General features: G+C 68.1%; 51 protein-coding genes and 5 pseudogenes (1 of these 56 running past the window's edge). 29 read left to right on the forward strand and 27 right to left on the reverse strand.

Going from position 1 to position 57671, the window contains the following annotated elements; translation table 11 throughout:
- A partial coding sequence (locus AC5L35_RS33680) for a cytochrome c oxidase subunit I (RefSeq protein WP_495063796.1) occupies window positions 1–824 on the reverse strand: 824 nt, incomplete at its 3' end.
- A gap of 379 nt (window positions 825–1203) precedes the next feature.
- On the opposite strand from AC5L35_RS33680, the gene AC5L35_RS33685 reads away from it, so the two are divergent.
- Both AC5L35_RS33685 and AC5L35_RS33690 read left to right on the forward strand, forming a co-directional pair.
- Window positions 1204–1686 carry a tyrosine-type recombinase/integrase gene (locus AC5L35_RS33685; protein ID WP_495063872.1) on the forward strand — a complete coding sequence of 161 codons (483 nt, stop codon included), beginning with the start codon at window positions 1204–1206 and terminating at the stop codon, window positions 1684–1686.
- A 94-nt stretch (window positions 1687–1780) separates the two neighbouring features.
- Window positions 1781–1906 (forward strand): annotated as a pseudogene (locus AC5L35_RS33690) (transposase); the annotation flags it as partial.
- A 264-nt stretch (window positions 1907–2170) separates the two neighbouring features.
- Here the strand turns inward: AC5L35_RS33690 and AC5L35_RS33695 are convergent.
- From AC5L35_RS33695 to AC5L35_RS33740, 10 genes are all read right to left on the reverse strand, one after another.
- Complete coding sequence (locus AC5L35_RS33695) at window positions 2171–3082, reverse strand: JmjC domain-containing protein (protein ID WP_495063797.1); 912 nt, start codon at window positions 3080–3082, stop codon at window positions 2171–2173.
- A 71-nt stretch (window positions 3083–3153) separates the two neighbouring features.
- Window positions 3154–3882 (reverse strand): hypothetical protein, encoded by a 729-nt coding sequence (locus AC5L35_RS33700; protein ID WP_433559284.1) that lies wholly within the window; start codon window positions 3880–3882, stop codon window positions 3154–3156.
- A complete protein-coding gene (locus AC5L35_RS33705) occupies window positions 3879–4757 on the reverse strand; it encodes an ABC transporter ATP-binding protein (RefSeq protein WP_495063798.1) in 879 nt (292 codons plus the stop codon). The genes AC5L35_RS33700 and AC5L35_RS33705 overlap by 4 nt, the downstream gene beginning before the upstream one ends.
- On the reverse strand, window positions 4754–5590 hold the full coding sequence (locus tag AC5L35_RS33710; RefSeq protein WP_433559282.1) for a SagB/ThcOx family dehydrogenase: 837 nt from the start codon (window positions 5588–5590) through the stop codon (window positions 4754–4756). The genes AC5L35_RS33705 and AC5L35_RS33710 overlap by 4 nt, the downstream gene beginning before the upstream one ends.
- Before the next feature lie 14 nt (window positions 5591–5604).
- Window positions 5605–6939 carry a YcaO-like family protein gene (locus AC5L35_RS33715; protein WP_495063799.1) on the reverse strand — a complete coding sequence of 445 codons (1335 nt, stop codon included), beginning with the start codon at window positions 6937–6939 and terminating at the stop codon, window positions 5605–5607.
- A 14-nt stretch (window positions 6940–6953) separates the two neighbouring features.
- A complete protein-coding gene (locus tag AC5L35_RS33720) occupies window positions 6954–8285 on the reverse strand; it encodes a YcaO-like family protein (RefSeq protein WP_495063800.1) in 1332 nt (443 codons plus the stop codon).
- Entirely contained in the window at window positions 8282–9268 is a 987-nt protein-coding gene (locus tag AC5L35_RS33725) for a TOMM precursor leader peptide-binding protein (RefSeq protein WP_495063801.1), read from the reverse strand. Before AC5L35_RS33725 ends, AC5L35_RS33720 begins: the two co-directional genes overlap by 4 nt.
- Window positions 9269–9292: 24 nt before the next feature.
- Window positions 9293–10237, reverse strand: coding sequence for a JmjC domain-containing protein (locus tag AC5L35_RS33730; RefSeq protein WP_495063802.1), 945 nt, complete (start codon window positions 10235–10237; stop codon window positions 9293–9295).
- A 164-nt stretch (window positions 10238–10401) separates the two neighbouring features.
- A complete protein-coding gene (locus tag AC5L35_RS33735) occupies window positions 10402–10548 on the reverse strand; it encodes a hypothetical protein (protein ID WP_495063803.1) in 147 nt (48 codons plus the stop codon).
- A 315-nt stretch (window positions 10549–10863) separates the two neighbouring features.
- Window positions 10864–11205 (reverse strand): hypothetical protein, encoded by a 342-nt coding sequence (locus AC5L35_RS33740; RefSeq protein ID WP_495063804.1) that lies wholly within the window; start codon window positions 11203–11205, stop codon window positions 10864–10866.
- Between the two features lie 301 nt (window positions 11206–11506).
- Here AC5L35_RS33740 and AC5L35_RS33745 point away from each other — a divergent pair, with 301 nt between their 5' ends.
- Window positions 11507–14728, forward strand: coding sequence for an AfsR/SARP family transcriptional regulator (locus AC5L35_RS33745; protein WP_495063805.1), 3222 nt, complete (start codon window positions 11507–11509; stop codon window positions 14726–14728).
- A 459-nt stretch (window positions 14729–15187) separates the two neighbouring features.
- On the opposite strand, the gene AC5L35_RS33750 is transcribed toward AC5L35_RS33745, so the two are convergent.
- Window positions 15188–15841, reverse strand: a complete 654-nt coding sequence (locus tag AC5L35_RS33750; RefSeq protein ID WP_495063806.1) for a TetR/AcrR family transcriptional regulator — start codon at window positions 15839–15841, stop codon at window positions 15188–15190.
- 68 nt (window positions 15842–15909) lie between these two features.
- Here AC5L35_RS33750 and AC5L35_RS33755 point away from each other — a divergent pair, with 68 nt between their 5' ends.
- The 4 genes and pseudogenes from AC5L35_RS33755 (at window position 15910) to AC5L35_RS33770 (ending at window position 19086) form a co-directional block, all read left to right on the forward strand.
- Window positions 15910–16833, forward strand: a complete 924-nt coding sequence (locus AC5L35_RS33755) for an alpha/beta fold hydrolase (RefSeq protein ID WP_495063807.1) — start codon at window positions 15910–15912, stop codon at window positions 16831–16833.
- On the forward strand, window positions 16826–17455 hold the full coding sequence (locus AC5L35_RS33760; RefSeq protein WP_495063808.1) for a maleylpyruvate isomerase family mycothiol-dependent enzyme: 630 nt from the start codon (window positions 16826–16828) through the stop codon (window positions 17453–17455). The genes AC5L35_RS33755 and AC5L35_RS33760 overlap by 8 nt, the downstream gene beginning before the upstream one ends.
- Before the next feature lie 652 nt (window positions 17456–18107).
- Window positions 18108–18608, forward strand: a pseudogene (locus AC5L35_RS33765) (helix-turn-helix domain-containing protein); the annotation flags it as partial.
- Window positions 18609–18768: 160 nt separating this feature from the next.
- Entirely contained in the window at window positions 18769–19086 is a 318-nt protein-coding gene (locus AC5L35_RS33770) for a MarR family winged helix-turn-helix transcriptional regulator (protein ID WP_495063809.1), read from the forward strand.
- Between the two features lie 215 nt (window positions 19087–19301).
- On the opposite strand, the gene AC5L35_RS33775 is transcribed toward AC5L35_RS33770, so the two are convergent.
- Complete coding sequence (locus tag AC5L35_RS33775; protein ID WP_495063810.1) at window positions 19302–20546, reverse strand: NAD(P)/FAD-dependent oxidoreductase; 1245 nt, start codon at window positions 20544–20546, stop codon at window positions 19302–19304.
- A 1324-nt stretch (window positions 20547–21870) separates the two neighbouring features.
- On the opposite strand from AC5L35_RS33775, the gene AC5L35_RS33780 reads away from it, so the two are divergent.
- The 4 genes from AC5L35_RS33780 (at window position 21871) to AC5L35_RS33795 (ending at window position 26603) form a co-directional block, all read left to right on the forward strand.
- Window positions 21871–23670: an ABC transporter ATP-binding protein gene (locus AC5L35_RS33780; RefSeq protein WP_495063873.1), complete on the forward strand. Its 1800-nt coding sequence runs from the start codon at window positions 21871–21873 to the stop codon at window positions 23668–23670.
- Window positions 23671–23794: 124 nt separating this feature from the next.
- On the forward strand, window positions 23795–23944 hold the full coding sequence (locus AC5L35_RS33785) for a hypothetical protein (protein WP_495063811.1): 150 nt from the start codon (window positions 23795–23797) through the stop codon (window positions 23942–23944).
- 141 nt (window positions 23945–24085) lie between these two features.
- Entirely contained in the window at window positions 24086–24556 is a 471-nt protein-coding gene (locus AC5L35_RS33790) for an IS110 family transposase (RefSeq protein WP_495063812.1), read from the forward strand.
- 583 nt (window positions 24557–25139) lie between these two features.
- On the forward strand, window positions 25140–26603 hold the full coding sequence (locus AC5L35_RS33795) for a GMC family oxidoreductase (RefSeq protein ID WP_495063813.1): 1464 nt from the start codon (window positions 25140–25142) through the stop codon (window positions 26601–26603).
- A gap of 242 nt (window positions 26604–26845) precedes the next feature.
- Here AC5L35_RS33795 and AC5L35_RS33800 read toward each other — a convergent pair whose 3' ends face one another.
- The gene (locus tag AC5L35_RS33800) at window positions 26846–27070 is read right to left on the reverse strand and encodes a DDE-type integrase/transposase/recombinase (RefSeq protein WP_495063814.1); all 225 of its coding nucleotides are present in this window, start codon (window positions 27068–27070) and stop codon (window positions 26846–26848) included.
- A 76-nt stretch (window positions 27071–27146) separates the two neighbouring features.
- On the opposite strand from AC5L35_RS33800, the gene AC5L35_RS33805 reads away from it, so the two are divergent.
- From AC5L35_RS33805 to AC5L35_RS33815, 3 genes and pseudogenes are all read left to right on the forward strand, one after another.
- Complete coding sequence (locus AC5L35_RS33805) at window positions 27147–27632, forward strand: hypothetical protein (protein ID WP_495063815.1); 486 nt, start codon at window positions 27147–27149, stop codon at window positions 27630–27632.
- A 528-nt stretch (window positions 27633–28160) separates the two neighbouring features.
- Window positions 28161–28523, forward strand: a pseudogene (locus AC5L35_RS33810) (AraC-like ligand-binding domain-containing protein); the annotation flags it as partial.
- 772 nt (window positions 28524–29295) lie between these two features.
- On the forward strand, window positions 29296–29556 hold the full coding sequence (locus AC5L35_RS33815; protein WP_495063816.1) for an AMP-binding enzyme: 261 nt from the start codon (window positions 29296–29298) through the stop codon (window positions 29554–29556).
- Here AC5L35_RS33815 and AC5L35_RS33820 read toward each other — a convergent pair.
- Window positions 29553–30401: a helix-turn-helix transcriptional regulator gene (locus AC5L35_RS33820; protein ID WP_495063817.1), complete on the reverse strand. Its 849-nt coding sequence runs from the start codon at window positions 30399–30401 to the stop codon at window positions 29553–29555. The two genes, AC5L35_RS33815 and AC5L35_RS33820, sit on opposite strands and share 4 nt — an antisense overlap.
- Window positions 30398–30733 (reverse strand): hypothetical protein, encoded by a 336-nt coding sequence (locus tag AC5L35_RS33825; protein WP_495063818.1) that lies wholly within the window; start codon window positions 30731–30733, stop codon window positions 30398–30400. The genes AC5L35_RS33820 and AC5L35_RS33825 overlap by 4 nt, the downstream gene beginning before the upstream one ends.
- 1233 nt (window positions 30734–31966) lie before the next feature.
- Here AC5L35_RS33825 and AC5L35_RS33830 point away from each other — a divergent pair.
- Both AC5L35_RS33830 and AC5L35_RS33835 read left to right on the forward strand, forming a co-directional pair.
- On the forward strand, window positions 31967–32323 hold the full coding sequence (locus AC5L35_RS33830) for a transposase (RefSeq protein WP_495063819.1): 357 nt from the start codon (window positions 31967–31969) through the stop codon (window positions 32321–32323).
- A gap of 389 nt (window positions 32324–32712) precedes the next feature.
- Window positions 32713–32979, forward strand: a pseudogene (locus AC5L35_RS33835) (MmyB family transcriptional regulator); the annotation flags it as partial.
- A gap of 229 nt (window positions 32980–33208) precedes the next feature.
- Here the strand turns inward: AC5L35_RS33835 and AC5L35_RS33840 are convergent.
- Window positions 33209–33886 (reverse strand): TetR/AcrR family transcriptional regulator, encoded by a 678-nt coding sequence (locus AC5L35_RS33840; RefSeq protein ID WP_495063820.1) that lies wholly within the window; start codon window positions 33884–33886, stop codon window positions 33209–33211.
- A 59-nt stretch (window positions 33887–33945) separates the two neighbouring features.
- Between AC5L35_RS33840 and AC5L35_RS33845 the strand changes: the two genes are divergently transcribed.
- The 4 genes and pseudogenes from AC5L35_RS33845 to AC5L35_RS33860 all read left to right on the forward strand — a co-directional run bounded on the left by AC5L35_RS33845 (window position 33946) and on the right by AC5L35_RS33860 (window position 36815).
- On the forward strand, window positions 33946–34806 hold the full coding sequence (locus tag AC5L35_RS33845; RefSeq protein ID WP_495063821.1) for an SDR family NAD(P)-dependent oxidoreductase: 861 nt from the start codon (window positions 33946–33948) through the stop codon (window positions 34804–34806).
- Window positions 34807–34855: 49 nt separating this feature from the next.
- Window positions 34856–35512, forward strand: a pseudogene (locus tag AC5L35_RS33850) (SDR family NAD(P)-dependent oxidoreductase); the annotation flags it as partial.
- A 569-nt stretch (window positions 35513–36081) separates the two neighbouring features.
- Window positions 36082–36246 carry a hypothetical protein gene (locus AC5L35_RS33855; protein ID WP_495063822.1) on the forward strand — a complete coding sequence of 55 codons (165 nt, stop codon included), beginning with the start codon at window positions 36082–36084 and terminating at the stop codon, window positions 36244–36246.
- Between the two features lie 227 nt (window positions 36247–36473).
- Window positions 36474–36815 carry a hypothetical protein gene (locus tag AC5L35_RS33860; RefSeq protein ID WP_495063823.1) on the forward strand — a complete coding sequence of 114 codons (342 nt, stop codon included), beginning with the start codon at window positions 36474–36476 and terminating at the stop codon, window positions 36813–36815.
- 185 nt (window positions 36816–37000) lie between these two features.
- Here the strand turns inward: AC5L35_RS33860 and AC5L35_RS33865 are convergent, their stop codons facing one another.
- Window positions 37001–37918: a helix-turn-helix domain-containing protein gene (locus AC5L35_RS33865; protein ID WP_495063824.1), complete on the reverse strand. Its 918-nt coding sequence runs from the start codon at window positions 37916–37918 to the stop codon at window positions 37001–37003.
- Window positions 37919–38109: 191 nt separating this feature from the next.
- Here AC5L35_RS33865 and AC5L35_RS33870 point away from each other — a divergent pair, with 191 nt between their 5' ends.
- Entirely contained in the window at window positions 38110–38703 is a 594-nt protein-coding gene (locus AC5L35_RS33870; RefSeq protein ID WP_495063825.1) for a plasmid pRiA4b ORF-3 family protein, read from the forward strand.
- A 28-nt stretch (window positions 38704–38731) separates the two neighbouring features.
- On the opposite strand, the gene AC5L35_RS33875 is transcribed toward AC5L35_RS33870, so the two are convergent.
- From AC5L35_RS33875 to AC5L35_RS33910, 8 genes are all read right to left on the reverse strand, one after another.
- Window positions 38732–39577, reverse strand: coding sequence for an IS5 family transposase (locus AC5L35_RS33875; RefSeq protein WP_495063826.1), 846 nt, complete (start codon window positions 39575–39577; stop codon window positions 38732–38734).
- Between the two features lie 68 nt (window positions 39578–39645).
- On the reverse strand, window positions 39646–40470 hold the full coding sequence (locus AC5L35_RS33880) for an LLM class F420-dependent oxidoreductase (protein WP_495063827.1): 825 nt from the start codon (window positions 40468–40470) through the stop codon (window positions 39646–39648).
- Between the two features lie 111 nt (window positions 40471–40581).
- Window positions 40582–42120, reverse strand: coding sequence for a GMC family oxidoreductase (locus tag AC5L35_RS33885; RefSeq protein WP_495063828.1), 1539 nt, complete (start codon window positions 42118–42120; stop codon window positions 40582–40584).
- A gap of 480 nt (window positions 42121–42600) precedes the next feature.
- Complete coding sequence (locus AC5L35_RS33890; RefSeq protein ID WP_495063829.1) at window positions 42601–42765, reverse strand: hypothetical protein; 165 nt, start codon at window positions 42763–42765, stop codon at window positions 42601–42603.
- Between the two features lie 901 nt (window positions 42766–43666).
- On the reverse strand, window positions 43667–44347 hold the full coding sequence (locus AC5L35_RS33895; protein ID WP_495063830.1) for a UbiX family flavin prenyltransferase: 681 nt from the start codon (window positions 44345–44347) through the stop codon (window positions 43667–43669).
- Entirely contained in the window at window positions 44344–45705 is a 1362-nt protein-coding gene (locus AC5L35_RS33900) for a UbiD family decarboxylase (protein WP_495063831.1), read from the reverse strand. Before AC5L35_RS33900 ends, AC5L35_RS33895 begins: the two co-directional genes overlap by 4 nt.
- A gap of 70 nt (window positions 45706–45775) precedes the next feature.
- Window positions 45776–47149: an MFS transporter gene (locus tag AC5L35_RS33905; RefSeq protein ID WP_495063832.1), complete on the reverse strand. Its 1374-nt coding sequence runs from the start codon at window positions 47147–47149 to the stop codon at window positions 45776–45778.
- A 2-nt stretch (window positions 47150–47151) separates the two neighbouring features.
- The gene (locus AC5L35_RS33910) at window positions 47152–47565 is read right to left on the reverse strand and encodes a hypothetical protein (protein WP_495063833.1); all 414 of its coding nucleotides are present in this window, start codon (window positions 47563–47565) and stop codon (window positions 47152–47154) included.
- A 697-nt stretch (window positions 47566–48262) separates the two neighbouring features.
- Here AC5L35_RS33910 and AC5L35_RS33915 point away from each other — a divergent pair.
- Window positions 48263–49672 (forward strand): FAD-dependent oxidoreductase, encoded by a 1410-nt coding sequence (locus AC5L35_RS33915; RefSeq protein ID WP_495063834.1) that lies wholly within the window; start codon window positions 48263–48265, stop codon window positions 49670–49672.
- A gap of 12 nt (window positions 49673–49684) precedes the next feature.
- Entirely contained in the window at window positions 49685–50059 is a 375-nt protein-coding gene (locus AC5L35_RS33920; RefSeq protein WP_495063835.1) for a nuclear transport factor 2 family protein, read from the forward strand.
- A 364-nt stretch (window positions 50060–50423) separates the two neighbouring features.
- Here AC5L35_RS33920 and AC5L35_RS33925 read toward each other — a convergent pair whose 3' ends face one another.
- Entirely contained in the window at window positions 50424–51371 is a 948-nt protein-coding gene (locus AC5L35_RS33925; RefSeq protein ID WP_495063836.1) for a LysR family transcriptional regulator, read from the reverse strand.
- A 595-nt stretch (window positions 51372–51966) separates the two neighbouring features.
- Here AC5L35_RS33925 and AC5L35_RS33930 point away from each other — a divergent pair.
- The 6 genes from AC5L35_RS33930 to AC5L35_RS33955 form a co-directional block, all read left to right on the forward strand.
- Window positions 51967–53190, forward strand: a complete 1224-nt coding sequence (locus tag AC5L35_RS33930; protein ID WP_495063837.1) for a YbfB/YjiJ family MFS transporter — start codon at window positions 51967–51969, stop codon at window positions 53188–53190.
- Window positions 53191–53279: 89 nt separating this feature from the next.
- On the forward strand, window positions 53280–53660 hold the full coding sequence (locus AC5L35_RS33935; RefSeq protein ID WP_495063838.1) for an SDR family NAD(P)-dependent oxidoreductase: 381 nt from the start codon (window positions 53280–53282) through the stop codon (window positions 53658–53660).
- Window positions 53657–54004: an SDR family oxidoreductase gene (locus AC5L35_RS33940; protein ID WP_495063839.1), complete on the forward strand. Its 348-nt coding sequence runs from the start codon at window positions 53657–53659 to the stop codon at window positions 54002–54004. Before AC5L35_RS33935 ends, AC5L35_RS33940 begins: the two co-directional genes overlap by 4 nt.
- A 1324-nt stretch (window positions 54005–55328) precedes the next feature.
- The gene (locus AC5L35_RS33945; protein ID WP_495063840.1) at window positions 55329–55922 is read left to right on the forward strand and encodes a Rieske 2Fe-2S domain-containing protein; all 594 of its coding nucleotides are present in this window, start codon (window positions 55329–55331) and stop codon (window positions 55920–55922) included.
- On the forward strand, window positions 55919–56101 hold the full coding sequence (locus AC5L35_RS33950) for a hypothetical protein (protein ID WP_495063841.1): 183 nt from the start codon (window positions 55919–55921) through the stop codon (window positions 56099–56101). Before AC5L35_RS33945 ends, AC5L35_RS33950 begins: the two co-directional genes overlap by 4 nt.
- 445 nt (window positions 56102–56546) lie before the next feature.
- Window positions 56547–57671, forward strand: the 5' end (the start) of a protein-coding gene (locus tag AC5L35_RS33955) for a helix-turn-helix transcriptional regulator (protein WP_495063874.1). It continues 1581 nt past the right edge of the window; only the first 1125 of its 2706 coding nucleotides appear in the window; the start codon lies at window positions 56547–56549; the stop codon falls past the right edge of the window.

Genomic DNA, 57671 nt, shown 5'->3' on the forward strand with positions numbered 1-57671 from the left:
ACGATGCCGAAGAACGGCAACGCGACGATGTAGACCTCCGGGTGCCCGAAGAACCAGAACAGGTGCTGCCACAGGATGACCCCACCATTGGCCGGGTCGAACACCTGGCCGCCGAACTGCCGGTCCACCAGTAGCGCGAACAGGGCCACCGTAAGGACCGGGAACGCGATCAAGATAAGGATCGACGTGACGAAGATGTTCCACGTGAAGATCGGCATTCGGAACATGATCATTCCGGGAGCTCGCATGCACACGACCGTCGTGATCATGTTCACCGCCCCCAGGATCGTGCCGAGGCCCGACACGATCAAGCCAACGATCCACAGATCAGCACCTGCCCCCGGGGAACGGATCGCGTCGGAGAGCGGGGTGTAGGCGAACCAGCCGAAATCGGCCGCCCCACCCGGGGTCAGGAAACCCGAGACCACGGTCAACCCGCCGAACAGGAACAGCCAGTACGAGAACGCGTTGAGCCGCGGGAACGCGACGTCAGGAGCCCCGATCTGCAGCGGCAGAATGTAGTTCGCGAAGCCGAACAACACCGGTGTCGCGTACAGCAGCAACATGATCGTGCCGTGCATCGTGAACAGCTGGTTGTACTGCTCGTTGGACAGGAACTGCTGGCCAGGCACCGCCAGCTCACCGCGGATCAGTAGAGCCATGGCTCCGCCCACCAGGAAGAACCCGAACGACGTCACCAGGTACAGGATCGCGATGTCCTTGGGATCAGTGGTTCTCAACATCTTGAGCAGCGTGGATCCCTTGACCGACCGACGCGGCGGGTAGGGGTGCGTCGCGACCGGGACGGGTGCAACCGCGGTCACTGCGCTGCCACCCCGGTCAGCGCCGATCCCTGCACCGTCGCCGTCTCCCGTCCGGATCTTGCCAACGAACCACCGAAACCGACACTCAGGTCATACGCCACATAAGGGATGATAGCTCTACGCCGGGTAGAACCAGAGCTGGGGCATCTACCGCGGTGGATGTCGGCAGGACTGACGGACAGCAGCTCGTCGACAGGCCTCGACACCCAGCCGGGCGAACCTGCAGACCGCGAGTCCCTCCGCTACACGAGAAGCAGTACGTGCCGTCGGCTCGGCGCCCGCGTCTCCGCACCGCCCGTTCCGCCTTCGCCGCGGCGCCGCCGCGTGTCCCTCGCGACAGCCCACTCACCCGAGCACCGACGTACCACGACGAACCCGAATCACAACCGCCGTACGTCGCGACGCCACCCACTGGGACGAGGTCGTCGGCGAGTTCGGCCTCGAACACCTGCGACGGCACGCCCTGCGCCACACCGGCCTGACGTCGAAGGCCGACGCCGGCGTCCCGGTCCACGTGCTACGCACCATCGCTGGGCACGGATCGCTCACAACCACGCAGCGATACCTACACCCGGACCGCCACACGATCACGGCGGCAGGCGACGCCTTGAGTGCCTACCTCAGAGCCCCGCGGCCCCCAGTTGGTCCCCGGAGCCGCGCGCTCCAGATCATTCGGAGTCCGAGTCGCAGCTCCCCCGGCATCACATCCCCGCAGGTAGAAATGCTGATGGGCGGCTCCCCCGACGAAACGGAACCGCCCATCATGCCGTCGGGACGACAGGATTTGAACCTGCGACCCCTTGACCCCCAGTACAGTCACGCCAACACGCTGACCTGCAGAAACCGAGAATCCCCTGCATAATCCGGTGTAGCTCAGCGCGGTTCAGGTACCTCCAGCGCAGCCTGGCTCGATGGTGTGCTCCAGGATTGCTCCACCCGTAACGGTCAATGCCGAGGGGATTATCTACCGGTATCGGACCGGGATTCCTGGCGCGATCTGCCGCGCGAGCAGTTCGGGTCATGGAAGACGGTGTGGAAGCGGCACCGCCGTAACGCCGGTGACGGCACCTGGGACGCGGGTGGTGGCGGCGCTGCTGGCCGAAGCCGACGCACGCCTCAAGATCGAGATCATGACCGAAGACCGTCTGGCAATCCACGCTCCCAGTACTGGCCCAACTCGAAGAGGTCACCATCTCCTGGCGCGGCGGGTACGGCTACGTCAGCGCCTACCTCTCCGAAGACGACGCATCCCGGTCTGCCGGCTGCGCTACCTCGGTTCCGACACCGAGTGGGTGTAGTGCCCTCGGCCAGCCCCCACCTCGGCGTCCGAGGCGGAGCCTCTCTGGCTAGGCGACTCCCAGGATCCCGGCGAGCCGGTCCTGGGTCGCGAGGGACTCCATAGGGGGAGTGCGCCACTCCTGGGGCGACTCCTTCATCGCGCGCGCCGCCGTGTCCGCCGCGTGCTCCAGGGCGGACCGGTCGGAGAATGCGCCGTCCCACGTCGTATAGAGGTCGACCTTGGGCAGGTCGGAGAGGATGCGGCCCAGGTTGCGGGCGAGCACCTCCATGGGCTTGACGGGCCAGGCGGTGATGGAGATGTGCAGGGACCAGTCGTCGGCGCTCAGGGCTTGGTGGGGTCGCCCGGCCGGCATGTAGCAGGCGTCCCCCGGGGTGAGTGTGAGGCGGTGCTCCGGCTGGACGCCATCCGGCACGGTCACCACGCCCGGTTCGTCCTGCCCGTCGAAGTGGTCGAAGATCCGCCAGCGCTTGCACCCCGACGTCTGGAGGACAATGACGTCCACGTCGTCCTGGTGGAGCGACAGGGCGCCACGGTCGGGAGGGCTGAGGAAGGCGACGGCCTCGGCCAGGCGCCCGGTCCGACTCTGCAGCAGGCGGCAGATCCTTCTGATCTCCGGGTGGAACTCGTGTACCCGGTACAGGACCAGGCTGGCGCCGTCCGCGAGGAACCCCTCGACCCGGTCGAGGTCGAGTCGACCGATGACGCGCCCGGACACGCGCTCCACCACGGACTCGTCGCGCGCCGTGTACTCGACGGCGTCGACCTTCCGGTGGTTCGTCGTGGAGAGGGCGACGTACTCGGACGTCGTCCGGCTGTCGCAGAGCACGTCGTGCACATCGCGGAGGGTGAAGAGCCCTGCGGCCCCGGTGCCGGACGCGGTGAAGCAGTCGCGCCCCCAGTGTGCGGCGAGGTCCTCCTCCGCCGGGAGGGCGGACGGCCAGTCGTGTGCGTCGGCCATGGGAGTCGAAAGGGTCATGGGCTCGGCCCTTCGTCGAGGGGGAACAGAGTGGTCGATCGCGTCCGGGTCGGTCACACCGCATCGGACACGGAGTTGGCCCGCAGCGCCAGCAGGTAGGCGGGCAGCGCCCACGCGAGGACCACCGCGAGCCCGGGCAGCGCCTGCGCCCACTGCGCGGAGGCGACTGCGGTGGCCGCGTCGCGGATCGCCTGCACCGGCAGCAGGAACTCCACCGGGGCCAAGAGACCCGGCAGCTGCCCCGCGGTCCACACCCCAGACGACCAGGTGACGGCCAGGAAGGCCACCGTCGTCAGAGCGGAGATGCCGTTGGGGGTTGCCCACCCGCCCATGCACGCGCATACCGGGGCGAACACCATCGCCGCGAGGGGGACGGCGACGATCGCGGCGACCACCGATCTAACGTCGTACACCAACCCGAAGCTGACCGTCCCGGCGGCCATGATGAGGGCGGCGGCGAGCGTCCCCGCGATCAGCACCAGGGCCAGGCGCGCCGCGAGCTTGGCCCATGTGGGGACCGGGAGCGTCCGCACGAAGGGGCTCCACTGCTCCTTCCGCTCCAGGGCGACGCGCTGGCCGAAGTGGAGCAGCGCCACCGACAGCACCGCCAGGATGACGAACATCAGGGTCACCTCCTGCTGCATGGACACCGGCGAGAACCGGGTCAGCATGAGGAAGTAGAAGGTCGTCATCCCCACCATGAACAGAGAGATGGACCAGAACCGCACGAAGACGATCAGGTCGACCCACAGGAACGCACCGATCTGCCGTAGCCGCGTCATCGGGCACCTCGCCCGAAGACCAGGCAGACCTCTTCCACAGTCGGGCTCCGCTGGACGACCGGCACCTCGGCCAGCGAGGCGAGCCGTTCCAGCACCGCCCCGGGCCGCCGGGTGAGCAGGGACGTCCGGTCCAACTCGTGGCGCACCAGTGCCAGCTCGTCCCAGTGCTCCCCGTCGAGAGGGACCTCGGCGGCACGCGGCACCTCCAGGACCACGATGCCCGTCGACTGGGCCAGGTCGGAGACGTCGCTGTCGGCGCGCAGCCGCCCGCCGGAGATCACGAGAACCCGCTGCGCCAGTGTGGAGACCTCCCGGAAGTCGTGCGAGGCCAGCAGCAGGGTGCCGCCCGCGTCGGTGAAATCGCCGATCAGCTCCCAGGCGGCTGTCCGGCTCTGGGCGTCCAGGCTCACCGTGGGTTCGTCGAGCACCACCAGTTCCGGATCGCCGAGGAACGCGAGCAGCAGGCTGAGCCGACGCTTCTGCCCCAACGAGAGCACCCCGGCCGGGCGTCGGAGCAGGGGTTGCAGTTGCAACCGGTCGATCAGTTCGTCAGGCTCCGCCGCCGCCTTCACGTCGCGGACGAAGGAAATGATCTCGTGCACGCGCAGCCGGTCCTGGACGGCGATGATCTGCGGGGCGTAGCCGACGGACCACCGGGCCTCATGGTCGTTCGCGGGCAGGCCGAAGAGGCGGCATGTCCCGTCGCTGGGCCGGGTGAGGCCGAGCGCCATCCGCAGCAGGGTGGACTTGCCTGCGCCGTTGCGGCCGAGCAGGGCCACGCGCTCTCCGGCACCGACCTCCGCGGTGACGCCGTCCACGGCCGTCACCGCGCCGTAGCGCTTGGAGACGGCGTCGAACACCAGGGGTGCACTCACCGCGGGCGTCCCAGGAGGACGGCGTTGAGGAACGAGTGGTCGACCCCGTCGATCTCGCAGAGCTCCTCCACCTGGTCGTCGAAGAGCCCGGCGAACGGCACCGCGCCCCAGCCCAAGGCCTGGGCCGCCAGGGTCAGCTGCTGGATGACGGCGCCTGCCTCCATCAGCGCGAAGCGGTAGCCGCGCAGGCGGTACTTGAACCGGCTGCGCCAGAACAGGCCGTTGATGAACACGATCGCCGGGGCCGAGGCGAGCAGGTCGGGCTGTGTGCCCAGCAGGCGGATCCGTTCCTCGCCGACCTCACCACGTACCTCTTCGAGGGCGTGAGCGTGGACGTTGTAGTGGTAGAGGCCCTTGTGCCCGGTTCCGGTTACGTCCGCGAGGAGGTACAGCTCCAGCGGGTAGAGGGCGCCGCCGGAGGCGACCGGCCTCCGTACCGGCGGAGTGGTGGAGGGCCGCTCCGGATAGGCCCCGTAGGAGAGCCACAGTGCCCGTCCGAGCTGGTCCACGGGCAGTGCGTCGGTCGCGAAGTCCCGGCAGGACTCGTTCCTGATAAGCGTCGGGTGGTCGCCGCGTTCGCGCTCGGCGTCGATCGCTGGCAGCGGCACTCGGGGCAGGTGCGGCAGCTCCCGCGCGCCGACCGACGCGCTGCGGTTCAGCTCCGGGTGGGTCTTCAGCCAGTGGCCGTTCGTCTCGCGCGCCATCGTCGCCAAGTGGAACTTCGACGCTTCGTGGAACTCTTCGGCGAGGTCCTCCTCCGGCGGTGCGTCCTGGTCGAGGTACTCCCAGTACCGGGGTGTGAACACGGTGATGCTGGACAGTGCGTCGGGCATGGAGGGGTCAGCTCCTACGTGAAGGGGTGGGGTGCGTGGTTGAGGTCCGCGAGTCCGGGCCGGTCCGGCCGCCACCCACGCCGGGTCGGTTCGGCGAGCAGCCGCTCGATGCCGAGGTGGCGCGACCCGTGGTCGACGTCGATCGGGATCAGCTGCGGGGAGACGACCTTGTAGGTGAACAGCCCGGCCTGCGCCATCTCCGGCGGTGTGAGGTCGACCGCGTAGAGATCGATCCCCCGCGCCGTCAGCCGTTCCACCTCGCCGCGCAGGACACGCCTCGCGAGCCGGCCGGACTCGCCGAGGGGTCCGTCCTCCACGGGGCGGGCGGGACGGTCCTCGAAGAGGAAGGCGAGCTCGCCGTGGTGCTCGGCGTCCATGTAGTAGAGGGCGTGGTCGGGGAAGTTCCGCACCTCGTCGCTCCGGACCGTTCTGCGGTGCTCGGAGAACAGGCCCCGACGCTGCATCGAGTAGAAGGAGAAAGCCTCCTTGATCGCCCGCCAGACCGCCTCGGCCGTCGTCGGCGCCGTCCCGCCGCCGATCCCGTGCAGGACACCGCCCACACCGGAGCCGCGGACCGCTGCCACCACGGTCGGCACCCCGTGGACCTCGGTGAGGTCGATCAGCCGGTACTCCACCCGAGAGCCCGCCAGTGCGGCGCCGATCCGGTAGGCGAGGCGCGAGGACGGGTCCGGCACGAGGTAGGGGAACCGGAGCCGGTGGTACCACATCAGCATGAAGGCATCCCGTTCGAGCAGTTCGAACAGGCCCGACAGGCAGGCCTCGGCGGGGCCGGTGCCCGTGGCCGTCCCGTTGGACGAGGCCCAGTACCACGCGCCCTCGTCCCGCAGCGGACTTTCCGGACAGTCCTTGTAGAAGACGCAGTAGATGCTCGGCAGGAGGACCATCCCGCCCGTCCGCAGGTCCACGCCTTCGAGCCATCGGATGTCCCGGCCTGCCGCCGGTACCTCCGCGAACTCCCCCTGGCGGGTAGTGCCCGGCGGCAGGGACAGCAGGTGTGCGGGCGAGATGTGCGGGACCCCTTCCCGCTCCAGTTCCGCCACCGATGCGTACCGCGTGCCTCGGTCGTCGACGTCCATCTGGCTGTAGCGCTCGGCCGCCTCGCCGAGCGCGCTCGAGCGGAGCGCGTCGCCGTCGGCGTGGTAACCCCAGGCCCGGAACGAGGCGTCGGCGAAGTCGGGTTCCGCCGCGCTCCCCTGGACGGATAGGCAGCCCATCCGCGGTTCGCCGGGGGCCCACAACCCGTGCCTCGGTTGTCGGCACAGGGTGACCACGCGGCCGACCAGGCGTTCGAGCCGGTCGGTGGAGCGGCATGCGTGGTCGGTCGGCATTGGGCGTGCTCTCTCTAGGGGAACGGGTGGGGTGCGTGGTTGAGATCTGCGAGCGTGGGCCGGTCCGGCCTCCATCCGCGCCGGGTGGGCTCGTCGAGCAGCCGCTCGTGGCCGAGGTGGCGGTACTTGTGGAGGGAGTCCAGCGGGATCAGTTCCGGGGAGACGACCTTGTAGGAGTAGAGGTCAAGCGGCATGTCTGCGGGCATGAGGTCCACGCCGTAGGTGCGGATGCCCCGCTCGCGGAGCAGCCGGGTCAGGCGCCGCAGTTCGTCCGCCGGGGGGCGGTCTGGAGCCGCCCTCTGTGCGGGGACCGCGGAGGACTCGCGTTCCTCGAAGAGGAAGGCGAGTTCCTGGTGGTGCTCCGGGTTCGTGTAGTACCGCAGGTGGTCTGCGAGGTGGACAATCTCCTCCGTGCCGAGCGCCCCGACGCCTTCGGCGACGTCGCGTCGCGCCTGCGCGTAGAGCCCCGCCGACTCCCTGGCCGCTTTCCAGACCGCGGTCTCCGTGTCGGTCGCCGAGCCGCCGCCGACTGAGTAGACCTCCTGGCCGTGCAACCGGCCGCGGGCGACCGCGATCACCACCGGGACGTCGTGGACCGCGGTCAGATCGATGAAGCGCACATCGATCCGCGCTGCGTGGAACAGGCCGCGGACACGCTGGCCGAGGCGGCTGCACGGGTCGATGCCCAGGTGCGGGAACCGGAGCCGGTGGTACCACATGAGCATGAACGCGTCGCGTTCGATCAGTTCCAAGAGACCGAACAGGCACGCGGCCGCGGGGCCGGGCCCGGCGGCCGTCCCGGTGGAGGTGGAGATGCACCACGCGTCCTCGCTCGGCGTCCCCGCGCAGGTCGGGCACCCGGCGTCACCACAGAAGTGCTCGAAGAAGAGGCAGTACTGGGCGGGGACGAGGACCTCCTCCCCGGTGACGAGGTCCATCGAGGCAATCCATCGGATCTCGGCGTCGTCCGGAGGAGGGGGACCCAGCACCAGCGATCCACCCGCCACGCCGGGATCGTCCACGGGTGCCAGTTCGGCGGGGCGTACGAGGCCCTCCCCCTGGGCGGCCAGCGCGGTCACGGAGGCCGTGCGGGTCCGCGCCTGGTCCAGATCCCTGAGCCCGTACCTCTCGAACGCCTCGCCGAGTGCGGCCTGCGCCGCCACGTCGGCGGAGATGTCCCGCCCGGCCCCGCAGTACCAGGACTTCGCGCTTCCGAACGCCTGGGCGTGGGTCGGGTCCTTGCAGAAGACCTGGCCGATGGCGGGCTCGTCCGGATGGTACCGGCTGGCCGCCAGCCGACCGGCCAGGCTGACGAACCGCCCGGACAACGCGTCCAGCGCTGTCATGGTGCCGCCGCCTCCTCGGCCTCCGCCGCCTCGGGGGCGAAGTACTCCGTCCAGAGGGTCGGGCGCGCCACGGCAGTTCCCGGTCGGCAGGCCGGACACCGAGGGACCCGCAGGACGTACTCGGACCTGATCTCCAGGCCGCGCTCGAAGGTGACGGTGCGGACCCCGCCAGGGACGTGGGGGTTCGCCCGGCTCTCCCACTCCCGGAGCGAGGCCACGCCCAGCCCGGCGAGCACGGTCGTCAGGGCCGGGGAGACCAGCCGCTCCGGGGACAGGGGCCTCAGTTCAAGGAAATCCGCCCCGAGCGTGTGGCGCGCGGCGCGACGGCGGCGGTAGCACTCGAAGCAGGGCGGCGAGCTGGGGTGGATGTACGGGCCGACCACCGCGGTCTCGCCGTCGTAGTGGCTGATCGGCAGCCAGGGCTGGCGATTGTGGTAGGCGGTCTCGTTCCACTCGGCCAGGAGTGCGTCATTGGGGTCGCTCACCCACACCACCGTGCAGACCCCCTCCGGCGTCGCGACACCGACGATCTCGGACAGGGCCGCGAAACCCACCCTCCAGTGGGGCGGGGCCACCCGCGCGATCGCCTCCACCTCGTCGGGATCGCCCACCACGCGCAGCGCCTCGATGGGATGGCGGGGGACGTCGCCCGCGTCGTCCGGGCGGGCCCATTCGCCCAGCAGTCCGCCAGGGAGGTCGCTCAGGTCGGCGTCGGCGGTATCGATCAGCATGCCGTCGGCCACCAGGCGTTCGCAGAGCCGCAGGACGGCCGGGCGGAGGCGGTCGCCGCCCAGTTCGCCGACCAGGGCGGCGAGGTCGTGCTTGCCGTCGACCAGCGGGAGCATTCTCCGCAGGAGCCGAGTGGCGCCGCCTGTGTAGCGAAGGCTGCGCCCTCCGGAGCGGAGGGTCGCGACATTCTCCCCGAAGAATCCGGAGAGTACTGGTGCCGTACGCAGCACCGTGGCATCCGTGAGCGTCGTCACCGGGTCCCCTTTCTCGAGCTCAGGTCAATCCGAGGCATCCTCGATGCCGAGGACCTCAGCGATTTCGTCGTGGGTCCGATACGCCTCCGCGGGGCGCACATTCCAGTCATCGCTTGCTTTCATCATCGTGCGCGACAGGTTTTCCACCGCGCGGTCGATGGGGGACGGGTCTTCCATGGAGCCGTCCCATGCGGGATGGAAATCCTCTTCCGGGATGTCGGCGAGGGCGCGGTGGAACGAGTCGTCCAGGATCCGGTGCAGCCTGATCGGGGACACGCTGATGGAGATGTGCAGGGACCAGTCCTCATCACTGCGCGTCCGGTGCGGCCAGTTCGCCGGCATATAGCAGACGTCCCCGGGGGTGAGGGTGAATCGGTACGCGGGTTCGGCGCCCTGCGGCTTACGCACCGGCCCGCTCCCCTCCTGCCCGGGGAAGTGCTCGAAGATCTGCCAGTGCTTGGTCCCGGCCGTCTGGAGGACGATGACGTCCACGCGGTCCTGGTGGAGCGGCAGGGCGCCCTTCCCCGGAGGACTGAGGAAGGCCAGTGCCTCGACGGGGCGCCCGGTGCGAGCCTGCACCGCCCGGCAGATCCTTCTGACCCCGTGGTCGTATTCCTGCACATTGGGGAGGATCAGACTGGATCCGGCGCGGAGGAATTCCAGTACTCGCCGCGGCTCGATCCTTTCCGGCACAAGGTCGGGCGCATGCCCCTCGGCGTTCCGCCCCACCGTGTACTCCGAGGCGTCGACATTTCTGAAGTCGTCGCCGGTGGAAATAGTGACGTGCCCCGATGTTGTGCGGCCGTCGCACAGGACGTCGCGCACGCTCCGGAGATCGAAGAGTCGGGTCGCCTGCGGGCGTTCGACGAAAAGGCAGTCGCGCCCCCAGTGGGAGGCGAGTACCGCTTCGTCCGGAAGGGGGAGCGGCCAGTCGGAGATGCGACCGGGCCGGGCCGAGGTGTTGCTCAATTCCGCCTTCCTTCGCCGTGATGCTCCGTGTCAGGTCGTGGAGGACGGGGCTCCGGGGAGCGGGGACCGCCCGCCGAGGGTGGGGGTCACCTCCGGCAGGCGTCCGCTCCGGTGGTCGGTCGGCGGCCTTTCCGACCGCTGCCGCCGCCAGGTCTCCTCCTCGGTCAGGCGCACTTCCTGGCGCAGGCGCTGTAGCTTCCCAAGGATCCCTCGGCGATAATGGCGAACGGGGTAGCGCCCTCGCCGACCTCGGTCGCCGTCAGGTCGAAGAGCTCATCGAACTCGGTGTCCGTCAGCACCTCGTCGCTCATGTTCTTCCTACTCTCTGTTGTCCTGGGGCGGGCTTCGTTGTTCGGGGACGATAACAACCTCTGGTATACGTGGAGAACGTTCTCGGCATATGTCTCCGCCAGATACCGCGGCCCTGCCTGCCGGCCAACTACTGCCCCACTCGCGGCCGGCCAGGATCTCCGGGCCGCGCGAAGGCAGTGCTGTCTGCCGCAAGCGGCAACAGGTCGCGCTCGCGGTTCGGGAGACTTGTCGGGCGAGTTCGCCGCCCTGCACGGGCAGGCACGCTCAGCCGGCAGGGCATGCACGGATCGCATACCCTGTCGCGACCGCCGTGGTCACCAGTTCTCGTTGCAGACCCGTACTGTGCGGGTCGTGTTCACGGGGATCTGGAGGAACGCCTTCTTCGAGGCGATCCGGCCGTTCGAGAGGCGCTCCACGATGTACACCCCGGCCCGGCCCTGGAAGGTGGTCGTGTGGCTCGAGTGGCGGCCGCTGGCCTTGATGCCCGGTCCGCTGATGGTGACCGTCACGTCGCCCACGCTCGCGCAGTTCCACACCATCTTGAGATAGGCCTTGTTCGGCGCCGCCGACGCCTCAGGAGCGACCGCGACGGCGGGGATGGCAATCCCCAACGCGAGCAGAGCAGCAAGGACGGAACGACTGACGATACGGAGCATCGGTTTCCTTTTCTGGGGAGCTCGGCCGGATCGGCCGCGCGATCGCCCGGCGAGGATAACGAGCGCCGGTACATATCGAGAATATTCTCGGTACAGCCAGGACTCCCCGCCGCGCGCCCGACCCGGTCGTCATCAAACTGCCGCGGACGGGACCCCGCTCTCCGGCGGTGTCGAGGTGTTGGCGATCATGCGACTGCCGAGCGGCCGCGGGTGCAGGGGCGGAAGATCCGTGACTCCTTCACCCGGGTGGACCACCGGAGCAGGCCGTCCAAGTTACTGTGCGTCCGGTCAAGGGGGCACGATGAGATTCGGAGTACTGGGTCAGCTGACGGTGTGGCGCGAGGACGAGCAGCTCGATCTCGGCACGCCCAAGGCACGGGTACTGCTGGCGGTTCTGCTGTGCCGAGCGGGTAAGCCCGTTTCGGAGGATCAACTGGTTGCGGCGCTGTGGGGGAACACCTCTCCGAAGAGCGCCACCAAGAACGTGCAGACCTACGTCCACCGGATCCGGCGGCAGCTGGGCGACCCGGCCCGCGTCGTGCGGCAGGGCTCGGGTTACCTGGTGCCGGTGGTCCGGGACGAGCTGGATGCGGCGAGGTTCGAGAGCCTGGCCGGCTCAGGGCGGGCGGTGGAGGCTGCCGGTGAGCCGGAGGAGGCGGCCGACCGCCTGCACGAGGCGCTGAGTCTCTGGCGCGGGCCCGCATTCGTCGGTATGACCGACGTCCCGATGCTAGCCGCGGAGGCCGCACGGCTGGACGAGGTCCGCCTGTCGGTCCTGCAGTCGCGGATCGCCGTGGACCTGAGGCTGGGGCGCCACTCCGGGCTGTTGGGCGAGCTGACCGCGCTCACCCGCGAGTACCCACTGCGGGAGCGGCTGCGCGCACAGCTGATGCTGGCGCTGTACCGCTGTGGCCGGCGGGCGGACGCGCTCGCCGAATACACACAGGCCCGCAAGACCCTGATCGAGGAGACCGGTCTGGACCCGGCCGAAGAGCTGCACGACATGCATCAGCGGATCCTCACTCAGGACCCCTCACTCGACCTCGTTCCCCGCGTCATGGCGACGAACACGGGCACCACTGTGGGACTGGCCCCGCACAAGCCGGCGGACCAGCAGGCCTATCGTGAACTTGCTGCGCGCCTCTCGGATGAAGTGGGCATCGAGCCGAGTGAGAAAGTGGAGCACGCGCACATGCGTGCCCTCTCCGCCGACCGTCCAGGTCATGCCACGGCCCCGATGCCTGAACCTCAAGCGGTCCTCCCCTCCCCCGCCGAGTTGCCGCCGGACATTGCGGACTTCACGGGCAGGGACGGCGAGGTGGCAGACCTCACCGAGGTCCTCACCACACCACGGGCGGGCACGGTCGCCATGGCCAGCATCGCGGGCCTGGGGGGCCTGGGTAAGACCACGCTCGCCGTGCACGTCGCGCACCGGATCGCGGATCGCTTTCCCGACGGCCAGCTCTATGCGGACCTGCGCGGCGCCTCCGCCGACCCTGCCCGCCCGGAGGACGTGCTCAGCCGGTTCCTGTTCGCACTGGGCATCAGCGCCACCGGCATACCCGAATCCCTCGAAGAACGCGTGGCGTTCTACCGGAGCTGCCTGGCCGGACGCAGAATTCTCGTCCTGCTCGACAACGTCGCCGGGGAAGAGCAGGTGCGGCCGCTCCTGCCCGGGGCCCCCGGCACGGCCGTGCTCCTCACCGGACGTGTCCGGCTGGTCGGTCTCGAGGGCGCGAGCCTGCTGGAACTCGACGTCCTGCCGTCGGGCCAGGCCATGGACCTGCTGAGAAGGATCGTCGGCGACGAACGCGTCCAGGACGACCCGGACGCGGCACTGGAGATCACCCGGCTGTGCGGCCGGGTCCCGCTGGCGGTCCGCATCTCGGCGGCCAGGCTCCTCGGCAGAAGGCAGTGGAGTCTGTCCCACCTCGCAGGCGTCCTCGGGGAGGAACGGCACCGGCTGGACGAACTCGTGGCGGGCGACCTCGACATCCGCGCGGGATTCGAGATGAGCTACCGGACGCTTCCCCCGGCCGCGCAGCGGGCCTTCCGGCTGGCCGGGCTGCTCGACGCGCCCGATTTCGCCTCATGGGCGGTGGCGGCCCTCCTGGACGTGCCGGCGCGGCAGGCGGAACACGAGATCGAAACCCTGGTCGACGCTCATCTGCTGAACCTCACCGGGACGGACGAGACGGGCAGGCTCAGGTATCGGTTCCACGACCTGATCCGGTTGTACGCGCGTGAGCGGGCGCAGCGCGAGGATTCCGAACCCGAGCGCCAGGCCGCGCTCGGGCGGGCCCTGGGTGCATGGCTGGCGCTGGCGGAGGTCGCGGCTGAGCACGTCCCCGGCCCCTGCTACGCACTCATGCACAGCTGTGCGCCGCGCTGGCGACTGCCTGCGACGGTTTCCGGCCCGCTGCTGGCCGACCCGATGGCCTGGTTCGGCGCGGAGCACGCCGCGCTGATGGCGGGGGTCGCCCAAGCGTGCGAGGCGCGCCTGACCCAACTCGCATGGGACCTCGCGGGTTCCACCGAGACGTACCTCAACGTGCGCGGCGTGTACGACGGGTGGCAGCGCATGCACGAGCAGGCGCTCGCGCTCTGCCGTGAGACCGGCGACAAGCGCGGCGAGGCCGTACTGATGCGCGGCCTCTTGGAGGTCACCACATGGAGCTCACCGGCGGGCCCCGGACCGGCGATGACACGGATGCGGGCAGTCGCTTCGCAGCTCCTCGACCTGTTCACCATGCTGGACGATCCGGTCGGAATCTCCGACGCCTCGGCGACCCTGGCCTGGAGCATGACGGCCGACGGAAACGGTGCACAAGCGCTCGCCCTGGCGGAGCGCGCTCTGCGGACGGCCGCCGACGTGGACTACCTCGGCGGCCAGGCGCGGGCCTATCATGTGATGGCGATCATCCACGGCGAGGACGACCCTCACGGGGCGCTCACGGTCCTGGAGCGGGCGACGAAGGTCGCCGAGGCGCTCGGCAACGCTCACTACACCACGACGATCACCCAGTTTCTCGGCGCGGCGAAATCGTTCTGCGGTGACACCGCCGGCGGCCAGGAACTGCTGGAGAGCTCCCTGAGAATGGCTCGGCGGTTGAAATACCGCTATCTGGAGACGTTCTCGCTGCTCTACCTCGCAAAGCTGTTCGCCGCGGTCGGGGACGAGCGGGCCAGGGCCACCGCCGAACTGACGCTGGCCCACAGCGAGGACGGCAACTTCGGCCATTATCTCGCCGATGCGCTCAGCGTTCTCGGGCAGTTGAACCTGGCCGAAGGAGACCTGCCCGCTGCCATCGCCACCCTCGAACGCTCGGTCCGGGTGTGGCGAACCCGCGGCTCGATCCCCTACCTGGCGCGGACGCTCCGCGCCCTCGGCGATGCCCACGGTGCCGCAGGCGACCACCACACGGCCAGGGCCGTCTGGGAAGAGGCCCGCGAACTGTTCCGCGAGATCTCGCACGAGAACGGCATGAGAACGCTGGACGCCCGACTCGCGCACGAGGGGTAGCCAGGCTCCCGGTATCACGTCACCGTGGCCGACCGCTCCTGCCCCCGCCGCCGGCGTGGATCACCGAGGAAAGGCCCAGCGCCGAGGCGGCTGTAAATATACCTGTTATTCCTGTTGCCCCTGGTGCTTTGCTACCTGACCTTTCCGAAGACGATCCGCTGGGCTTGGGTGCTCTGTGCTCGACAGCCACCGGCGGCGCAGCGACCGGACAGCGTGACGCGCGACCAACCCCGCTGTGCGATCGCGCGCTGAGTGAGCAGCCGACGGAGTTCGCGGACGGCAGCGCGGTGGGACGTGCGGGCGGTGGCGGTGTCCCCGGCGATCTGGGCTCACCGCTCCCCCGGCCGAGACGAGCAGGCCCGCCGCGTTGACCGCGATCGACATCCCGTAGTTCTGCTGGATGAGGCCGATGCTGCGCCGCCCGAGGTCGCGCAGGTCGAGCAGCTTGGGGTGGGCGGCTCAGCGGTCGAAGAGATCGTCGATCGGATGTGGGCGCGTTGTGGACGCGACGCCGGTGAGGATGACGGTCAGTCCCTGTTCGAACTCCACATCGGCGAACTCGGCACCGATGGAGGCGAGTTCGGAGAGCACGGGCAGGGTGTCGTGCGCGAGTGCACCGATGCGCGCGGCCGCAGTGTCCTGGCTCTCTTCACGGGCGAGGGGGCCGGCGAGTTCGGATTGCGCGATACCCATGACGAAGGCCATCACCACGCGGAAGGCGACCAGCAGATCGGCGCCTTGCAAGCCGCCGCGTGCCAGTGCCGCCGCGAGCGCCTCGGCCGGAGCAAGACTGCCTGCGGATGAGGTTCGACGGGTGAGCACGAGCGGGACGGTCGCCGGGTGCGCCCGGACGGTGCGCCACAGTGCGGTAGCGACGGCGCGGGTATCCGCCAACCAGTCGTCGCTCGGCTCCGGCGTTTCGACACGGGCCGCCACGGCGTCGACCACGAGTTCCTCGAGCGCCTCGCGCCCGTCGACGTAGTTGTACAAGGTCATCGGGCCGGTCCCCAGGGACGCCGCGAGCGAGCGCATGGTGAGCCCCGTCAGGCCGTCCCGGTCGACGATGCCCAGTGCGTGCTGCTGGACCTCCGCAAGGGTGAAACGGGCCTTCATACTGGCGACTCCTCCTCTCACGTACGTCGTACGTATAGGTGGTACCGTACAACACGTACAACGTACGTATGCGGAGGCTTGCCATGTTCCCCACCCAGACCACCTCCTTTCGCTCCAAGGGCCAGCTCTGCGCGGCGTGGCTCACTCATCCCGAGGGCGAAGGCCCTCATCCCGCGGTGCTCCTCGTCCACGGCTTCGGTGCCACGCACGGGATGGGGCTCACCCAGTACGAGCAGGCGTTCGCCGGCGCCGGGATGGTCACGCTCTCGTTCGACTTCCGACACCTGGGCGCCTCGGAAGGCACACCGCGCCAGCTCATCTCGATCCGGCGCCAACTGACCGACATCGAAGCGGCACTGCACTTCCTGCGTCAGCGCTCGGACGTCGACGCCGACCGCGTCGCACTGTGGGGCACGTCGCTGGGGGCAACCCATGTACTGCTGACCGCCGCGGAGCACCCGGAGCTCGCGGCCGCCGTCGTGCAGTGCCCGGTGATCGACACACGCAACGCTGCGATGAGCTCCGGTCCCCGTGCAGTCGCACGGCTGGCAGCACCCATCACGAGCGACCTCGTCCGGTCCACCCTCGGCCTGCCGCGTCGATACGTCGGCATCGTCGACGAACCCGGGCGCACGGCGATCGTCACCGTCCCCGGCGCGAAGGAGGGCTGGGACGGCATGGTTCCGCCCGGTGTCGAGTTCGACAACCGGGTGACCGCGGCGATCGGGCTCGAGCTGATCCGGCTCAACGCCGCGAGCAAGGCGCCGCAGATCCGCCCGCCGTTGCTGGTGTGCGTGTCCGACCAGGAGACGCTCATGGACCCGCGCATCGCAGCGCGGGCCGCGCAGCGCGCCCCTCACGGAACGGCCATTCACTATCCAGCCGACCACTTCTCGGTCTACCACCCGCCGCAGGTCGAGCGGGTCATTGCCGACCAGGTGTCGTTCCTGAGCGCACATCTGGCACCGACGAAGGGAGCGCGTGATGCGTGATCTCGTCGCCGTCCAGGACCAGAACTTCCTCGCCTTCGCCGGCACACTGACCGAGCAGGAGTGGAACGAGTCCAGCCTGTGTCGGGGCTGGACGAACAAGGATGTGCTCGCACACCTGGTGCTCGGCCTACAGCTGCCCGTCCCCCGGCTGGCGGTCGCCATGAGCGGGCATCGGTGGTCGTTCGACGCGACCAACGACGTCCTCAGCCGCGAGTATGCCGACCGGCACACGGCCTCGGAGCTGGTTGACGCCTTCGAGCGCGTCCGGGCACGCCCGCGTGGAATCGGGCGCCTGTTGCCGACACCGCTGATGCTCGGCGACCACGCCGTGCACCACCTCGACATCGCCCTCGCCCTCGGTAGGACCGACGTCCTGCCCCCGGAAATCGCCAACGCGGTCCTCGCCGTCGAGACTCGGATCCCCAACCCGTTCATTCCGGCGGCGGCACGGGCCCGCGGCCTGACGCTGCGGACCACCGACACGACGTGGTCACGCCCCGGCGACCCGGCCCTCGACGTCGTCGGACCCGCGGACAGCCTCGTGTCCGTCCTCGCCGGCCGCCCCCATGCCCTGCCCCAGCTGACGGGCAACGGCATCGCCACATTGCAGAACCGGATGTGACGGCGGTCTGCGCGGCCAGGTCCGAACTGCGAAGCGCATCACCCGCACTGGCCGAGAAAGCGCCGATGGCGGTGGGAGGGCTGACGGCCACACCGCTCCCCGCGCGCAGCCTCTCGACGGAAACCGCCGGCGTGCGCCAGTTTCGGACACCCTCACCCTGGCCAGCTGAGGAGGCAGCCAGACATCGTGTATTCGGGCGCGGAGTATGTGCCCGCGAGCTACACATGATCACGACCGTGCAACTGCGCATTTGGCGCGGTTGCACGGTTCGGTCGGCATGCGCCGTCAGTCCGAGCTGTTCTCCGGCACCGTCGCGACGATCGATCGTGCGTTCGTGAACCCGGCCGCAGAGATATTCCGCCACGGCACCGAGCGGCGCCATGCCCCAGGACAGGGCTCGGTGGCTAGTGCCTCGTCCAGCAAGGATGGGGACGTAACCGGGTCGGTTGATCCACCGTGCCCGGCGCTGGAGGCTGTGCGGTGGAGGCGGGGCATGCCGCGACAGCCCGAGGTGTCCGTTCGCGAGCTCGCACCGGACGAGGCGGAACGTCTGGTCAAGATCACCAGGACCGCGCGGGACCGAGTCCGGCTGCGCCGGGCCGGGATCGTGCTCGCCTCGCTGCAAGGTTGCAGCGCTGCGGAGGCGGCGGCAATGTTCGCGGCCAAGCCGCAGTACGCGCGGGAGGTGATCCACGCGTTCAACGAGAAGGGGTTCGCAGCTCTGGACCCGAAATGGAGCGGGGGCCGGCCTCGGAGGTTCGACCCCCACGTCCGTGAGGTGATCTGCCGGGTCGCTCGGACCCCACTGCAGCAGGCCGGACGCCCGTTCACCATCTGGAGTCTGACGAAACTGGTCGAGCACCTGCTCGAGCGGCACCGGATCGTGATCAGCACCGAGACCGTTCGCCAGATCCTGCGCGCGGCCGGAGTGCGCTGGCAGTCCACAAAGACCTGGAAGGCCAGCCGAGACCCGGAGCTCAGCGCGAAGATGACCCGGATCCTCGACCCCTACGACCGCTACGCTGCCGGGCACATCCCCGACGGTGGCCGGGTGATCTGTGTCGATGAGTTCGGGCCGTTGAACCTGCAGCCCCGCCCGGGCCGCGGATGGTTCCCGACCACGAGTCCATTACGGCTACGCGCGACCTACAACCGCTACGGCGGGGTGCGGCACATGATCGCCGGACTAGACCTGCGGGCCGGCTGTTCTACCGGCTGCGCGACCGCAAGCGCTGGCAGGAATTCCTCGCCTTCCTGTGCGGGCTCAGCAGCGCAAGCAAATGGCCTGCGAGGCGGAGCTGGCCCGGTGGTCGATGACGTTGCCGCAGTGGGGCATGCTGCGCTCGGTGGCGGCAAATCCCGATTCGTCGACCCATGCACTGGCCCGCCTGACGGGACAATCGGACCAGGCAGCGGGCGCGGTCGTGGCACGTCTGGAGCAACGCGACCTGCTGGAGCGCCGCAGCGGTCCGGGCAAGGCGATCCGACACCGCATCACGGGCGGGAGGCGGAATGTGCTGCGCACGTGCGACGAAGCGGTGGCAGGGGTCGTGCGGGCGACCCTGCGCGAGTTCGGCACGCGGGAGCTCAAGGAGCTGCGCGGCTTCCTGGAGCGCCTCGCGGACACCTGATCGTCCGCTGAGGTCGATTCGGCCAACGCGTCCCCGTCGGATCGCCGCCGACCCAAACCAGTTCTGCGCGCTTGCCTGGTTCGACCGGCTGTGGTCAGCGAGGCTGACAGCGTCGGGGCCCTGCGACGAGCCAGGCCGACGCGGGACTCTCCCTGCGCTATCCCGGGGCGAACAAGACCTCGTTCCCCACGGCGAGACCGTGTCCCCGCTCCTGCTTAGCCAGCAGGGCCAGCCGATCCGGTCGCCCGCAGCACTCGCGCTTCGAGATCGGGCTCCGACAGCCGGGACGGCTCGTCGAGCAGGTTGAAAACTCGCAGCAACGCGGCGGTGAGCACGACGTCGTCCGCCGCCGCCTCCCGGTACCGCTGGAGGTACTCTTCCATTTCGAGCATCTCCGCGCTCGGCTCACCCTCGACATGCGCGAACTGCAGATCGCCGGCGTTCGTCAGGTTCCATGGAATGGCGAGCAGTCTGGACGCGGCCGGGAAGAAGCGGCCACTGAGATCGTCATCCTGCTCGCGCAGCAGCTGGCCCAGCAGCACGGCTTCCAGCGCGGCAACGGTCATGCCCTGCCCATAGAGAGGGTTGAAGCTGCAGAGGGCATCGCCGACGACGAGGTAGCCCTCCGGGAACCGATCGAGCTGTTCGTAGTGCCTTCGGACGCTTTCCGGGAAGCGCATGACCACTGGTTCCGTCAGTGGCATCGCGTTACGGATGATCTCGGCGATGTCGTGGCCCCCGATGCTCTCGGCGAACTCGACCATCGCCTCGTCCCGGGCAGGCAGGTCCTCACCACCGCAGGTGCTGAGAGTGACCATGAAGCGATCAGCTGCCACAGCCGCGATGGTCGCGCTGCGGGTCTGCTCGGGATAGGGGGGGTAGACCGAGCTGACGTCCCCCGCGAGATGCTCGGGCTCACGGCGGTAAGACCGCGTCTGGTAAGCGAGCTGAATGCGGACCCGCTCCTCGAATGCTCGTTCATAGCCCAGCGCCTCGAGCCACGTCGCGCTACGAGTACCACGGCCGGAGGCATCGACCACCAAGTCCGCATCCAACGCGGACTCTGATTGCACATCCGTTCGGCTCCGGGCGCGCACCCCGGTGACCCGGCGCAGGTCAGGACCAGGCAGCAGATCCGTCACCTCGCAGCGCTCCACGATCGCCACCGTGGGCAGCTGCCCGACCCGAGAACGCACGGTGAACTCGAGCAGCGCCCGGCTCACCCCGATCCCGATCAGATCAGACTGCGCCTTCCGCAAGCGGTGACCGGCAAAACTCCAGTTGATCTGGTTCTGCACGTCGGCAGTCACCGCGCCCGCCCCGACCAGTTCGTCGCTCATTCCAGGAAAGAGCTCGTCGAACGCTTCACGACCCCGAGCGAGCAAAAAATGCAGCTGACGACTCTGCGGCACACCGCGCCGCGCGACCGGTTCCAGAGGTAGCTCGTCGCGGTCGATCACCGTGACACGCTCGAAACTCTCACTCAGTGCCCGCGCTGCACACAAACCCGCGATTGAGGCACCGATCACAATAGCGTGCCGACGTGGTAATCGCAATTCCAACCTCACATCCCGACACAATCGGACTTACCCGCGATAAGCCTTCAGATGCACATCTGAAGTCGGCTATGAGACGCGCGCCGCCAGGTTAGTTCGCGTCGCGTCAGAGGAGGGCAAGACATGTCGGTGTCGGTGATCACAGCGCTGGCGGGTACCGGCCGAGCCTGCTTACACCATCGGGACGACTGGTTGCATGGTGCCCGCCCGGCCACCTCGGTCGCGGCCAGGTACAGAGCACCCATCGGCGGTGAAATCGGCGGTCGATCCAAGGCCGCCCGGTGGGCAACTCGAAACCGAGCTGAAGAAGATCCGCCGTCACAAACTGATCATCATCGACGAGGTCGGCTACGGCTGATATCGGCTGCCGGTGCGACACCGCTGCCGTCGTGACGAGCAGCGGCCAGCCGCCACCACCGCGCCCTCGTCGGAGACGACCGCGAGCCAGCGGACGTCGACGACCTCGGCGGGAGAACCCTCACCGGTCAGCACGCCGTCGAGGACGGGCGAGCTTCTTTGTTGAGCAACCCGGACGCGACCAATCGATCACCCGCGCCACCTGCCCCGGGGTGATCGGCAGCACGGCCAGCTCCACACCCCGCGCGTTGGCCCGCAGTATCAGGTACGCCACCCACCAGGATCAGGCCTCACCCGTAGGCGCACCCGACGCGACCGTGGCCTCGATCAGGTCGAGCGCCCCGGCGTTGAGCAGGTGGTGCGACTGCTAGCGGCAGCGCCGTCTTCACCCCCGGTCATGCGGAATGGATCGTGGCTGTATGGCAGCACAGGACAGGAAGCGAAGAGGGTACCCACTCTGAGCTCATCGCCACCACCGCGAGGGCCTGCAGCACGCATCTAATCAGGCATCGATCAGGAAACAATCCGAGGACGGGTGCGGGACGGGCTCCCCCGGGTGAGGAAAGGAAAGAAATGGGCAGGTTCGACGACTTGGTGCCAGCAGTTCGCTATTCGCGCGGCGAGGATCGGCGCGATCGGCGGCGGGACCACCGCGAACCATTAGCACGATGGGAGGTCGAGCACCGCGAGCACCGCAGCCACGACAAGTGACGACGGGAACTGATCTCAGGTAGGCCCCGTAGTAGCGGCCCCGCCCCTTGTGGGACGGGGCCACTACTACGTCTGGGTCGTGATGAGGCAACGTAGGCCCGAAAGGGGCGCGCAGCAGCAAATGTCGACAACGATCGCCCGGCCGCCGGGACAGCATCGGATGTTCTCCCTCGGGAGAGCGATTGCGTCAACCGGTTCAGGGAAGGCCCCGCCAGCCGGGATCCGGGAGATCTTCGGCCGGTTCTGGCCGGAGACCAGGCCGTTCCGCGTCCGTTTGTGGATCAGCCTTGTGCTCGTCGGGGTCGGCCCGGTGTTGAGCACCGCGAGCATCTGGCTGTTCAGGATCTTGATCGACGACGTGCTGGCCCCGCACGACTTCCACCTGTTCCCGGTGATCGCCGCCGCCTACATCGGGGTCGCAGTGGTCGAGTGCATGGTGTCGAGCACCGATCAGTATCTGTCGACGTGGGTCGGTGAGCGGTTCATCCTGAACCTGCGCAACCGGCTGTTCATCCACCTGCACCAGCAGTCCTCGGGGTTCTTCGAACGCCACCAACTCGGCGACATCCTGTCCCGCCTGATCGGCGACACCGAAGCCATCGAAGAGCTGGTCCTGTCCGGGGTCGCCGAGGCCGTGACCTACACGTTCCGGCTGGTGCTGTTCACCGGGGCGCTGTTGTACCTGAGCTGGCAAATGGCCATCGCCGCGTTGATCGCCGCGCCCGGCTTCCTCGTGGCCACCCGCTTTTTCTCCACCCGCCTCAAGGACGCGTCCCGGGAGCAGCGCCGCCGGGCCGGGTCGACCACCACCGTGGCCGAGGAGAGCTTCAGCAACGCCGCCCTGATCCGGGCCTACGACCGCCAAGCCGCCGAAGCCGCGCGGTTCGGCGAGGAGGACCTCGGCGGCTTCCGCGCCCAGATGGTGGCCACCCGCCTGCAGGCCCTCTTCAGACCGTTGACCGAACTGCTCGAGGTGATCGCAGTCCTGTCCGTCATGGGCCTGGCGGTGTGGGAACTCGCCAACAGCCGAATCACCCTCGGCGGGCTGCTGGTCTTCATGGTCTACCTGACTCGGCTCTACGGCCCCATCCAGGGCTTCGGCCACCTGATCAATTCCCTCCATGCCGCCAGCGCCAACGCCGAACGCGTCATCGAACTCCTCGACCAACAACCCTCGGTCACCGAAGCGCACCACCCGCGACCCTTGCTGCGAGCACGCGGCACACTCCGCGTCCACGACCTCGGCTTCACATACCCCGACACCGCGCACCCCGCACTGTCCCAGGTCAGGTTCCGCGCCGAACCAGGCGAGAAGATCGCCGTGGTCGGCGCCAGCGGCGCAGGCAAGTCGACCCTTGCCGAGTTGCTGCTGCGCTTCTACGACCCCGACTCCGGTGCCATCACCCTGGACGGTGTCGACCTGCGCGAACTGTCACTGGCCGACCTGCGGCGAAACATGGCCGTGGTGCTGCAGGAGACGCTCGTCTTCGACGGCACGATCCGGGACAACATATTGTGGGGCAAGCCGGAAGCCCGGGAGCGCGAGGTGGTCGCCGCGGCGGTCGCCGCGGACGCCCACGAATTCATCCGCGCACTGCCGGACGGCTACGACACCCGGGTCGGGCAACGCGGACGCCTGCTCTCCGGCGGCCAACGCCAACGCGTGGCCATCGCCCGAGCCATGATCCGCGACGCCCCGGTGCTGCTTCTCGACGAACCCACCACCGGCCTCGACGCCGAATCGACCCAGCGCGTCCTCAGTCCCCTGCGCAGGCTCATGGCCGGACGCACCACGATCATCATCTCGCACAACCTGCTCACCGTCACCGATGCCGACCGCATCCTGTTCCTCGAGCACGGCCGCGTCACCGGCACCGGCAGCCACACCGAGCTCCTCGCCACCACCCCCGGCTACGCCCGGGTCTGCCAACTCCACCAACAGACGTTGACCCCGGCCTGACTGACGCCAGTCACGCGGCGGCCGTACGCGGCCACTCTGATCGACTCCGTCCACCTCCATCTCGCACGCTCCGCCGAGTTCATCGGCGCGGCGGCGGCATCGGGAGCCACCCCCGGGTCCCGTCGTGGGTCGCGTCGATGCTCTCGCTTCGGTCGGCCGCCGGGAGAAGATCACGATGTCCGGCACCCGCCTGTCGTCGTTGCTCGACCGGGTGGAGCGCACCCGCGACTTCTGGCTTGCTGACCATGCGGGCGGGCGGGGCCGCTGCCGGTGAGGTGGCGCGCCCTCTTAGGAACCTGATGACCGGTGGGAACGTCTTGTCCGGATCTCTGTCAGCGAATGTCTGGTGCACCCCGCTCACGCCTCGGCGGTGGCTGGTCGGAACGCCGACCGCAGCGATCGTGGAGGAGAGACCGTGACGTTCACGCTGGGAGTGGACATCGCCTGCCGGGCGCCGCACCAGGCCAGCCCGGCGGCGGCCGATGGCGGCATCGTCTGGAGCGGGCACCGCTTCCGCAATGAGATCGGCGATCTCGAGCGGTTGTGGGCCCGGTTGCCGGAGGCGGCGCGCACGATCGCAGTGACGGTGGTGATGGAACCGACCCGCAACGCCTGGGTCGCGCTGGCCGCGCGGTTCCGCCGCCACGGCGCGACGGTGGTGCTGGACCCGCCCGAACGCTCCGCTGACCTGCGCACCTACCACGCCAAGCACATCAAGTCCGACCGGCTGGACTCCGTGCTGCTGGCCCGGCTGCCCTTGCTGCATCCCGACGGGCGGCGACCTCTCGACGCGATACCCGCTGCCAAGCACGTTCGTGACGCCCGGGCGATTCACGGCCTGTTCCGTTCATCTCGTCGCATCCGCCTCCGTCGTGTCCGCAATTGACTTCTCGGAGGAGGCGATTGCCATCAGTTTTTGTCCTGTCCGTGTCATCGCCGGCGACACCCGCGGAAAGGGCCGTGCCGCAACCGCCATCGGAGCGCCGGGGCGAGGCGAGGCGAGGCGAGGCGAGACCATCAGCACGGACGAGGACACCGGCCCTTGGCAGCACACAGGAGCTTCCTGCCCGTCCTGCAGGGCGCAGGCGCTCGTAAAGCTCTAGCCCAGCTGAAGGCTATCGATTGCTGACTTCGCTCAAACCTTGTGCACCATCAGCTTCCCCAGCGACAAAATTGCATCCACAGGAGCGAGATGAATCATCCGACAAGTGCGGCAGTAAGGACTCCAAGGACGGTACTGCGGAACCGGGCATCGTGCACATAAACGCATCCATTCGCAACACGTTGCTTTCGACCTGCCGCCTGATAAACGTTGACGTAAGTGACCAAATTCGCCGGTTCCCACTACTTCGATAGGCTTGGTGGTGGAAAGCTGGCAGTGAATCCGGTCGATCATCGGGGGTGGATCGTTGACCACAACCAGAACTCGACAACCAGCACACCAGGCTGAGATTACGGGCGTCGATGTTGTGATTGTCGGTGCGGGTTCAGCTGGCGGGGTGCTCGCCGCGCGGTTGTCACAGGACCCCTCGCGATCGGTGCTACTGCTCGATGCTGGCACCGACTTCGGTCCCATCGGTGACAGCCAGCCCCCAGCCGTGGCCAATGCCTACGACACCTCGGCAAGAACGACCTATGGCTGGGGATACACGGGAACGGCGACCGCTCTCGGCCGGTCAGTGCCCGTGCACGCCGGACGGATCGTCGGTGGCAGCTCGGCGATCAACAGCGTCATGGCGCTGCGCGGGCACCGCAACGACTACGACGGATGGGTCGCTGCGGGCTGCTCCGGGTGGTCGTTCGACGACGTACTCCCGGCCTTCCGGCGTCTTGAGCACGACCAAGACTTCCACGACAACGCCCACGGCACCCGCGGTCCGGTCCCGATCCGCCGCTATCCGGAGCTGACCAATCCTCAGCAAGCGTTCCTCGACGCCTGCGAAGCGACCGGACACACACCGGTGCCCGACCACAACGCCCCTGGCGCGGTCGGCGCGGGCCGGCTGCCGGTCAACGAACTCGACGGACTGCGGGAATCAACCGCACTGACCTATCTCGCCCAGGCTCGAGACCGGCCGAACCTGACCATCCGCGGCGAGAGCGCCGTCGACCGAGTCCTGCTCAACAACAGCGACGCCACCGGGGTGAGCCTCGCCGACGGCAAACAGATCACCGCCGACACCGTGGTCCTGGCCGCCGGCGCTGTGGGCACACCGGCGATCTTGCTGCGCTCGGGCCTCGGACCCGCCCACGACCTCTCCGCCCTGTCCATCCCGATCGAAGCGGACCTGCCCGGCATCGGCACGAACCTGCAAGACCACCCCCTGCTACGCGTAGGATTCGTTGCCCGCGACCAGCCCCAACTCCCACCGCGCCAGACGTTGCTCACCGCGCACACTCAGCCCGGCCTCACTTCGCCCGACCTACAGATATTCCCCAGCGGACCCGTCGCGGGCAACGGCGGCGCCCCCCAGCTGGCCATGCTCGTAGCGCTACTGACGCCCCACTCACGCGGCACCGTGCGCCTGAGCGGACCCGAAGCCGACAGTCCACTCCGGATCGAGCCCAGCTACCTCTCCCACCCCGACGACCTGCCCAGGCTGGTCACCGCAGTACGGCTGGCGCGGACGCTCACCGCATCCGCCCCGCTGGCCGCGCACCTCGTCGAGGAAGACTGGTCAGGCGCCGGCATCACCGACGACACCGAGCTCAGTCACGCGGTGCGCGCAAACCTCATCCCGTACCACCACTACGTCGGCACCTGCCGGATGGGACCAGCTCACGACTCCGACGCCGTGGTCGACGCCACCGGCAGGGTCCACAGCACCACCAACCTGTGGGTCATCGACGCGTCGATCATGCCGACCATCCCCACCGCCAACACCAACCTGGCCACCCTCATGGTCGCAGAACACCTCGCCCAGACCATCTAGGTTGAACCGCCCCGGCGTTCCGGAGACCTACAGGGTTGAGCGACCGGCCAAGGTGAAGGCGGCCTGTTGACGGTAGTTGGCTGCCTCGAGAGATCGGCGGGCGCGATATCGCCACAGGCCTTAAACAGCTGTCGGTGGTTGACGCAGTCGACGTACTCCAGGGTGGCTATCTCGACCTGCTCGACCGTGCGCCACGGGCCGCGCGTTTGATCAGCTCGGTCTTGAACAGCCCGATCACGGATTCAGCCAGCGCGTTGTCGAACGCGTCGCCGACCTAACCGAGGGTCGATCCCGACCTCGGCGAGGCGTTCGGAGAACGCGATCGATGTGTACTGGGACCCGGCGTCGTTGTAGTGAATCAGCCCTGGCAGGTCCCCGATCCCGTCGCGTCGGCGCAACCAGACGGCCTGCTCCAGGGCGTCGTGAACCAGCGCGGTCTTCATTGAGCTGGCCGCATGCCAGCCCAATATCCGCCGCGAGTAGGCAAGGGAGAAGGCCGAGCAGCGGCTGACCGGCAGGCCGGATTCACATGTTCCGGCGCGTGTGCTGCAACGGCTGACCGGCGCTGCGGAGCAGCCAGGGCGTCAGCCGCTGGCGGTGAACTGGGCCATGCATTTCAGCCAGGGCGCGCTGATCAGGGTGCTGCGTAGCGTCATGGCGAACGTGGAGCTGCGAGGGCCGGTCGCGTCGGTGATGTTCACCGTGGTGCGTCTGACCAACGACCAGATCCTGGAGAACACCACCGGTGTCGGTGCGCCGCCCACGACCTGGCCGCGGCCGGAACTCGGGGTGGACCTGCTGCACAAGGCGTGTACGCGTTCGCCACCGGCGCGCTCGCTGGCGCACTCGTGGCGCGCTCCGGACCCGGGCCGGTGCAGCGTCACGCCGGGCTGGGTTCCGCCCGCGAGTCGAATGTCGGGCCGCTTCCTCGCAACGCCGCGGCAGCATGACGCCGGTCTGGTGCCGTTCAGCGCGGGAGCCGCAGTGTGCGCTATGCGACGCGTCACCAGCCGAATGGCCGCAGGGTAGGGCTGCGCCGACTGCACGGCACGGGCAGCTGGCAGCCGCGAGCGGGGACAAGCAGCGTCACTGGGTGAACGCCGGCCCCTGGAAGATCGAAGGCCTCGGGATCATCGCCGCGACCCTAATCGTCGGCATGGGCCGAGGCTGACCGGCGTCTGGCACCAGCCGGGGGAGTACGCAGATCTGGGCATCCCTCCGCGAGGAGCGGCAGGAATCACCACAAAAAGGGGCCAGGCTGCTCGTCTGTGGCCCGGCCCCTGCTCGTCACAACGGCGGCAAGGTCACCACCCGTGTTCAGATAACTCCTAGTGAATGCGTCTCACCTGGGACAATTCCGGAGCTAACGTTGGGGCGTGCAGACTCACGAGTTCTCGGGTGAGGAGTTGGGAGACGTCGCCAGTGAGTTCCTCTTATCGAGGATCGCCCGGACGCGTCCCGACTTCCGCGGGTGAATGACGTTCCAGGCGCTGGGGAGGACGTCACGCTCTCTCGGTCGCACTGGGGAGGGCCCTGCGGATATTCCGGACGGACAGGATTGCTGCGAGGGCGCCGGCAGATAACCTGATGCTCTTGTGTGTACAGATGGCTGGTGAGAGCAGCCACCATCAGCACGGCCGCTTCGCCCAGCGGGCGGCCGGCACAGGAGTGCTGAAAGAGACACGTAGCCCGTACGAGCGGGGCTCGTCGACCGAGACCCGGAGCCTGACCCTGCGTCTCCCACGCGAGCTGCTCCCGCTCCGTCCCGCCGAGATCACCGAAGGCTGTGCACGCAGCGCAGACCCCGCGGCGCCGGCCATGCAGATGCTGTCCGGCTACCTCGGTCGGCTGTTCGAGGTCGCCGGCGGCCTCACCTTGTCACAGCGGCTGGACGCCGGGCGGGCTGCGATCGATCTGCTCGCGATGGTGCTGCGGGACGTCACCCCCTTCGTGCCGTACAGGGACGGCCCCGAGGGCGTGTTGCTCGAGATGATGCGGGGTCACGTGCGCCAGCACCTGGCCGGCCCGGACCTGCGGGTCGAGGAGCTGGCACGGCGGATCTATGCGTCGGTCCGCCACGCGTACATCCTGTTCGAGCGGATCGGGACCGCGCCGGGTCTTTGGAGCAGCGGCTGCTCGCGGCAGATGCTGTCGGGTTCCGCGACCTCAGGACGTTCGAGCGGGCGTTCCGGCGGGGGTTGGGGGCCGCGTCGATGTTTGATCCCTGGCCCGAGGGGGGTGGGGCCGGGACGTGCACGCGTCCCGGCCCCCGCTCATCACGGCGGTACACCCGGTACAGCACGGTCAGACCGCCGCCACCTCACGCGGCGGGCTCGACGTCCAACACTGACCATCTCAGGCCCGCGGGGCCGGAGCACCTCGAGCTACCGCCATAGCACGGCCTCTTCGATCGCCCAGACCATGTGTGCAGCGCGGCACGCCGCGCCTCAATCGGAAGCCGGCGCCCGTTGGCCAACTCCGTGGCGGCGGCGAAGAGCACATGCCCAGTCACAGCCCAGATCGGCCGCGGGATCCCCGGAATGTTGCCAGCATTCTCGGCTGCGGCCTGCATGTCACGCGCCTGCGCGGGGCCCACCCTGCCGGATGAGAATCGGCGGGCCGTCGCCTTGGTCCGACGTCGTTGATGCTTGGTGCCGGCCACGCACTGGTCACGGGGCGTGTGATGCCGGGCATGCCAGCGGAGTCCGCGGTGGTCGGGGTGCCGGACGTGGTGATGGGCGAGAAGGTCGGCGCAGTGCTGGTGCCCGTGCCGGGCAGCACGCTGGACCCGCGCGCCGTGCTGGAGTACCTGGGGGAACGGCTGGCCGATTTCAAGATCCCGCAGTACGTCGTGGTTCGCGCGGAACCGCTGCCGCGCAACCCGGGAGGCAAGATCCTCAAACGGCAGCTGCGTGAGCACATCACATGGGGTGCCCTACTGCGCGGACGCTAGTGAGTCGCGCCGACCAGGTGCCGCAGGCGATGCGGAGTATCGGTGGCGAGCACGGGCGTGTAGATCACCAGGCGCAGATGCGGATGATCCGACGGCGCCAGACGGTGGTGCTCCAGATGAAGGTCGCCGACGACCGGGTGGCGGAAGAGCCGTTCCCGCGAGGCGAAACCCTCGATGTCATGGCTCTCCCAACCGGCGCGAAACGCCTCACTCGCCTTCAGGAGTCGCTGCACCAGACGGGAGAATGACAGATGGCCCAGCCGGGGTCCGGCCTCGGCCCGGAACTGGGCAAGGTGACGGCGACTCATGAACTCCCAGTCCGGCATCAACTCGCGCAGGTACGGATCAGTAAAGATCAACCACAGCAAATTCCGGTCTGCCGCCGGAACTCTCGCCAGGTCCCGGTACAAGGCCGTATAGGCCGCGTTCCAGCCGCACATCGCCCAGTCCGGGGCGATCACATAGGCCGGGAAACCGTCGAGTGACTCAAGCAACCGCTGCACGTGTGGTGGGGCCGCCCGAACGCCCGACTCGGGGACCGGCTGGGGGGCGGCGTATCCCGCCAGCGACAGGATGTAGCCGTGCTCGGCCGCCGACAGGCGCAGCGTACGGGCCAGCGCGTCCAGCACCTGCCGGGACGGCTTGATCTCGCGACCCTGCTCCAGCCACGTGTACCAGGTGACACTCACCCCGGAGAGATAGGAAACCTCCTCACGGCGCACCCCGGAAACGCACCTCCCCAGGACCGGGGGCAGACCCAGCTCCCCGCGCACCAGTTGCCGACGCCGCGCCCTGAGAAACGCACCCAGCTCCTGACTACGAAACCCGCTCTGTGACGAGATCATGCTCGACGACGCGCGACAAGCACCTCGGCGAGCCGTCGGCGGTAGGCCGCGGAGACGTGCGTGTCCGAACCTGGTTCGATCTCGCAGGCGCAGGGAAACAGTTCGTGCACGGGTGCCCGATGCGGGCGATGATGGTTGAAGTGCGCTGCTGCTGGGCCGGGGTCTCCATCTCCGGATCGCGCGGGAACGGCAGGTCGACCCGCCACGTCCTCGCGGATGACCGCCGGCCCGGTGCTCATCTGCAGGATCCGGTCGGAGAGATAGAGCGCCTCGTCCAGGTGTTGCGTGACCAGCACGGCCGTCTGTTGCTGCTCGCTGACCAGCCCGCGCAACTCCTTGCGCAGCAGCTGGACGTACTGGGCGTCGATCGAGGCGAACGGCTCGTTGAAGAGGAGGACCCGCGGTTCGACTCCAGCGCCCGTGCCAGTCCCGCGCGCTGCTTCATGCCGCCCGAGATCTGGTAGGGGAACTTGCGCTCGGTGCCGCGCAGCCCGACCAGTTCCACGTAGCGCTGGGCGGCGACCCGCCGCTCGGCTTTGGGCATGGCACGACGCTGGGCCACTCCGGTCTCGTCCATGGCGGCGACCGCTGGCCCGTCGTCGGCATGGGCTGCGGCGCTGCGAGGGGGCCCGCCCGGTCGCTCTCGGTGAGCCCGAACCCGTTGCCCAACCTGGTGAGGCATCTGCACGAGACAGCGTTTCGATGATTTCGATCTGTCGGCAGATGTCAGGCTCGGGCCCGCTCCATGCGGCGGGCATGGACATTCGGAATACGCCGGTGGCCACGAGTGCGTCGGCAACTGGCGTGGTCAGGCGGCGAGCGGCTTCCACTTCGGCAGCGTGCTCCCGCAGCAGCGGTCGGATCCTGTCTGCGTTGGCGAGGATGGCGCCACCATCCAACGCCGACCCACTATCAGCCTTCATCAGCGCGAATCCCAATTCTGTCGAATGCCGTCTTCGGTAACCTTGCCACGGCCCGCTAGCGCCTCCATCGAAGACGGATGCTCACGCTATCGTAGTGTCCTTGACGGATTCGCCTAAGCGGCACCGGCGAGGTAGGGCGTCAATCCGGGCAGGGACGCTCAAGCTCGCATCCGTGCGGCTTCGCACTGATCCGACACCAAGGTGGCCAGCATGTGCGGATCCCCTTGAGTTTCGGAATCCGCGATCACGGGCGTCGACTCCTTCCGAGGAACCGTCGGGTCATCTCAGTTGACCGCGCGCAACCCTCGACGGGGCGGCGTTTCCTGCACAGCGTGGAGGCATTTCCTGCTTTAGGGTTGAGGGAGCGGGTTAGTGGCAGTGCTCACGGCGCCAGCGGCCCGGCGTCATCCCGTGCTGCCGCCGGAACGCCCGCTCGAACGTCCTGCGCCGGGTGACGTCACCCCCGGGTGTGGCGTCCGGCTCGGAGACTGCTGCCTGCTGCGCTTCCCCCAGGGCGCCACCACTAGGAGCTGTTTAGGAAGTCGCGCGTGTGGTCAGTGCCACGCGTGTCGGTGCCCGGACATGGGTGAGGTCTCCGATAGGTGATCAACGACCAAGAAGATCATCCGCCCGGAGAGCTCGTTGAGCAGCCCATCGATCGGAGCACGTAAGGACCTGACAGACCGGCAGTGGCGGATCCTGGAACCGCTGCTCCGGGCTCCGGCAGGCAGCGGGCGGCCCCGGAAGTGGAGCCGCCGCACGCTGATCGACGGGATCCGGTGGCGCACCCGGACCCGGATCGAGATGGACACGGCCCCAGCAGCCGGCGTCATCCCGAACTGGCGCCAGAACGCCCGTTCGAACGTCCTGAGTTCGAGGGGCGCGCTGCTCCTGGTGGGGCACGCCGAGCACGGCGTCGGTCACGCTGGGCACGAGTCGGCGACGGTGTCGTCGGCGTCACCCGATGGCCATGCCGACGGAGGTGGGAGGCAGCATTGAACAAGGCGTTGACTTCTTTCAGGTCCCGGATTTACGTTCCAGGCCTTTGATCCGCTGCCGTTCGGTCGAGGTAGCCCCAGGAGCCTGCTGGGCATCGACCTGCGCCTGCACCGGCCACTAACGCAGCGACTCGACACCCACGCCCCCACCTTCGGTGCGATCGCCTGGCAGGCCGCGTAGGCCGACCGGTACTCCTCGAGATGGTCGAGCGCCATCTTCACGGCCCGAGCCCGCGGCTCGAGCAGGTAGCGATTGGACAAGATCCGCATCCTCCTCAAGAAAGGAAGCGGCATCAAACCGCGGCGGTTCCGGGGGAACACATCGGCCGGATAGCCGTTTCCGCGCTGAGGTTGCACGCCGCCCCGCCTTCCTGACGGCCGGAGCTCCCCCGACTGGTCGGAGAACTCTCCCTCCGCGACGACGGCTTCCGTGTCTGGTGGTCCAGACATCTCGTCACCTCCGCCGGCCACGCAACCAAGCATTACCGCCACGCCGAGGTCGGCGACCTCACCCTCGACTGCGACACCTGGACCAGTCCCGACGACCCTGCCCAGCGACTAGTGATCCTCTCCGCCGAGCCGGGTACGACCTCCCACGACGCCCTCCAGATCCTGACCTCGTGGACCGCTCCATCGACACCGGCTCGGCGCGCCTGACGCGATGAGCAGGACAATTGATTCCGCACCGCACCGCACCGCACCTGCTCCCAGCTCCGGACAGTCCCCCACCGCGCAGAGCCCACTCGGTCAACTTGCGTGTCGAGTTGCTGATGGCGCCAGGACTGACGCAGTTCTCATCGGAGCCAGCCAGGCAAATGCAGGTCTGCCCCTCGGCCAAGACCTGGGGCTGGGGCTGGGCTGGGGCTGGGGAAGTAGCGCCGGAGCATCAATCCGCAGTGGTGAGGTAGCCATTGATCAGCGCGGTCAGGATGTTCGTGAGTCTTGGAGCAACATCGACAACGGCATGGGTCAACTCTGGGTCGCTTTCGTAGAAACGGCGCAGGCCGGTACCGATGGCCGCCATCTGCCACAGCGCTCCGGCAAGGGCGGTCGCAGTCGCTACGGCGTTGCGGGCCGATGCGGGACTGAGGCTGAGTAGATCGCTAAGTGTCAAGGCAACGGCTGCGGATGCGTCAATCGCCGCAAGTTTGAAGGTCCGGACTGATGGGAAAGAGACGTTTCTCTCGAGATTCAGCGGTGCATGCGCGAGGAGATCGCAAAAGAGCGGACGAGCAACGAGCGTACCGGCCAACACCTGCGCCGTCGCGGCCACGTCGAGGCCTTGTCTGCCATCTTGTCTTAGCGCGAGAGCGCGGAGTTGCTCCTGTGCGATCCCCGACCACTCTTGGTACCCCTCAGCCGCGAGGCGCAGGAAGATCTCTTCGCGCGTCTCGAAATAGCGCAGCATCGTCGACTTGTGCATCCCAACGCCAGCGGCGATGTCGGTGAGAGTCACGGTCCGTACGCCGCGCTCGAGGGCCAGGCGAGCGGCGGCGTCCAGGATCGCTCGCTCGCGGATGTTCTTCGCCTCGGCGGTGCGGGCGCGTTCGAACTCGAGGGTCATGCCAACGATGGTACCGCAACACAGTTGTACTAATAGCGCAACTGTGTTGTACTAACGGCATGACTACACAAACGTGGTTCATCACCGGTTCCTCTCGAGGCTTCGGCCGCTCGCTGACCACCGCCGCCCTCGAGGCTGGCGACCAGGTCGTCGCCACCGCTCGCAGGCCCGAGCAACTCACCGCGCTTGTCGAGGAGTACGGCGACCGCATCCTGCCGGTCGCCCTCGACGTGACCGATGCCGCCGCCGCGACGGCCGCGCTGCAGGCGGGCGTCGAGCGCTTCGGTCGCATCGACATCGTCGTGAACAACGCCGGCTACGCGAATATCTCGCCGGTCGAGACCGCGCCCGAGGACGACTTCCGCCGCCAGTTCGAGACGAACTTCTGGGGCGTTTACAACGTATCCAGGGCGGCGCTCCCGATTCTCCGTACGCAGAGCGGCGGGCTCATCATTCAGTTCTCCTCGATCGGCGGCCGTGTCGGCGGCAATCCGGGACTTGGCTCCTACCAGGCTGCCAAGTTCGGCATCGACGGCCTCACGCGCGTCCTCGCGGCCGAGACGGCGCCCTTCGGCGTCCGCTATCTCGTTGTCGAGCCTGGCGGCTTCGCCACCGACTGGGCGGGCGCCTCAATGGAGATCCCGGACGTCGCGGCTGAGTATCAGAGCACGGTCGGCGCATTCGCCGCCACGATCCGCACTACCAACGCCGCTGGTGACCCCGACCGCGCTGCCGGGATCCTCGTCCGCATCGCCAAGAGCGACTGCATCCCCACCCACCTGCCGCTCGGGGCCTACGCGGTGCGATCGGCGCTTGACTACTCGCAGATGCAGATCACCGAGGTCATCACCTGGCAGGCAGTCTCGACGTCCGCTGACCTCGGCGCGGAGTACCCGCTCAACCTGCCGAGGGCCAAGTAGAGCCGAGAGAGCACCAACATGACCCAGTTCGAGAACAAGGGTCGCCCTCGTCACCGACGCGGGCACCGGCTTGGGCCGCTCCACCGCGGTCCTACTCGCACAGCGCGGCGCCGCCGTCACGACCGTCGGCCGCCGGGAGAACAGGCTCCACGAAGTCGCCGCCGAGATCACCCCGAACGGCGCGCGCGTATTCACTGTCCGCCCCGACGTCAGCATAAGCGACTCTCGAGGAAACGCTGTCCGCACTCCTGACGTCGGGCTCGGCCTTCGCCAGCCCGCGCTGCTGTTCGTGCAGAAGCAGCAGCTTGCGCCAGAGTGCACGCGAGTCGGGGCCAATATTCGAGCAACGGGCACTGATCTGGGCGCCTGTCGGCGGCTAACAGATTGCTACTCGTCTAAGTCGTTCCAGGCCGGGCCGACCCAGGCCCGCCAGCTCGAAGCTCTCGGCTACAAATCACCTTTAAGGGTCCAAGCGCACCGGTTACGTGAGCACGTCGCCGTAGAGCTCATGCATGCGCAGCTTGTAGAGCATCTTGGCCGCTTCCTCTTCGCCGGCGTCTGCTCGCGGTCAACACGTCGATGTCACCCTGCTTCACGAGTAGGCGGACGTGTGCCTCTGTGGCATCCTCGTCGCCTGCATCTGCCCGCGCGGTCAGCGCATCGATGTCACCCCGCATCTGTAGTAGCTTATTCACCCCATTCTTGAGAAGGTGTCGCCAGCGGCGGTGCACGCGGTCAGCGCGTCGATGTCGACGCGGTCGACAAACATGTCGACGAGCCTGACCTTAGCGTTCGTTTCACCTCTATTGGCACGCTCCGTCAGCGCGTCAACCTCACCACCTCGTAGAGCAGATAGGCGAACCCGTGTTGTATCCAAGGTAATGGCTGCCGCCGGCAGTAGGAGTGAGCCCAGCGACGTCGCCTTTCGAGGCCATGCGACGAACGCGCCTGTCCTCGCGCAGCCGCCGCCGCTCACTCAGCCCTTGCCGCTCCTGCTGTTTTGCGCAGCCACCAACGCCAAGGCGACATATCGCAAATCTGACGATTAGGATATATATCGTAACGACTAGGAAATGAACATTCATGACTACTCAGCGCGGGCCAGTTCACGGCGATCATGGCGCCTGCATCTGAACACCGGTGGCGCCTTGCCGGCATGTCGCCGAGCCGACCACTGACCTGCAGGTGACCGACGAGTAGGCGCGTGACGTCGCGGCCCGCTGGGCCGCCCTCGTGGCCAGTTCGCCGACGAGGGCGGCCGCCTTCGATCTCGGGATGACGTCGGCGAGGCGGGAGGACCCGTGGCTGTGCGTCTCCGGGGTGATGTACAACGCGACCGCCCGGCCGGACCTCGAACTCCCCGCGGCGCTGCTCGAGGGCGTCCTTGGAGAGCCTGGTGTGTCGGTCGTCGAGGAGGAGGCGCTCGAGGTGGGTCGGTAGCCGAGCCGCCCGGCCGCCTCGTGCGACCGGTGATCCCACCAGTGGTCACGGCGGCCGAGGTCGCGGGCGTGACGGCGCAGCGGGCTCAGACGGCACGGGCTGACATGGCCGAGGCGCCGACACCCCGCATCTGTATTCACACTGAGGGTGGCCCGTTTGCTCGGAGACCGGCGATCATGGTCGAAGGGCAGTGAAGGGGGTCTCTGTGGCAGCGCGCGGGGTTGACCGTGGCGAAGATCCTGGCCGAGACCGCAGGAGTCGGACTCAGCGGCCGCGTTCGCGATGCACGCCGGGACCGCGCCGATCCCGGTCTGGACCGGCAACCGCGCCCGGTTCCGCCTCAACCGCGGCGGCAACCGACACTCAACGCCGCCCTGCACCGCATCACGGTCACCCACCTCCGGATCCACCCACCCGCCCAGGCACTCGTCCAACGACGCATCGCCGCCGACAACACGAAGACCGCAGCCCTACGGGCACTACGACGCCACCTCGCCGACGTGGTCTACCACCGGCTCCTCCAAGCAAGCATCGGGAGCCTGATCCCTTGCCACCAGGACGCCGCTTGACACAGGAGATTCACGATTCCGCCGAAGCGTTTGCGCTCGCCCCGAAACAGGTTGATGCTCCGGGTGGAGACCCATCGGGGGTCGCGGTGGCGTTGCCGAACGTCGGCCGGGCCCTGGCCATAGACGCACGCGAAGTGGGCACGCGGCGACTGCGCAAGATCAACAGCTGTCACGCCGCCTGGTACTCAACGCCCGTGTAGCCCGGCGGCGTAGTTATGCGCCTGGCGCCAGCCGCTCGGCGTCAACCCGTTCTGCCGCTTGAACGCCCGCTCGAACGTACTGAGGTCGCGGAACCCGACAGCATCCGCGATGTCAGACATCCTGCGCCAGCCGTGCCTCGGGTCGGACAACATGGCCTGTGCCGCGAGCAGCCGCTGCTCGCGAAGGTACGCGCCCGGGGTGGTCCCGATCCGCTCGAACAGGGTGTACGCGTGGCGGACCGACACATGGTGCCGCCGTGCCAGCTCCTCGACCCGCAGCTCTGGGTCGGCCAGGTGCTCGCGGACGTGCGTCCGCATCATCTCGAGCAACACCCACTCCGGGCCGTCCCCGCCCGGTACCGAAGGGGTGGCGTCCCGCAGCGCCATTGCCAGCAGATCGATCGAGGCTCGCGCGGCGTCCACCCGTTGCGCCACAGTGAGGCCGTCGGCGACCTCGAACAGCCGACGCAGGTAGCCGGATAGCATCTGCATGGCCGGCGCCGCCATGTCCACGCTGCGCGCACACGCCTCCGTGATCTCCGCGGTGCGCAGCGGGAGAAGCTCGCGGGAGAACAGCAAGGACAGGCAGCGAGCCTCGGTCGACGACGCCCGCTCGTAGCGGCTACGCGCCTCGGCCAGCACGCCGGTACCGGCCGTCAGCTCGACGCAGCGGTCGTGCTGGCGAACGCGGCCCCGGCCGGCCAGATGTAGGCAGAAGAGCATCAGTTCGTCCGCCGACGCCCTCGCTGCCATCCGGTCGGTCCGGAGCGCCGACACCTGACCCCAATGCGTCTGAGAGAGTGTCAGGGTCTCGCCAAGCTCGTGCAATGCCACCCGTCCGCTGAACTCGGGACGCGTCCGGACGATCACCGGGATAAAGGACTCACGGGCGACGTGTTCCAACTCCGCACCGGAGTACTCGAGGATCTGCACGACCCCGAGACTACGTACCTGACGGTCCGGCAAGTGAGGGAGTGCTGCCGGTCTGTCGACTTACGCAGCGTCCGGCGCAGCCGCCGAGGCGGGACTTAGACGTCATTTCAGAAGTGCTGGATCCGGTCCTGCCGTGTCGGCGGGGCTGGCAGCATCGGTGCATGCCCGCGCCTCGTGTGACTGCGAAGACGAAGATCTTCGAGATCGAGATCGTGTTGGAGGAGGTCGAGCCGCAGGTTCGGCGCCGTGTGCAGCTTCCGGGCGAGGTGAGCCTCGCGGTCCTGCACGGGGTGGTGGAGGCAGTGATGGGCTGGACGAACTCCCATCTGCACGAGTTCGAGATCGACGGGCGCCGCTACGGGATGCCGGACCCGGACGGTGGCGATCAGAACGTCACTGACGAGGCCAAAGCCAAGCTGTTCGGCCTGGTCAGCCAAGGGGACCGGTTCAGCTACGTGTACGACTTCGGCGACAACTGGGCCCACCAGCTCACGGTGGAGAACATCGTGTCTGCGGAACCGGGTGTGCGCTACCCGTGCTGTGTCGCAGGCCAGGGGGCGTGTCCGCCGGAGGACGTCGGAGGCCCAGGGGGCTACGAGGAGTTCCAGGCCGTGCTCGCCGACCCGTCGCACCCCGAACACGATGAGCGCCTCGAGTGGCTGGGTGGCCCGTTCGACCCACACCGCTTCGACCCCGACCAGGCCGACCGCGCTCTGGAGTGGCTGGCCTGGCGGCCCCTGACCTCCGTTTCCTAGAGCGCCACGGAAACGGAAACGGGAACGGTCAGGACGGTCGCGGCGGGTGCCCAGCGAGGCGACGGTGGCAGATCAGGGCGCAGGCCAGCGACAACAGCGCCGTGATCGTCGACTGGTTGCGGTCGTAGCGCAGGGCCAGGCGCCGGAAGTCCAGCAGCCAGGACATCGTGCGCTCGACGACCCAGCGGACCCGCCCGAGACGGCTGGAGTCCTCGATCCCGCGTCGAGCGATCCGTACTCCGATCCCGCGCTGGGTCAGGTAGTGGCGGCATCGCGGGTAGTCATAGCCCTTATCGGCGTGCAGCTTGCCCGGCCGGCGTCGTGGACGTCCTGGCCGGCCGTGGTGTTCGCGGACGCCAGGGTTGGTGTCCAGCAGCGGCGCAAGCATGCGACTGTCGTGGGTGTTCGCGCCGGTCACCAGGGCGTGCAGCGGTAGCCCGTTGCGGTCGCACAGCACGTGGTACTTGCTCCCCGCCTTACCGCGATCGGTCGGCGAGGGCCCGGTGGCCTCACCGCGACGCTTGGCCCGCACACTCACGCTGTCGACCGCCGCTCGTGACCAGTCCAGCAGACCCTGCTGGGCAAGTCGGTTGAGCACGACGCGGTGCAGCTGCTGCCACACCCCGAACTGCTGCCACTCGCGCAGCCGCCGCCAACAGGTCACCCCTGATCCGCAGCCGAGTTCCGGGGGTAGGTCGTTCCAGCTGATCCCGGTCTTGAGCACGAACACGATCCCGGCCAACGCCGCCCGATCCGGCACTCGCGGCCGCCCGGCCCGTCCCCGCTTCACCCGCCCAGCCTCAGAGAGCAGGAGCTCGACCAGCTCCCACAGCTCGTCACTGACCAACCGCTCCACACACGATCGTCTCCCCATCGAAAACCATGATCAGCAACACCCGCAACTCCACACAGAACCGACACGCCGACTTCTGAAACAACGTCTTAGGTGGCTGCCGCGATGGTCCTGGCCAGCTGGTCCAGGTACTCGAGGGTCTCCTTCTCGGGCGCCGTCGGCAGCCGCAAGGTCACGCGCTCGATGCCCAGGTCGTCGTAGGCGGCGATCTTGTCCGGGTCGGAGCCGGGGCTGGTTGCCGTGATGCGGACGTCGGCCCCCGCGACCTCGCGGAGCTTCTCCAGCGACGGCGCGAGGTCCTCGGCCGAGGTCGCCGTGGAGATCCAGCCAGCACCGATCTTGGCGATGCGGCGGAAAGCGGCCTCGCCGCCGCCGACGTAGATTGGGGGGTGGGGTTGCTGGACGGGCTTGGGCCAGGAGTGGATGGGGTCGAAGTTCACGAACTCGCCATGGTACTCGGCCACGTCCTGGGCCCAGATCCGCTGCATGGCCTCGAGGCGCTCGTCGGTGAGGCGCCCGCGGGTGGTGGGGTTGGTGCCGTGGTTTGCGATCTCCTCACGGTTCCAGCCGACGCCGACGCCGAACGCCAAGCGCCCGCCGGAGACCAGGTCGAGGGTGGCGACTTCCTTGGCCGTGGTGATCGGGTCGTGCTGGGGAATCAGCACGACCCCGGTGCCGACGACGAGTCGCGTCGTGACGGCGGCCGCCGCGGTCAGCGCGACGAACGGGTCCAGCGTGCGGTAGTAGATCCTCGGCAGGTCGCCGCCTCCTGGGTAGGGCGTTCGGCGCTCAACGGGGATGTGGGTGTGCTCCGCGACGAACAGCGACTCGAACCCGCGCTCCTCCAGCGCGCGGCCGAGGACGTCCGGCCTGATCCCCTCGTCGGTAACGAAAGTTAAGACCCCGTACCTCAATGGTGATCCTCCTTGCCATATTTGGGCGGATGCAGGTTATCGTGGAACATCGCTTCAGAATTCAATATTGGTCGCGGACGGCGAAAAGCGGATCTGGTCGCCGTTCGGAGGTCAGACCCCGGGGACGCCAGGAGAGAAGCGTCCTGAGATCAACACAGCCGCGCGTTCGGCGACCGCGAGGGTCGTCGCGTTCGTGTTCGCCGAGACGATCGACGGCATGACCGACGCGTCGGCGACCCGCAGGCCCTCGACACCGTGCACCCGCAGCTCCGGGTCGACGACGGACTTATCGTCGATACCGATGCGACAGGTCCCGACGGGATGGTAGAAGGTCGCGGCGTTCTGGCGGATGTAGTCGCCGCACGCTACGTCGTCGCGAACACCCGGTCCGGGGAGAATCTCCCGCCCGCGCCACGGCGAGAGGGCCGTCGCCTCCCCCACCTCGCGAGCGCGTCGCAGCCCGACGACCATGCGCTCGACATCGCGCTCGTCGGCGAGGTAGTTGGGGTCGATCAGTGGCAACCCCTGGGGGTCCGCGCCGTTCAGCCGCATGGACCCGCGGCTGAAGGGCTGCATCAGCCCGAACATCAAATTGAGCCCGTCCGCCGCTCCAGTAATCCCCGATGAAATGGGCACGAAGAGCAGATGGAAGTCGACCGGACCGGCTGGATCACTGCGGAAACGCACGTGAGGCTTGCGGGAGAAGTCGATGGCATGGGGTGACGTCAGCTCATAGGCCACCGGGCAGAGCAGGTGGTCGTGCAGGTTCTCGCCCACCCCCGGCCGGTCGGTGACGACGTCGATGCCGACCTCGCGCAGATGTCGGGCCGGTCCGATTCCGGAGAGCAGGAGCAGCCGCGGGGAGCCAACGGCGCCCGCGGCCAGTACGACCTCGCGCTCGGCGAGGGCGGATCGCAGCTGACCGTCCACGACGTACTCGACGCCGCGGCAGCAACCGCCGTCCAGCAGGAGCCGCCGTGCCTGCGCGCCGGTGAGCACGTCGAGGTTCGAGCGGTGTCGCACCGGGGTCAGATAGGCGTCCGCGGCGGTCTGCCGCGCGCTGTTTACGACATTGTGCTCCGGCCACCCCACGCCGTCGGACATCCCGTCGTTGAGATCGTCAGCGGCCGGGTGGCCGGCCTCTACGGCTGCCTCGAACCCCGCGCCCCACAGTGGGCGCGTCGCAGCGGCCCGCGACACGATCATCGGGCCGTCCGCGCCGCGGTGAGGCGATCCGGGGTGATCCACCGCGTTCTCGATGTGCTTCAGAAACGGCAACATGGACGCGTAGTCCCAGCCGGTGGCACCCGCCGCCGCCCAGGCGTCGTAGCTGTCCTGATGGCCCCGGCAGTGGATCGTTCCGTTGATCGCGCTGGAGCCGCCGAGGACTTTCCCGTGCGGCCACGCAGAGATCCGGCTGCCCGCCCCGGTCTGCGGAACGGTCTGGGAGGCCCAGTCGATCTGTGTCCCCCACAGCACCGCCCATCCGATCGGATGGGACACCGCCATCGGCCCGGTGTCGGGGCCAGCCTCAAGAAGCAGCACCCGCATCTCCGGGTCCTCCGACAACCGCGCGGCGAGCACACAACCCGCCGTACCGCCTCCAACAATGACATAGTCGTGTCGCACGAAACCACCATTTCCCCGCACCTAAGGCGACGTGTTGAACCGCTGATAAAGTATTGCGGGTATGTGACAGGATTCGCATCACGTCGAGAAGGCGGCCGTCGCGCGCGGTGCTACCCAGTCGACCGCCCTCGCTCTCACACGCAAACCGTTCCCCGACTCGGGCCAACTCGCACGCACCAATGCGTCCACGATAACCAGCCATGATTGTGCCGCCGAGACAGGGCGGACAGATCGAGCGGGGCGGTGTCCCCGGCCAGCACGTCCCTGTCGGTCACCCAATTCATGCTACGCACGCGCGCTCCTGAACCGGAACCTCGCGCTCTTGATACAGATGATCGACGCGTGATCTACCAAAGCTTTTACAATCCTCTTACCGGGATCGCCGGAGAGGGCCTACACGTCCGTGGCACCGCTCAGCCAGGACCGCATCAGGGGCTTCTGAACCTTTCCGGTCGAGTTCCGCAGCACCTCGTCAAGTCGTTCGAGCCGGGTTGGCAGATACTAGTAAGAACCGGCCCGGCTGCTCAGCAGGTCTCGATCACGCTCATCACCACCCGGCTGGAGATCTTCGTGCGGTGGCGGCCATGACCCCAGCGACGGCAACGTCGGCGGACGGTCCGGCACCGCGGCCACGAGCTGGTCGTAGTAGCTGGGCGCTGCGATCATGACCGCGACCCGCGCCTGCTCGAGGATCGCCAGGCCCGCTGCCAGTCCCGAGGAACCCGCATGCCATGTGTTCTACGTTGCCAGGACCCCCTTGGGCTGCCCCGAGGTGCCCGAGGTGAAAAGGACGATGGACACCGCGTCCGGATCCTCTTCCGCGTCGTCCAACGCCACGGGATTCCGTTCTTCCTACGGCGTTTTCTCGAAGAACTCGCCGAATTCGATCTCTGTGCCCGTTTCGGCTCTGCCGAGAACGACCAGCTTGCGCCGTCCGGGCAGATCCGGGGCGACCGATCCATTTCGGCATGGTCGAACCCCTCCCACTGGTCGATGGTCCCGAATACGTCGCCGGCCGCCCGCGCGAGAAGCCGTTCGAGCTCACGTCGCGCAGCTGCATGGCCACGACCCTGGCAAGGCCGGACACCGATCTCGTACAGCGCCGGAACCGTTCCACCATGTGCGCGTAATGGCCGTAGGTGACGGTCGTTCGCCGCCCGTCCGCCGCGAAGGCTTCGATCGCCATCGCCATCGCCATCGCGGTCGCGATTAGCGTCCCGCACGTCCGTAGATCGTTGATGAGACCAGTATCCCGCCACCGACCGCGGCTCGGTATTTCGCCGCTAATTCGGTCCTCGAAGCGCGCAGGGTGAACGTATTCTATCTGACACTCTTGCATTCGGCGCATTCCTCCTGTCGGCGCTCAGAGTCAATCGTTTCCTTGGACTGATGGGGCCACAAGCCGACTTCCGTTCCGAAAGCGCGGAGTCGCGGCTCGTCAGCGTGCATCCGCGTTGGGCGGGCAGGAACGTCCTTCCGAGAACCATCGGGTCACCCTAAGTTGACCAAATGAGACCTCAACAGGGATGGCGTTCTCTGCTAGCAGGTACGGACTTTTCTGCTCGGCTCATGCTTGACGCCCTGTGCTGCCCCAGCGTGTCCACGTGATCAAGGCGGCGAGTCGCCAGGCGTCATCAGCTCGCAAGAGCTTGGCAGCATTTCGTCCACGATGGCCTTCATCACGCGACGGACGGGCAGCACGCATACGACAAACTCGACGAAGCAGCCATCGCACCGCCTGACCGCGAGGCAGAGCCAGGTCAGGACTGACTGCCCGCTGAGAGGTAGGTCCCTCCTCCAGAGTTGGTTCGGAACGCCGAAACGCCGGCAGAGAGGCCGCCTCGTACTGGTCGAGCACGCTGTTCATAGCACGTCTCAGCAGGACGAGGCGCCGCCGTTCCTTCAGAGCCACGTCGGCCGCACGTACCACAAGGGAAGCGTCGTAGCTGGTGGCGATGCCAGACAGTGTCGTGACGCTGCACGGGGCCACGACCATGCCTGCGGTGCGGCATGAGCCGGACGAGATGGGGGCACCCAGGTCGCCGTCGGAGTGCACGACGTCGGCGAGGGCGCGCACGTCCGCCGGCCTGCGGTCAGTCTCCTGCTCGAGGGTGGTGCGGGCGGCCTTGGTCAGGACCAGGTGCGTCTCGACGTCGAGCACCTCGCGCAGCATCTCCAGCGTGCGGATCCCGTAGATCGCTCCGGACGCGCCGGTGATGGCGACGACGATTCGGCGTGGGCCGGTCATCGCAGGCCGAGCTCCGCGAGGTGGGCACGCACGCGGGCGGGGTCGGTCGGGCAGACCCGCATGCGCCGATACCTCTCGCGCTCTGCGTCAGAGCCGCCGGGCACGGTGGCGTCGATGCCGAGCTTGGCCGTCACCGGGCCACCGGCGGAGGGATCGAGGCTGGACCCCTTGGCACGAGGCACGACGAGAAGGTCGTGGTCGGCTTGCACGCGTGTGGCGAGGGCCCAGGCGATCTGCTCGTCGTCGAGTACGTCGATGTCGTCGTCGACGACGGCGACCTGCTTGATCGTCTCCGCGGCGAGGAACAGCGTCAGGATCGCCGTGGTGACGGCACCCGGTGCGGGGTTGCGGAGCGCGACAACCGCCGAGAGCCGGCAGGAGCCCGACTCCGGTAGCCGCAGGCCCGCGACGTCCAGCCCGGCCCGGCGCAGCGCGCGGGTGCAGTGCGCCTCCCGAGGTACGCCGCCGGCATACATGTGCTCGCGGCCACCGGACAGGATCGTCTGGAACAGCGCGTCGTCGCGATGCCAACCCCCCAGCAGCTCCATGACGGGCGCGGGAGCCGCGGGCCCGTACGTCTGGGGATACTCACCGAACGGCCCGTCCTCCGCGCGTCGCCCGGCCGTGAAGCGACCCTCCAGCAGGACCTCGGCGCGGGCCGGGACCAGCGCATCCACCGTCGGAGCCGCCACCAGCTCGATCGGAGCCGGGGCGAGCGCCCCGGCCACCGCGTAGTCGTCGAGATCGCGTTCGGCGGGGGCTTGGCTGGCCAGCACCAGCACCGGATGGACCCCGATGACGAGCGCGTCGTCGAGGTCCTGGCCGGCCGCTTCGGCCTCGGCCAGGATCCGCCGCAGCCGGCCGGGCAGCACCAGCACCCGCAGCTCACGCTCACCCGTGGCCAGCATCCGGTTGATCGACAGGTTCATCCGGCCGCTCGCACGGTCGCGCACCGCCAGCAGGGCCGAGGTCAGATACCGCCCCGCGTCGTGCTCGTGCTGCCGCACCAGCGGCAGCACCGACAGCAACGACTCTCCGTCGAACCGGTTCTCGAGCACCGGCGCATCCGCAGCGGCGACCTCGGGACAGGCGCGGGGCCGGTCCAGTGCCTCGGCAAAGCGCTCAGCCACGTCGCCGGGTGCGCAGCCGAGCGCGAGGCCCAGGTGATCGTGCGTGGGAACCGTGTTGCCGACCAGCGGGAACCGGGCGCCGGCCACGTCCTCGAACAGCACTGACCGGACGCCGTCGGCACGCTCCAGCACCGCGGCGACATCCTGATCGGGCTCGATCGAAGCCGCCAGGCGCACGAGGTCGCCACGGGTGCCGAGCAGATCGAGCCACGAGCGCAGGTCGCTCATCACCACACCGCCTCTGCGTCGACATTCGTATCGGTGCCCGGGACGTCGCGTCCCGCCGCCGACCTTGCGGTCATGTTTCGCGGCGTCCCCGGCCCGGCGTCAGTTCACGGCCGAGGACCGGGCTCAGCTCGTGGAGGGTGGCGGACTCGGGGATGCCCGCGTCGCGGCGGCTGATCAGGTTCGCCGCCACGAAAACGACGACCACGGCCAGCAGGAAGCCGCTGAGCCGGCCCGGCACGTCGGCCAGGGTGGGGCTGGCGAGGCTGAGGAACGTGGGCATGAGCCCACCGACCATGAACCCGGTGTTCCAGCAGACCGACGTCGCACGGGCCCGCAGCACGGTCGGGTACCGCTCGTTGAGATGGGCGATCACCGGCCCGATGGCGGCGATCGCGAAAAAAACGAGCGCCGAGGCGTACAGGATGACCGGACCGAGGTGTCCCGGATCGGTGCGCGACAGCATCCACACTAGCAGCGGCAACAACACCAGGTTGGCCACCCCGAACAGCAGCATCGTGCGCCGCCGCCCCAGCCACTGGCTCAGCTGCCCCGCCACGATCGCCGCGAACAGCACGACGACGTTGGCAACCAGCAGGACGACACCCTGCGCAGTCCGGGCCACACCGAGCACCTGGTCCAGCAGCGTCGGCAGATAGCCCGCCGTCAGGTAGTACTGGGCGCCGGCGCCGGCGACCAGGACCACATCGAGCACGAACCCTCGGCCGCGACCCGCGCCGACGAGGTCCGACAGCCGGGCCCTGGCCACCTCGTCCCGGGAACGCGCACTCCACACCGGCGACTCACGGGCACCGCGCAGCACCGCATAGCTCAGCACCGAGGCCACCAGACCGGCGAAGAACATCACCCGCCAGCCCCACACGGTGAACGCCTCCCCCGGGAACAGGTGCGACACCAGCAGGAACAGCCCGCTGGCCGCCACCCCACCGACGCAGGCCCCACCACCACTGATCAGCCCGGACATCAGCCCCCGCCACCGCGGCGCCACGCTCTCAGTGCCCAACGTGTGCGTCGCCGCGACCATCCCGCCGACGAACAGACCCTGGATCAGGCGCAACAGCAGGAACAGCGCGGGTGCCAGCACTCCGATGGCCAGGTAGCCCGGAACCGCGCCCATCGCGGCGGTGACCAGTCCCAGACCGGACAGCACCAGCGCCATGTTCTTCTTCCGGCCGTGCCGGTCGGCGATTCCACCGAAGATCACCGCGCCGGCCGGACGCAGCACCACACTCACCGCGAACGAGGCGTACACCGCCGCCAGGCTCAGAGTGGGCCGATCGGCCGGAAAGATCACCTGACCGACCGGGCCGGCCACATACAAAAGAATGAACAGGTCGAACAGATCGAACGACCACCCCGCGACGGAAACGACACAGGCATACACGGTGGCCCGCCGGGACCGTCCCGGCGCATCGTTGTCGACCACACTTACCTCCGGACAACCACGTACGATTTCGACAGGATCAAACTTTCAAGGTCGGCCGGTAGAGGTCGAGCCAGATGGCCAGGTCGATCGCGCGTTCCAGACTGCGCCGGGTGCCCGGCGCGGTCGGTGCGTCGTCGGCGACGGCACCGGTCAGTTTTTGCCGAAGATGTCGTGGACCGACTCACCGGACAGCGCAACCGCGGAGTGGGGCCGACGAGCTCGGACCGCAGCTCCGCGTAGTTGTAGGTCTCGCCGGAGTACACGAGCACCAGCGGGCCGTCGACGGTATCCACCCGCATCGGTTGCCGGCCGTCCGACAGGTCGATCACACACATGGCAACTTCCTTTGTCGAACCTCCGGGCGACAATGCAAATACCTCGAGAGGAGCGGTCGCTACGACACGTCGCATTGACATTGCGCAAGCAAATCGCAGGTCCGCTTGAATCGTGGACGCCGCACGCTCCGCACTGCAACATCTACATGGCGCAGACGTTACAACACCTGGCCGCCCGTTTCCCCGACCAGCAAGTGGATCCCGTCACATGCCGTCGAATCTATGGCGGCCAACAGCGTTCAGCGTCGTCGAATCGGCCAATCTCCGATCGATTCCAGCCAAGCTGGCCCGCGTTTCGCCGCCACCACCAGTCCTGCACACGGAACTTCGCGTCTGCCCGACTTCCGCGGTCATAGCTTGTTGCCTGGCGCTGGCACAACCGGTGACTTGATCAGGCCCAGGTGTGTCGCATTGCTCTCGCCAAGCGCCCGAAGGCCCGACCCTCGGACCAGCCAAGTGTCGATCACAACCAAGCACGCACCGACCAGCAACGACATCTGCGCACAGAACTGTCCCGCCGCGTGCCTCAAAGATTGGGGACTGAAGATCACGTCCTCGGACGAAACCCGAGTGGCACATTGGCGACTGCAGCTCCGGCTCGCCAGGCTTGCGGTGGCGATGATGGGGCATGCTCTGGCTGTCCGACGGACGGACCAGAAAACTGGGACAACTGCGCAGATCCGACGGGTCGAGATCACGTGTGACTGCTCACACATGATCAGCGGCTCCTACGAAGGAGTATAGTTGAGGTTTCAAACTAGTTTGCCGGAGGCCTCATATGCCGGACTCTCCCGCCGCGGTCTTCGAGCGGCTCAGCACTGTTATCCCGCCGACGGCCGCGACGGTCGACTTCCACACCGCTCACGTCCTGGGGGGCGGCATCGCAGGACTGCTCGCCGCGCGGGTACTCGCCGACCACACTGAACGGGTCGTGATCGTCGAACCCGACAGGCCGCAGGCGGGCTCGAACGGTGAGCCGCGCCCCGGCGTCCCGCAGGGCTATCAGGTCCACACCCTGCTACCGGGCGGACGCGCGCAGCTCGAACGTTTCTTCCCGGGAATTGTCGAGCAGGCCCTCAACGAGGGTGCCGTGCTGTGCAGTCCGCACCTCGCCGTCGGCTATCTCGACGACGTCGAGCAGATCACCACGCCCAACACGGAACTGGTCACGAGCAGTCGGCCGTTCCTCGAATCGCTAATCCGGCGCCGAACGTTGGGGCTGCCGAACGTCGAGATGGTCACCGGCCGCGTGACCGGTCTGAACTACGCGCGCGACGCCGTCGACGCCGTGCGGTACACGATCGATGGAGGCGGGACCGTCGAGGCCACCGACTTCATCGTCGATGCAACCGGCCGCAGCAGCAGGCTCTCCGACTGGCTCGAGCAGGGCGGCTGGCCAGGACCCGAGATGGAGCGCCTGGGGGTTGATGTCCGCTACCTCACGGCCCGTTTCAAGCGCTCCTCTGACTGGAACGGCCCCTACAGCGGCATCAACCGCTACAGCCCGCTCTTCCCGTCGAAGGGGCTGGCCGGGGCCGCGGTCAACGCCATCGAGAACCATCGATGGGCGATCATGATCGCCTACTTCGGCCGCGAGGGTGAACGCCTCACAGCCGACGACTTCCTCGCCCGCTGCCGTGACCTCCCGCCGATCTACCAGGAAGCGGTCGCGGGAGAGCTGATCGGCAAGGTCACGCCCTACCGCCACCCCGACAGCCGGTGGCGCCACTTCGAGGCCCTCGACCGCTTCCCGGCCCGCCTCGCGGTGGTCGGCGATGCAGTGGCGTCGTTCAACCCGGTCTACGGCCAGGGCATGTCGTCGGCGGCCTTGCACGCGTCGTGCCTGTCGGAGTATCTGCACTCCGAACCGGACCTCGATGCCTCGGCGCAACACTTCCTCGATCTGCAGAAGGTGGTGGTCGAGGCCGCCTGGCAGATCTCCACGGCAGCCGACACCGTCCGGCTGGGCGTCGCGCCCTTGCCGGCCACCGAGGCGCAGCGCCGGGGCGCGTGGGCGATGCAGCAGGTGATGGCCGCGGCCGGTCGCGACGTGGAGGTCGCTACCGCGTTCCGGGCCGTGGGCTTCATGAGGGCGCACCCAGCGACTCTGGCCGCGCCGGAACTGGTACGCCGGGCGGCGGGCGTCAACGGCCTGTCCAGCGAGCAGCTGAGCAGTCACCGACTCTAGGAGGACAACAGAATGAGCTCGACGACGGAGACGGTCCTTGACCGCTATATCGCGCTCGCCGACCGCGCCGTGCACAATCCCGAGGCGCTTGAAGAGCTCCGCTCGATCTTCGCGCCAGACGCTTTAGTGCGGATCTTCGACGCGCCGGTGCGCGGCTTCGAAGCGATCATGGAGTTCTACCGCGCCCACGTCGCGTCACAGGCCGACAGCAAGCACTTCTGGAACACCCGGGTGCTCGACGACGGTTCACTAGAAGCTGAGTGGGTGGTCGCGGCGCGCATGGCGAACGGCAGCCTCCTGACCACGGGCGGCGTCGAGCACGCCGTCGTCAACTCGGACGGGTTGATCATCGACCTGCGCAATCGGTTCACCAGGCCCGCAACCTGAGTCGGGCGGACATCAATCGCGAAGGAGTCCCGCTCCTGGACGGTGTTGAGGAACTCAAGACTGTGAATCCGAATGGCTCCTCCCTCGTCCGTCCAGCACTACGGCCACGCTCAGCGGCGAGCACTCCAGACGCAGGCGCGGCGGTGGGCAGCGGGTCCCGACGTTGTTCCTCGGACTGCTCCGACGCAAGGGAGGGCCGGCTGCGTTCGTCACGCCAGTAAGCGCCGCTCGCCCGGGACAGGCAGGACGCACATGTGCTACGAAGATCACCTGGACCTCGTCGATCACACCGATGGCAGTGCCCGTGCCAAGGCACGGCCGCGCCCCACGAGGCACTCGACGTCGAACGCTCCGAACGGCTGTGCTACTCCCCGCCGGCGAGCGCGGCGCGGTGCGGGTCGTCGTCGGGTGTCCAGCAGAGCTCGGCGGGCGCAGCGGTCCAGTGACGGCTGCGGGCGAAGGCGAGTAGGGACTCGACGGCGTGCCGGATGCCCGGGCGGTGGTCGTCGGTTCTGTGTAACAAAGACCAAGTCCACAATGGGGCGGGATCGGCGACAGGGCGAAGTCCGAGGCTAGGCGGCCTCGCAGTCCCGTGGCGCTTGGGCGAGGCAAGGACGGGTGCGTTGAGCTGCCGGACGTGGGCGTAGAACGCATCCCCGGTGATCCCGCCATCGTTGATCCTCACGACGGGGGCACCCGTGTCGGCGGCGAACTCCGTCACGAAGCCGTTCCACGACGACCAAGCCGACTCATCGCCGTCGACCAGGACGATCACACGGGAAGCGGGAAGCGGCGTGGCCGAACTCGCACCGGGGAGAACCGCGACCAGGGGCTCGACTCGAAGAAGGTGGGCGGCAAGTCCCCGCTGTTCGGCGCCATTCGCCGTCACCCAGGCTACGGCGAGGTCAAGGCTTCCTTCGGCGACCCGGTCGGCCTGAGCGTGGGACGGCAGCACCCAGTCGTCGATGCGCATAGTCGCTGCTGGGGCCACCAGTGCGTCGATGTTGTCTGGCAGCCAACTCACGTAGCCCAACCGCATCGGACTGGTCTCAGCGCCTCGACGCCGCACTCGGTTCGCGGCCCCGTCCACCAGCGCCAGAATCTGACGCGCATCCTCCAGTAGCGACCGCCCGGCCTCGGTCAGCTGAACTTCGCGCCGGTTTCTGATGAACAACTGTGCTCCCAGATCGCGCTCCAATGCGATGATCTGCTGGGACAGCGCAGGCCCCGAGATCTGAACTCGTTCGGCGGCCCGGCCGTAGTGGAGCTCCTGCGCCACGGCGATGAAGTACCGGAGCTGCCGTATCTCCATGGGCTCAGCCTACGTGGCCGGCGGCTGTGCACCGGCCCTCGTGGAAACGCCGGACTCGGAGAAGGTGGCGTCGCCGACACTCCGACATCACCGGCGAGGCGCTCACCTGCGTCGGGAAGCGGTGTCTACCAGTCCTCCGCAAAGCCTCGTGGACGTGCTCGAGCGCACCGTGTTCCCTCAAAGCAGTCGGACCCTCCCGAAGGAGCGCTGATGATATGACGGACAACCACTGCAGGCACAGCGCGACGAGCGGTGAAGGTTCTCGATTACCAGTTCGGCACGGACACGCGGCGAATCATGGACAACGCTGCTGCGCGCGGCCGGCATGGCGCGGATGTGGATCATCTGACTCAGCTCGAAGATTTTGTCGAAGAAATCTTCCGATCTGTAACGGACTCTACGGGCGGACCTTCACGAGCAAACTGGAACCATCGGTCACGCCCGATGACTCCGCTGGTATCCGCGGGTTCGACGATGTCGCGGTGTTTCCGGGCTGCGTCACATCCACACGATTCCCACGGCGGCGGCTGGACACCCCGTCCCTCGCTGCAGAGCGGCTTTCACCAGCCCACCCGACGTCAGCATAGGAACAACGATGATCACGGCCCCTAGCGGAACTATCCGCCACACCCGTGCCGCGGCTCGCGCTGCGTGGGCACATGTCTTCCAGGGCGCCTCCGCACTGGCCGCAGGCATGGGGGTGGGCAGGTTCGTATACACGCCGATCCTGCCTCTCATGACGGCACAGGCCGGGCTCAGCGCGGCGTCTGGCGCATCGCTGGCCACCGCCAACTACGTCGGGTACCTCGTGGGCTCGCTTGTGGGCATGGCGGCGCCCTCCTTCTGCCGCTCTCCGGTCGTGCATCGCGGGTCGTTCGTTCTGCTGGTCGCCACCCTGGCCGCGATGCCGTTCACGCACAGCCTTGCAATCTGGTTCCTCCTGCGGCTGCTCGCCGGGATCGCCAGCGCCGTCATCTTCGTGTTCGCCGCCAGTTCGCTGCTCGCCCACCTGCGCAACCATCCGGCGCATCTCTCCGGCTGGGGATTCAGTGGAGTCGGCGCCGGCATCGCACTCTCCGGCGTACTGGTATTGATCCTGAACTCGATCGGCGACTGGAAAGTGGCGTGGTGGGCCGCAGCCGTGCTCTGCGCGACGTTGGCCGCCGGAGCATGGACAATGCGTCCGGAACCCGGGATCGCACTGGTCTCGCCCACCTCGAACACCGGGCAGTTGCGGACCCACCGGTGGTTCTCCACGCTCTTCGTCAGCTACACGCTCGAGGGCATCGGCTACATCATCGCTGGAACCTTCCTGGTCGCCGCCATTACGCAGGGCTCGTCCCCATGGATCGGTGGTGCCGCGTGGATCCTTGTCGGGCTCGCCGCGGCGCCCTCATCGGTGGTGTGGGCATGGCTGGGCAAGCGCTGGACCCGGCCGGATCTCCTGCTGGCCGCCTTACTCGTGCAGGCAGCAGGCATCGCCCTGCCAGCCATCGTCGGCGGCGTCGCGGCCGCCCTCGTCGCAGCGCTTCTCTTCGGCGCGACATTCCTGGGCGTGACCAGCATGGCACTCGGCACAGGCACGCATCTGCAGTTTCCGCGGGCAGTCGCCCTGCTCACCGGCGGCTACTCCGTCGGGCAGATCCTCGGACCGCTCGTGGCCGCTCCGCTGCTGGCGCACAGCTATCGCCAGGCCCTCATACTGGGCGCCCTGATCGTCCTCGCGGCCGCAATCGGCGCGGTCGTGCTGCGGATCGGCTTCCCACATCGGCTGCAGGCTCCCTCGACTGTTCCAGTGGACGAGCCGTACGGGGCGTGAGCGGAGAGTCGAACGCCGAGACCAGACCGCTGCGGAGGCCCCCACTGCCGTCTCCGCGCGGGATACCCCACACCAGAAATTGGATTCGGATGCCCGGACGCGTAGAGGGCAAGGTCGCCCTGATCACCGGCGCCGCGCGGGGCCAAGGCCGGACCGACGCCGTGCGGCTAGCTGAGGAAGGCTCCGATATTATCATTGACGTGCGTGCGCCGGTGCCTGGCGCAGCCTACGACTCGGCGACTCCCGCGGACCTCGAGGAGACCGCCCGCCAAATCAAGAAGCGCGACCGCCAGGTCATCACCGACCGGCTGGACACGCGCGACCTGGCGGCACTGCGCACCGCCGTGGACGACGCCGTTGCCGAGTTCGGCAGGCTCGACATCGTGGTGGCCGATGCCGGGCTCTGCATCCCCGCCCCCTGGGACCGCGCGGCGTCGGCAATCTTTACTGACACGTTAGCAACAACGTGACCGGCGTGTGGAACACGGTTATAGCAGCTACCCCGCACCTCGTCGCGGCAGGCGGCGGCTCCATCGTCTTGATCAGCTACAGCAAGTTCGCCCTCCGCGGAATGGCCAAATCGTTCGCCGCCAAACTCGCTCACCACCACATCCGGATCAACAGCGTGCAGGCGGTACCCGGCGGGGCGATCGGCGGGGAGTGGCGGCTGGGCCGGATGTTCACGAACCTGCTGCAGGTCGAAGGCGTCCAACCCGAGGACGTCGCCGATACCGTACTCTTCCTGGCCTCCGACGAGTCGAAATACGTCACCGCCCACGAGATATCGCCCGGCCACCGGTGTCACGGGTACTGATGCCAGAAAGACGCTTTCCCTGTGAAGCAACCACGCTCCGGGCTAAGCTACACGTGCACTTTGGTGAAAGTGAGGCAAAATGTGGAGAATCGCCGACTGGGCGCGTGGTAGTCCACAGCGCCGACAATCAGACCAGAGAGATGGGCGGGAATTAATCGAAGAGACTCCCGATACGGCAATCGACATCATCACGGCATCGTCAGCGGCGACAAGCGGAATGAGGACAACTCTCGAATGGGTAAGCGAGAGTCTCATCCTCGTGACAGGCCGGGTCCACTGTGAGCCGATTTCTGACGCGGCGCGGGAGCGACCGCAGTTGACTGAAGCGCGTGACCAATGGACGGCTATCCTGCCCGAGTAGGGCGAATGCGGCATCGACGAGGGGTGGTGCCGAATTCGAGCTAATCTCCGGCATGGACGGTGTGGCGATCTTCCTTCGACTGCGCGACTAGCGTTTGCCTAGCTGCCGCAACGGGCACAGGAGGGCCAGTCGGCTCTCAGCGCGGCGGGCAGCTGGCACCGGCCCATGAGCGACCAGGACGCCAGAGTGATGGGTTCGGGCGCTGAAGAACACCGCACTGGTCGCTGGATGCCTCGTGGGCATGGTCGAAACCACACGGTTCTGTTGGTTGCGTCGTGCTGACCGTGCTGGTGCCCGGCGGAGACGATCTATCGGGGCGGGGCGAACTCGACGGGCAAGAGCCCTGTGGGTTGTTCGGACGGTGGGGACTGCAGTGAGCCCCCAGCCGCTGGGGCGGTGCACACGCGCAACGACTTCGGACCCGTGACGTCGAGAACCCCGTGGCCCTGCCAACAGGGAGATCCACAGTCTCCCGGTGCCGCCGGAGACAGGCACAGCGAACCGGAAGCGAAGTGATCAACGACGATCGAGCAAGCCGAGGCGTGAACAGTCCTCGCGCACTGGGTCGGGACCATACCATCGACATGTTAATCAATGGTAAAGTCATTACTATACAGAGGAAGGCTCGACGGGTATTGCTAGGTCAGAACTAGGCAAAATGCTGGGGCGAACCCCGTCGGTTTCCAGGATAATCGTCGCCAGATACCTATCGCACCGCTTGCACCCTGGCCGGAGGACTGACATGACTGCGACCGCCGATATGTGGCACATTCGCGAGGTTCTCGCCGACCCCGTCGTGGACGATCGTGCGGCCGGCGTACATCGTGCGAATCGTCAGATCTTCGCCGACTCGAGATTCTTTGGGCTGGGGATAACACACAGTTTCGAGCGGAACTGGATCTATCTCGCACACGAGAGTCAGGTGCCCGACTGCTTCACGACATATATGGGCGCCAGCCCGTCGTGATCACCCGGGGCAAGGACGGACGCCTGCGCTGCCTGATCAACGCCTGCGCCCATCGTGGTGCGATGCTCTGCCGCTGCGAGACCGACAACCGCCTCACCTTCACCTGTCCGTTCCACGGCTGGACGTGTTGGAACGACGGGCAACTGCTGAAGGTCAAGGACGCCGACGGAGCCGGCTATCCCGTCTCGTTCGACAAGGGCGGCTCGCACGACTTCACCGAGGCGGCGTGGTTCGATTCCTATCGCGGATTTCTCTTCGGCAACCTGAACGCTGACGTCCTCCCGCTACGGGAGCACCTCGGTGACACGTCCAAGATCACCGACATGCTGGTCGACCAGTCGCCGGAGGGCCTCGAGGTGCTGCGCGGCTCCTCGACCTACACCTCCGACGGCAACGGGAAGGTGCAGGACCGACCGCTGTGGAGCCGGATGAACGAGCTCGAGGAGCAGTTGGTCAAGGGCAGCCAGGACCTGTGCCTTTATCCGAGGATTTATTCAACGCCTGGGGCATGGCGACTCCGGACGACCCGGAGAAGTTCCGCTCCTGCCAGCTCACCTTCCGCGCGACCGCGGCGCCCTGGAACAACATGAGCTGTGGGTCCGAGCACCGGCAGACCGGCCCGGACGCGGTGGCGCAGTCCCTCGGTATGCACGGCGTCATATCCGCGGGGCAGCGCAACGAGGACGAGGGGCTCTACCCCGTCAAGCACCACCACTGGCGTGACGCCCTGCTGGCCGGAATTCAGAAGCAGGAAGGGCGATCGGCATGACGGAACTGACGACCGCGAGCACGCGACCGACGCCCGGGCGCTCGGCTCCGGATCGGGGCAGCACGCCCATCACCCAGAACATGATCGAGGAGTTCCTGGGCCGCGAGGCTCGCGACCTCGCCGATCGCGAGTTCGATGTTCGCGCCTGCGGTTCACCGGTAGGGGGCGTCGGTGAAACGTGCGTCCCTGGGGCCGACGGGGAGCATCCCGTCGGCCCCAGGGAAAGACGGTCCGTCGACGGGCACATCGGTGAACGACGAGCCCGCGCGCGCCGCACCACGCGGCAGCGGTGCCGGGGTCGAACTCTTCGGTGCTGCGGCGCAGCAGCCCCCGACGAGCAGGCCGCAGCCATCCTGTTCCTCGCCTCCCACGGGGCGTCCTACATCACCGGGAGTGTCCTGCCGGTCGGAGGCGGTGACTTAGGCTGACCAGCGAATACGGTGGGATCGGGGACGCTTACGTCGTCGGGCAGGCCGCGGAGGCCGCGCAGCTCGACGCGCTGCTCGACCGCGCCGCGTCAGGCACGCCGGTCGTCGTGGTCGTCGAGGGCGTCCCCGGAGTCGGCAAGACCACGCTGGTGCGCCGGTTCCTCGACCGCCACCCGAGCATTGCGCTCACCGCGGCGGCCGGGCTCGCCTGGGAGGCCGGCCGGGCGGGAGCGCTCGCCCGCCGCCTCGCCACCGACCCGGCCGCTGCTCTGGAGCTGGATCCCGACGACCCGGGCTGCTGGGGCGAGGCGTTCGCCCAGCGGTGGCAGGACCGGGCCACGGAGGGACCCCTGATCGTCCTCGTCGACGACGCCCACTCCGCAGACCCGCAGTCACTGCAGGTGATCGCGTCGGCGGTCACCCGCATCCGCCGAGCACGGCTGATGATCCTGCTCGTCACCGCCGTCGGGCCCGAAGTCACCGCGGACCCGGAAACCCGCGACGTCCTCGACCGGCTACCCGCCACACGCATCCGCGTACCCCCGCTCCGGGCGCACCAGATCAGGCTGCTCGCGGCCCACGCCGTGGGTGTCGACCTGGCCATCCCGGTCGCTCGGCAGCTGTGCGAGCACATCGGCGGGGTACCGCGCTACCTCCTGGAGATCCTGCGCGACACTCCCCCGCTGCGCTGGTCGGACTGGCAGATCCCGTTACCTGCACCGACATCGGTGCAGAACCGGCTCCAGGCCGCGCTCGACCGCTGCTCGCCACCGGCGCGCTCGCTCGTCGAGGCCGCCGCCGTGCTCGGTCCAGCAGCTCACCTCGCCGACGCCGCCGCCCTCGCCGACGCGGACGACCCCATCGGAGCGCTCGACGAGGCCCGCGCCGCCGGTCTCCTCACCCCCGCCAGGTACGGACTGGACACGCTGGCGTTCCCCGCGTTCGTCCGCGGCGCCGTACACGCGAGCCTCGCCCCCAGCCGCCGCCACGACCTGCACCGCAGAGCCGCCCAGATCGTGGACGACGAGACCGAGCGGCTCCGGCACCGCGTCGAGGCCCACCCGCTGCCCGACGCAGCGCTGGCCGACGAGCTGCTGGCCCTCGCCTGTCGCAAGGCCGGCGACGGCGCGTGGGCCGTGGTC

It is taken from the genome of Pseudonocardia sp. OZ21 (assembly GCF_059359135.1).

Excerpts from the sequence above, each read along its gene's own strand:
- AC5L35_RS33695 (WP_495063797.1), bottom strand. The coding sequence starts at position 3,082 with ATGGCCGACGCACACGACTGGCCGTCCGCCCTCCCGGCGGAGGAGGAC.
- AC5L35_RS33700 (WP_433559284.1), bottom strand. The coding sequence starts at position 3,882 with ATGACGCGGCTACGGCAGATCGGTGCGTTCCTGTGGGTCGACCTGATC.
- AC5L35_RS33710 (WP_433559282.1), bottom strand. The coding sequence starts at position 5,590 with ATGCCCGACGCACTGTCCAGCATCACCGTGTTCACACCCCGGTACTGG.
- AC5L35_RS33715 (WP_495063799.1), bottom strand. The coding sequence starts at position 6,939 with ATGCCGACCGACCACGCATGCCGCTCCACCGACCGGCTCGAACGCCTG.
- AC5L35_RS33720 (WP_495063800.1), bottom strand. The coding sequence starts at position 8,285 with ATGACAGCGCTGGACGCGTTGTCCGGGCGGTTCGTCAGCCTGGCCGGT.
- AC5L35_RS33735 (WP_495063803.1), bottom strand. The coding sequence starts at position 10,548 with ATGAGCGACGAGGTGCTGACGGACACCGAGTTCGATGAGCTCTTCGAC.
- AC5L35_RS33740 (WP_495063804.1), bottom strand. The coding sequence starts at position 11,205 with ATGCTCCGTATCGTCAGTCGTTCCGTCCTTGCTGCTCTGCTCGCGTTG.
- AC5L35_RS33745 (WP_495063805.1), top strand. The coding sequence starts at position 11,507 with ATGAGATTCGGAGTACTGGGTCAGCTGACGGTGTGGCGCGAGGACGAG.
- AC5L35_RS33750 (WP_495063806.1), bottom strand. The coding sequence starts at position 15,841 with ATGAAGGCCCGTTTCACCCTTGCGGAGGTCCAGCAGCACGCACTGGGC.
- AC5L35_RS33755 (WP_495063807.1), top strand. The coding sequence starts at position 15,910 with ATGCGGAGGCTTGCCATGTTCCCCACCCAGACCACCTCCTTTCGCTCC.
- AC5L35_RS33760 (WP_495063808.1), top strand. The coding sequence starts at position 16,826 with ATGCGTGATCTCGTCGCCGTCCAGGACCAGAACTTCCTCGCCTTCGCC.
- AC5L35_RS33770 (WP_495063809.1), top strand. The coding sequence starts at position 18,769 with ATGACGTTGCCGCAGTGGGGCATGCTGCGCTCGGTGGCGGCAAATCCC.
- AC5L35_RS33780 (WP_495063873.1), top strand. The coding sequence starts at position 21,871 with ATGTTCTCCCTCGGGAGAGCGATTGCGTCAACCGGTTCAGGGAAGGCC.
- AC5L35_RS33815 (WP_495063816.1), top strand. The coding sequence starts at position 29,296 with ATGCCAGCGGAGTCCGCGGTGGTCGGGGTGCCGGACGTGGTGATGGGC.
- AC5L35_RS33820 (WP_495063817.1), bottom strand. The coding sequence starts at position 30,401 with ATGATCTCGTCACAGAGCGGGTTTCGTAGTCAGGAGCTGGGTGCGTTT.
- AC5L35_RS33840 (WP_495063820.1), bottom strand. The coding sequence starts at position 33,886 with ATGACCCTCGAGTTCGAACGCGCCCGCACCGCCGAGGCGAAGAACATC.
- AC5L35_RS33845 (WP_495063821.1), top strand. The coding sequence starts at position 33,946 with ATGACTACACAAACGTGGTTCATCACCGGTTCCTCTCGAGGCTTCGGC.
- AC5L35_RS33855 (WP_495063822.1), top strand. The coding sequence starts at position 36,082 with ATGACGTCGGCGAGGCGGGAGGACCCGTGGCTGTGCGTCTCCGGGGTG.
- AC5L35_RS33870 (WP_495063825.1), top strand. The coding sequence starts at position 38,110 with ATGCCCGCGCCTCGTGTGACTGCGAAGACGAAGATCTTCGAGATCGAG.
- AC5L35_RS33875 (WP_495063826.1), bottom strand. The coding sequence starts at position 39,577 with ATGGGGAGACGATCGTGTGTGGAGCGGTTGGTCAGTGACGAGCTGTGG.
- AC5L35_RS33890 (WP_495063829.1), bottom strand. The coding sequence starts at position 42,765 with ATGATCGCAGCGCCCAGCTACTACGACCAGCTCGTGGCCGCGGTGCCG.
- AC5L35_RS33895 (WP_495063830.1), bottom strand. The coding sequence starts at position 44,347 with ATGACCGGCCCACGCCGAATCGTCGTCGCCATCACCGGCGCGTCCGGA.
- AC5L35_RS33900 (WP_495063831.1), bottom strand. The coding sequence starts at position 45,705 with ATGAGCGACCTGCGCTCGTGGCTCGATCTGCTCGGCACCCGTGGCGAC.
- AC5L35_RS33910 (WP_495063833.1), bottom strand. The coding sequence starts at position 47,565 with ATGTCAATGCGACGTGTCGTAGCGACCGCTCCTCTCGAGGTATTTGCA.
- AC5L35_RS33915 (WP_495063834.1), top strand. The coding sequence starts at position 48,263 with ATGCCGGACTCTCCCGCCGCGGTCTTCGAGCGGCTCAGCACTGTTATC.
- AC5L35_RS33920 (WP_495063835.1), top strand. The coding sequence starts at position 49,685 with ATGAGCTCGACGACGGAGACGGTCCTTGACCGCTATATCGCGCTCGCC.
- AC5L35_RS33925 (WP_495063836.1), bottom strand. The coding sequence starts at position 51,371 with ATGGAGATACGGCAGCTCCGGTACTTCATCGCCGTGGCGCAGGAGCTC.
- AC5L35_RS33930 (WP_495063837.1), top strand. The coding sequence starts at position 51,967 with ATGATCACGGCCCCTAGCGGAACTATCCGCCACACCCGTGCCGCGGCT.
- AC5L35_RS33935 (WP_495063838.1), top strand. The coding sequence starts at position 53,280 with ATGCCCGGACGCGTAGAGGGCAAGGTCGCCCTGATCACCGGCGCCGCG.
- AC5L35_RS33950 (WP_495063841.1), top strand. The coding sequence starts at position 55,919 with ATGAGCTGTGGGTCCGAGCACCGGCAGACCGGCCCGGACGCGGTGGCG.